The 55,846-nt window shown below is 75.3% G+C and carries 59 protein-coding genes and 1 riboswitch (2 of these 60 only partly in view); of the genes, 30 read left to right on the plus strand and 29 right to left on the minus strand.

Features of this window, described 5'->3' with window-relative positions:
• From ACI79I_RS16070 to ACI79I_RS16085, 4 genes are all read left to right on the plus strand, one after another.
• Positions 1 to 452 carry the 3' portion of a mycothiol-dependent nitroreductase Rv2466c family protein gene (locus ACI79I_RS16070; RefSeq protein ID WP_456993316.1) on the plus strand. It extends 271 nt beyond the left edge of the window, so the window shows 452 of its 723 coding nt (coding positions 272-723); the start codon falls outside the window, past its left edge; its stop codon occupies positions 450 to 452.
• A gap of 104 nt (positions 453 to 556) precedes the next feature.
• A complete protein-coding gene (locus tag ACI79I_RS16075) occupies positions 557 to 1,630 on the plus strand; it encodes a FecCD family ABC transporter permease (RefSeq protein ID WP_456993317.1) in 1,074 nt (357 codons plus the stop codon).
• A complete protein-coding gene (locus ACI79I_RS16080) occupies positions 1,627 to 2,697 on the plus strand; it encodes a FecCD family ABC transporter permease (RefSeq protein WP_456993318.1) in 1,071 nt (356 codons plus the stop codon). The genes ACI79I_RS16075 and ACI79I_RS16080 overlap by 4 nt, the downstream gene beginning before the upstream one ends.
• The gene (locus ACI79I_RS16085) at positions 2,694 to 3,518 is read left to right on the plus strand and encodes an ABC transporter ATP-binding protein (protein ID WP_456993319.1); all 825 of its coding nucleotides are present in this window, start codon (positions 2,694 to 2,696) and stop codon (positions 3,516 to 3,518) included. Before ACI79I_RS16080 ends, ACI79I_RS16085 begins: the two co-directional genes overlap by 4 nt.
• A gap of 87 nt (positions 3,519 to 3,605) precedes the next feature.
• On the opposite strand, the gene ACI79I_RS16090 is transcribed toward ACI79I_RS16085, so the two are convergent.
• Complete coding sequence (locus ACI79I_RS16090) at positions 3,606 to 4,538, minus strand: siderophore-interacting protein (protein ID WP_456993320.1); 933 nt, start codon at positions 4,536 to 4,538, stop codon at positions 3,606 to 3,608.
• A gap of 114 nt (positions 4,539 to 4,652) precedes the next feature.
• Between ACI79I_RS16090 and ACI79I_RS16095 the strand changes: the two genes are divergently transcribed.
• Positions 4,653 to 5,651 (plus strand): ABC transporter substrate-binding protein, encoded by a 999-nt coding sequence (locus ACI79I_RS16095; RefSeq protein WP_456993321.1) that lies wholly within the window; start codon positions 4,653 to 4,655, stop codon positions 5,649 to 5,651.
• A gap of 51 nt (positions 5,652 to 5,702) precedes the next feature.
• On the opposite strand, the gene ACI79I_RS16100 is transcribed toward ACI79I_RS16095, so the two are convergent.
• From ACI79I_RS16100 to ACI79I_RS16115, 4 genes are all read right to left on the minus strand, one after another.
• Complete coding sequence (locus ACI79I_RS16100; RefSeq protein WP_456993323.1) at positions 5,703 to 6,671, minus strand: EamA family transporter; 969 nt, start codon at positions 6,669 to 6,671, stop codon at positions 5,703 to 5,705.
• A 37-nt stretch (positions 6,672 to 6,708) separates the two neighbouring features.
• Entirely contained in the window at positions 6,709 to 7,239 is a 531-nt protein-coding gene (locus ACI79I_RS16105) for a hypothetical protein (RefSeq protein WP_456993324.1), read from the minus strand.
• Positions 7,236 to 7,619, minus strand: coding sequence for a VOC family protein (locus ACI79I_RS16110; RefSeq protein WP_456993325.1), 384 nt, complete (start codon positions 7,617 to 7,619; stop codon positions 7,236 to 7,238). The genes ACI79I_RS16105 and ACI79I_RS16110 overlap by 4 nt, the downstream gene beginning before the upstream one ends.
• An 84-nt stretch (positions 7,620 to 7,703) precedes the next feature.
• Positions 7,704 to 9,512, minus strand: coding sequence for a BCCT family transporter (locus tag ACI79I_RS16115; protein WP_456993326.1), 1,809 nt, complete (start codon positions 9,510 to 9,512; stop codon positions 7,704 to 7,706).
• 229 nt (positions 9,513 to 9,741) lie between these two features.
• Between ACI79I_RS16115 and ACI79I_RS16120 the strand changes: the two genes are divergently transcribed.
• The 7 genes from ACI79I_RS16120 to ACI79I_RS16150 all read left to right on the plus strand — a co-directional run bounded on the left by ACI79I_RS16120 (position 9,742) and on the right by ACI79I_RS16150 (position 15,317).
• The gene (locus ACI79I_RS16120; protein ID WP_456993327.1) at positions 9,742 to 10,116 is read left to right on the plus strand and encodes a hypothetical protein; all 375 of its coding nucleotides are present in this window, start codon (positions 9,742 to 9,744) and stop codon (positions 10,114 to 10,116) included.
• A gap of 85 nt (positions 10,117 to 10,201) precedes the next feature.
• On the plus strand, positions 10,202 to 11,002 hold the full coding sequence (locus tag ACI79I_RS16125) for a thioesterase family protein (protein ID WP_456993328.1): 801 nt from the start codon (positions 10,202 to 10,204) through the stop codon (positions 11,000 to 11,002).
• 49 nt (positions 11,003 to 11,051) lie between these two features.
• Complete coding sequence (locus tag ACI79I_RS16130; RefSeq protein WP_456993329.1) at positions 11,052 to 11,948, plus strand: mechanosensitive ion channel family protein; 897 nt, start codon at positions 11,052 to 11,054, stop codon at positions 11,946 to 11,948.
• A complete protein-coding gene (locus ACI79I_RS16135; RefSeq protein ID WP_456993330.1) occupies positions 11,945 to 12,508 on the plus strand; it encodes a hypothetical protein in 564 nt (187 codons plus the stop codon). Before ACI79I_RS16130 ends, ACI79I_RS16135 begins: the two co-directional genes overlap by 4 nt.
• A 116-nt stretch (positions 12,509 to 12,624) precedes the next feature.
• Positions 12,625 to 13,575: an ABC transporter substrate-binding protein gene (locus ACI79I_RS16140; protein WP_456993331.1), complete on the plus strand. Its 951-nt coding sequence runs from the start codon at positions 12,625 to 12,627 to the stop codon at positions 13,573 to 13,575.
• Positions 13,576 to 13,590: 15 nt separating this feature from the next.
• Entirely contained in the window at positions 13,591 to 14,547 is a 957-nt protein-coding gene (locus ACI79I_RS16145; RefSeq protein WP_456993332.1) for an amino acid ABC transporter permease, read from the plus strand.
• Positions 14,544 to 15,317: an amino acid ABC transporter ATP-binding protein gene (locus tag ACI79I_RS16150; RefSeq protein WP_456993333.1), complete on the plus strand. Its 774-nt coding sequence runs from the start codon at positions 14,544 to 14,546 to the stop codon at positions 15,315 to 15,317. Before ACI79I_RS16145 ends, ACI79I_RS16150 begins: the two co-directional genes overlap by 4 nt.
• Positions 15,318 to 15,326: 9 nt before the next feature.
• On the opposite strand, the gene ACI79I_RS16155 is transcribed toward ACI79I_RS16150, so the two are convergent.
• Complete coding sequence (locus ACI79I_RS16155) at positions 15,327 to 16,355, minus strand: zinc-dependent alcohol dehydrogenase family protein (protein WP_456993334.1); 1,029 nt, start codon at positions 16,353 to 16,355, stop codon at positions 15,327 to 15,329.
• 115 nt (positions 16,356 to 16,470) lie between these two features.
• A riboswitch (SAM riboswitch) is annotated at positions 16,471 to 16,586 on the plus strand.
• A 43-nt stretch (positions 16,587 to 16,629) separates the two neighbouring features.
• Here ACI79I_RS16155 and ACI79I_RS16160 point away from each other — a divergent pair.
• From ACI79I_RS16160 to ACI79I_RS16190, 7 genes are read left to right on the plus strand one after another with little or no spacing between them, the layout of a single operon-like run.
• A complete protein-coding gene (locus ACI79I_RS16160) occupies positions 16,630 to 17,922 on the plus strand; it encodes a bifunctional o-acetylhomoserine/o-acetylserine sulfhydrylase (protein ID WP_456993335.1) in 1,293 nt (430 codons plus the stop codon).
• A gap of 1 nt (position 17,923) precedes the next feature.
• On the plus strand, positions 17,924 to 19,039 hold the full coding sequence (gene metX / locus ACI79I_RS16165) for a homoserine O-acetyltransferase MetX (protein WP_456993336.1): 1,116 nt from the start codon (positions 17,924 to 17,926) through the stop codon (positions 19,037 to 19,039).
• A 10-nt stretch (positions 19,040 to 19,049) separates the two neighbouring features.
• Positions 19,050 to 20,240, plus strand: a complete 1,191-nt coding sequence (locus ACI79I_RS16170; protein WP_456993337.1) for a glycosyltransferase family 2 protein — start codon at positions 19,050 to 19,052, stop codon at positions 20,238 to 20,240.
• Positions 20,165 to 20,614: a hypothetical protein gene (locus ACI79I_RS16175; RefSeq protein WP_456993338.1), complete on the plus strand. Its 450-nt coding sequence runs from the start codon at positions 20,165 to 20,167 to the stop codon at positions 20,612 to 20,614. Before ACI79I_RS16170 ends, ACI79I_RS16175 begins: the two co-directional genes overlap by 76 nt.
• Positions 20,611 to 20,799, plus strand: coding sequence for a hypothetical protein (locus tag ACI79I_RS16180; RefSeq protein ID WP_456993339.1), 189 nt, complete (start codon positions 20,611 to 20,613; stop codon positions 20,797 to 20,799). Before ACI79I_RS16175 ends, ACI79I_RS16180 begins: the two co-directional genes overlap by 4 nt.
• Positions 20,748 to 20,948, plus strand: a complete 201-nt coding sequence (locus ACI79I_RS16185; protein WP_456993340.1) for an STAS domain-containing protein — start codon at positions 20,748 to 20,750, stop codon at positions 20,946 to 20,948. The genes ACI79I_RS16180 and ACI79I_RS16185 overlap by 52 nt, the downstream gene beginning before the upstream one ends.
• Position 20,949: 1 nt before the next feature.
• The gene (locus tag ACI79I_RS16190; protein WP_456993341.1) at positions 20,950 to 21,357 is read left to right on the plus strand and encodes an ATP-binding protein; all 408 of its coding nucleotides are present in this window, start codon (positions 20,950 to 20,952) and stop codon (positions 21,355 to 21,357) included.
• 11 nt (positions 21,358 to 21,368) lie between these two features.
• Here ACI79I_RS16190 and ACI79I_RS16195 read toward each other — a convergent pair whose 3' ends face one another.
• Entirely contained in the window at positions 21,369 to 21,998 is a 630-nt protein-coding gene (locus tag ACI79I_RS16195; RefSeq protein WP_456993342.1) for a gamma carbonic anhydrase family protein, read from the minus strand.
• A gap of 15 nt (positions 21,999 to 22,013) precedes the next feature.
• Here ACI79I_RS16195 and ACI79I_RS16200 point away from each other — a divergent pair, with 15 nt between their 5' ends.
• Complete coding sequence (locus tag ACI79I_RS16200; protein WP_456993343.1) at positions 22,014 to 23,048, plus strand: uroporphyrinogen decarboxylase family protein; 1,035 nt, start codon at positions 22,014 to 22,016, stop codon at positions 23,046 to 23,048.
• 117 nt (positions 23,049 to 23,165) lie between these two features.
• Here ACI79I_RS16200 and gdhA read toward each other — a convergent pair whose 3' ends face one another.
• The gene (gdhA, locus tag ACI79I_RS16205) at positions 23,166 to 24,515 is read right to left on the minus strand and encodes an NADP-specific glutamate dehydrogenase (RefSeq protein WP_456993344.1); all 1,350 of its coding nucleotides are present in this window, start codon (positions 24,513 to 24,515) and stop codon (positions 23,166 to 23,168) included.
• Positions 24,516 to 24,610: 95 nt separating this feature from the next.
• Between gdhA and ACI79I_RS16210 the strand changes: the two genes are divergently transcribed.
• Positions 24,611 to 25,189: a YdeI/OmpD-associated family protein gene (locus tag ACI79I_RS16210; RefSeq protein WP_456993345.1), complete on the plus strand. Its 579-nt coding sequence runs from the start codon at positions 24,611 to 24,613 to the stop codon at positions 25,187 to 25,189.
• Here ACI79I_RS16210 and ACI79I_RS16215 read toward each other — a convergent pair.
• The 5 genes from ACI79I_RS16215 to ACI79I_RS16235 form a co-directional block, all read right to left on the minus strand.
• Positions 25,183 to 26,214, minus strand: coding sequence for a C40 family peptidase (locus ACI79I_RS16215; RefSeq protein WP_456993346.1), 1,032 nt, complete (start codon positions 26,212 to 26,214; stop codon positions 25,183 to 25,185). The genes ACI79I_RS16210 and ACI79I_RS16215 overlap by 7 nt on opposite strands.
• 197 nt (positions 26,215 to 26,411) lie before the next feature.
• Entirely contained in the window at positions 26,412 to 26,900 is a 489-nt protein-coding gene (locus ACI79I_RS16220) for a hypothetical protein (protein WP_456945830.1), read from the minus strand.
• Between the two features lie 105 nt (positions 26,901 to 27,005).
• Positions 27,006 to 27,308, minus strand: coding sequence for a hypothetical protein (locus tag ACI79I_RS16225; protein ID WP_456993347.1), 303 nt, complete (start codon positions 27,306 to 27,308; stop codon positions 27,006 to 27,008).
• Between the two features lie 418 nt (positions 27,309 to 27,726).
• A complete protein-coding gene (locus tag ACI79I_RS16230; protein ID WP_456993348.1) occupies positions 27,727 to 29,115 on the minus strand; it encodes a metallopeptidase TldD-related protein in 1,389 nt (462 codons plus the stop codon).
• Entirely contained in the window at positions 29,112 to 30,626 is a 1,515-nt protein-coding gene (locus ACI79I_RS16235) for a TldD/PmbA family protein (RefSeq protein WP_456993349.1), read from the minus strand. Before ACI79I_RS16235 ends, ACI79I_RS16230 begins: the two co-directional genes overlap by 4 nt.
• 177 nt (positions 30,627 to 30,803) lie before the next feature.
• Here ACI79I_RS16235 and ACI79I_RS16240 point away from each other — a divergent pair, with 177 nt between their 5' ends.
• Complete coding sequence (locus ACI79I_RS16240) at positions 30,804 to 31,616, plus strand: MBL fold metallo-hydrolase (protein WP_456993350.1); 813 nt, start codon at positions 30,804 to 30,806, stop codon at positions 31,614 to 31,616.
• Positions 31,617 to 31,658: 42 nt separating this feature from the next.
• Here the strand turns inward: ACI79I_RS16240 and ACI79I_RS16245 are convergent, their stop codons facing one another.
• The gene (locus ACI79I_RS16245) at positions 31,659 to 32,276 is read right to left on the minus strand and encodes a TetR/AcrR family transcriptional regulator (RefSeq protein WP_456993351.1); all 618 of its coding nucleotides are present in this window, start codon (positions 32,274 to 32,276) and stop codon (positions 31,659 to 31,661) included.
• A 63-nt stretch (positions 32,277 to 32,339) separates the two neighbouring features.
• Between ACI79I_RS16245 and ACI79I_RS16250 the strand changes: the two genes are divergently transcribed.
• Entirely contained in the window at positions 32,340 to 32,747 is a 408-nt protein-coding gene (locus tag ACI79I_RS16250; protein WP_456993352.1) for a RidA family protein, read from the plus strand.
• Between the two features lie 24 nt (positions 32,748 to 32,771).
• On the opposite strand, the gene ACI79I_RS16255 is transcribed toward ACI79I_RS16250, so the two are convergent.
• Entirely contained in the window at positions 32,772 to 34,070 is a 1,299-nt protein-coding gene (locus ACI79I_RS16255) for an amidohydrolase family protein (RefSeq protein WP_456993353.1), read from the minus strand.
• A 64-nt stretch (positions 34,071 to 34,134) separates the two neighbouring features.
• On the opposite strand from ACI79I_RS16255, the gene ACI79I_RS16260 reads away from it, so the two are divergent.
• From ACI79I_RS16260 to ACI79I_RS16270, 3 genes are read left to right on the plus strand one after another with little or no spacing between them, the layout of a single operon-like run.
• Positions 34,135 to 34,824 (plus strand): DedA family protein, encoded by a 690-nt coding sequence (locus tag ACI79I_RS16260; protein ID WP_456993354.1) that lies wholly within the window; start codon positions 34,135 to 34,137, stop codon positions 34,822 to 34,824.
• On the plus strand, positions 34,821 to 35,492 hold the full coding sequence (locus ACI79I_RS16265) for an HAD-IA family hydrolase (protein ID WP_456993355.1): 672 nt from the start codon (positions 34,821 to 34,823) through the stop codon (positions 35,490 to 35,492). Before ACI79I_RS16260 ends, ACI79I_RS16265 begins: the two co-directional genes overlap by 4 nt.
• The gene (locus ACI79I_RS16270) at positions 35,489 to 36,118 is read left to right on the plus strand and encodes an alpha/beta hydrolase family protein (protein ID WP_456993356.1); all 630 of its coding nucleotides are present in this window, start codon (positions 35,489 to 35,491) and stop codon (positions 36,116 to 36,118) included. Before ACI79I_RS16265 ends, ACI79I_RS16270 begins: the two co-directional genes overlap by 4 nt.
• Positions 36,119 to 36,164: 46 nt before the next feature.
• Here the strand turns inward: ACI79I_RS16270 and ACI79I_RS16275 are convergent, their stop codons facing one another.
• The 4 genes from ACI79I_RS16275 to ACI79I_RS16290 all read right to left on the minus strand — a co-directional run bounded on the left by ACI79I_RS16275 (position 36,165) and on the right by ACI79I_RS16290 (position 41,190).
• Entirely contained in the window at positions 36,165 to 37,208 is a 1,044-nt protein-coding gene (locus ACI79I_RS16275) for an SRPBCC family protein (RefSeq protein WP_456993357.1), read from the minus strand.
• A 96-nt stretch (positions 37,209 to 37,304) separates the two neighbouring features.
• Positions 37,305 to 38,162 (minus strand): FAD binding domain-containing protein, encoded by an 858-nt coding sequence (locus ACI79I_RS16280; RefSeq protein WP_456993358.1) that lies wholly within the window; start codon positions 38,160 to 38,162, stop codon positions 37,305 to 37,307.
• Complete coding sequence (locus ACI79I_RS16285) at positions 38,159 to 40,651, minus strand: xanthine dehydrogenase family protein molybdopterin-binding subunit (RefSeq protein WP_456993359.1); 2,493 nt, start codon at positions 40,649 to 40,651, stop codon at positions 38,159 to 38,161. Before ACI79I_RS16285 ends, ACI79I_RS16280 begins: the two co-directional genes overlap by 4 nt.
• The gene (locus ACI79I_RS16290; protein WP_456993360.1) at positions 40,648 to 41,190 is read right to left on the minus strand and encodes a (2Fe-2S)-binding protein; all 543 of its coding nucleotides are present in this window, start codon (positions 41,188 to 41,190) and stop codon (positions 40,648 to 40,650) included. The genes ACI79I_RS16285 and ACI79I_RS16290 overlap by 4 nt, the downstream gene beginning before the upstream one ends.
• Before the next feature lie 299 nt (positions 41,191 to 41,489).
• Between ACI79I_RS16290 and ACI79I_RS16295 the strand changes: the two genes are divergently transcribed.
• Positions 41,490 to 42,494 carry an iron-siderophore ABC transporter substrate-binding protein gene (locus ACI79I_RS16295; protein WP_456993361.1) on the plus strand — a complete coding sequence of 335 codons (1,005 nt, stop codon included), beginning with the start codon at positions 41,490 to 41,492 and terminating at the stop codon, positions 42,492 to 42,494.
• A gap of 109 nt (positions 42,495 to 42,603) precedes the next feature.
• Here ACI79I_RS16295 and ACI79I_RS16300 read toward each other — a convergent pair whose 3' ends face one another.
• The 8 genes from ACI79I_RS16300 to ACI79I_RS16335 form a co-directional block, all read right to left on the minus strand.
• Positions 42,604 to 43,836, minus strand: a complete 1,233-nt coding sequence (locus ACI79I_RS16300; RefSeq protein ID WP_456993362.1) for an MFS transporter — start codon at positions 43,834 to 43,836, stop codon at positions 42,604 to 42,606.
• Between the two features lie 75 nt (positions 43,837 to 43,911).
• Entirely contained in the window at positions 43,912 to 45,234 is a 1,323-nt protein-coding gene (locus tag ACI79I_RS16305; protein WP_456993363.1) for a GAF domain-containing protein, read from the minus strand.
• A 22-nt stretch (positions 45,235 to 45,256) separates the two neighbouring features.
• Positions 45,257 to 46,843 carry a mycofactocin biosynthesis glycosyltransferase MftF gene (mftF, locus tag ACI79I_RS16310; protein WP_456993364.1) on the minus strand — a complete coding sequence of 529 codons (1,587 nt, stop codon included), beginning with the start codon at positions 46,841 to 46,843 and terminating at the stop codon, positions 45,257 to 45,259.
• Positions 46,840 to 47,382 carry a cysteine hydrolase family protein gene (locus ACI79I_RS16315; protein ID WP_456993366.1) on the minus strand — a complete coding sequence of 181 codons (543 nt, stop codon included), beginning with the start codon at positions 47,380 to 47,382 and terminating at the stop codon, positions 46,840 to 46,842. The genes mftF and ACI79I_RS16315 overlap by 4 nt, the downstream gene beginning before the upstream one ends.
• A gap of 21 nt (positions 47,383 to 47,403) precedes the next feature.
• Complete coding sequence (gene mftE, locus ACI79I_RS16320) at positions 47,404 to 48,096, minus strand: mycofactocin biosynthesis peptidyl-dipeptidase MftE (RefSeq protein ID WP_456993367.1); 693 nt, start codon at positions 48,094 to 48,096, stop codon at positions 47,404 to 47,406.
• A 9-nt stretch (positions 48,097 to 48,105) separates the two neighbouring features.
• Complete coding sequence (locus ACI79I_RS16325) at positions 48,106 to 49,509, minus strand: alpha/beta fold hydrolase (RefSeq protein WP_456993403.1); 1,404 nt, start codon at positions 49,507 to 49,509, stop codon at positions 48,106 to 48,108.
• A gap of 34 nt (positions 49,510 to 49,543) precedes the next feature.
• On the minus strand, positions 49,544 to 50,422 hold the full coding sequence (locus ACI79I_RS16330) for an ABC transporter permease (RefSeq protein WP_456993368.1): 879 nt from the start codon (positions 50,420 to 50,422) through the stop codon (positions 49,544 to 49,546).
• 3 nt (positions 50,423 to 50,425) lie between these two features.
• A complete protein-coding gene (locus tag ACI79I_RS16335; protein ID WP_456993370.1) occupies positions 50,426 to 51,418 on the minus strand; it encodes an ATP-binding cassette domain-containing protein in 993 nt (330 codons plus the stop codon).
• A gap of 38 nt (positions 51,419 to 51,456) precedes the next feature.
• On the opposite strand from ACI79I_RS16335, the gene ACI79I_RS16340 reads away from it, so the two are divergent.
• Positions 51,457 to 52,122 carry a TetR/AcrR family transcriptional regulator C-terminal domain-containing protein gene (locus ACI79I_RS16340; protein ID WP_456993371.1) on the plus strand — a complete coding sequence of 222 codons (666 nt, stop codon included), beginning with the start codon at positions 51,457 to 51,459 and terminating at the stop codon, positions 52,120 to 52,122.
• A gap of 40 nt (positions 52,123 to 52,162) precedes the next feature.
• Here the strand turns inward: ACI79I_RS16340 and ACI79I_RS16345 are convergent, their stop codons facing one another.
• The gene (locus ACI79I_RS16345) at positions 52,163 to 54,106 is read right to left on the minus strand and encodes a mycofactocin system FadH/OYE family oxidoreductase 2 (RefSeq protein WP_456993372.1); all 1,944 of its coding nucleotides are present in this window, start codon (positions 54,104 to 54,106) and stop codon (positions 52,163 to 52,165) included.
• Between the two features lie 42 nt (positions 54,107 to 54,148).
• On the opposite strand from ACI79I_RS16345, the gene ACI79I_RS16350 reads away from it, so the two are divergent.
• The gene (locus tag ACI79I_RS16350) at positions 54,149 to 54,526 is read left to right on the plus strand and encodes a YchJ family protein (protein WP_456993373.1); all 378 of its coding nucleotides are present in this window, start codon (positions 54,149 to 54,151) and stop codon (positions 54,524 to 54,526) included.
• A 40-nt stretch (positions 54,527 to 54,566) separates the two neighbouring features.
• On the plus strand, positions 54,567 to 55,046 hold the full coding sequence (locus tag ACI79I_RS16355) for a pyridoxamine 5'-phosphate oxidase family protein (RefSeq protein ID WP_456993374.1): 480 nt from the start codon (positions 54,567 to 54,569) through the stop codon (positions 55,044 to 55,046).
• A gap of 180 nt (positions 55,047 to 55,226) precedes the next feature.
• Here the strand turns inward: ACI79I_RS16355 and ACI79I_RS16360 are convergent, their stop codons facing one another.
• Positions 55,227 to 55,846, minus strand: partial view of a mycofactocin system FadH/OYE family oxidoreductase 1 gene (locus ACI79I_RS16360; protein WP_456993404.1) — the 3' portion only. Its footprint extends 1,270 nt past the window's final position; the window shows 620 of its 1,890 coding nt (coding positions 1,271-1,890); the start codon falls outside the window, past its right edge; its stop codon occupies positions 55,227 to 55,229.

Here is a 55,846-nt window from a genome sequence, read left to right on the forward strand (position 1 = left end):
CCGCCATGGGCCAGCGGGTCTTCGAGGACCCCACCGGCCAGCCGGCTCCCGAGCGCGCCACGAGCCGGGCCTTCGTCGGGGAGGTCCTGGCATCCGCCGGGCTGCCGGACGACCTCGCCGGCGCCCTCGACGACGAGTCGTGGGACGCGGGGATCCAGGCGGAGACCGACGAGGCGCTGCGGCTGACCGGGAAGGACGTCGGGACGCCGATCCTCCAGTTCGGCCCGCCCGACGGTCCGGCCTTCTTCGGCCCGGTCATCAGCCGCCGGCCCAGCGACGCCGACGCCGTCGAGCTCTGGGACCACGTCGTCGCCCTCGCGCGCTTCCCGGGCTTCGCCGAGCTCAAGCGCAGCCTGCGCGAGCGCCCCCAGCTGCCCGCCTTCGGCATCAGCCCGGGCGAGGCGGGCGTGCAGGAGGACTGGCACGGCGGCAGCCGCCGCCAGCACCGCTGAGCCGCCGGCGGCAGGCGCCCCGCGGCCGCTCCCCGCGCCGGTGGCGACCCTGCGGCTAAGGTGAGGCTCACCTATCCCCTGCTGTCCGCCTCCGGGAGCCGCTCGTGTCCTCGACGACCGACGCCGCTCCCCCGGCACCCGGCGGACTCGCCCCTCCCCGCCGCCGCGGGCTGCTGCGCGGGCCGGGTGGCCGGTCGCTGGCCGTCCTCGTGCTGCTGGTCCTCGTCGTGCTGGCCGCCGCCCTGAGCATCGCCGTCGGCACCCGCTCGATCGGCCTGGCCACCGTGTGGGAGGCCCTCACCCACCCGGGGCTGGCCACCGAGGAGGCGGTGATCGTCCACGAGCTGCGGCTGCCACGCACCGCGCTCGGGCTGATGGTCGGCCTGGCCCTCGGCGTCGCGGGCGCCCTCACCCAGGGCCACACGCGCAACCCGCTCGGCGACCCGGGGCTGCTCGGCGTCACCGCCGGGGCCTCGCTCGGCGTCGTCCTGGCGATCTGGCTGCTCGGCATCACCACACCGGCCGGCTACGTGTGGTTCGCCTTCGCCGGGGCGCTCGCCGGCACGGTCCTGGTCTTCGCCCTCGGCTCCGTCGGCCGCGGCGGCGCCACCCCGGTCACCCTGGCGCTGGCCGGCGCCGCGCTCTCGGCGCTGCTGTACGCGCTGGTCCGGGCGATCCTCGTCAGCGACTCCACCAGCCTCGACAGCTTCCGGTTCTGGGTGGTCGGAGCGCTGGCCGGCCGTGGCGCGGACATCGCCTGGCAGGTCGCGCCGTTCCTCGCTGCCGGGCTGGTCCTCGCGCTGCTCAACGCCCCCGCGCTGGACCTGCTGGGGCTCGGGGAGGACGTCGCCCGCGGGCTCGGCCAGCGGATCTGGCTGGCCCGCCTGGTCGGCCTGGCCGCGGTGACCCTGCTCTGCGGCGCGGCCACCGCCGCCTGCGGGCCCATCGCCTTCGTCGGGCTGGTCGTCCCCCACGTGGTCCGCGCCTTCACCGGTCCGGCCCACCGCTGGCTCGTCCCCTGCTCCGGCCTGCTCGGGGCCGCCTTCCTGCTGCTCGCCGACGTGCTCGGGCGGGTCGTGGCGCGTCCGGGCGAGGTGCAGGTCGGCATCGTCCTCGCCCTGCTGGGCGCGCCGTTCTTCATCGCGCTCATCCGCCGCCGCCGGCTGGCCGGGCCGTGACGGCGACCCTGGAACGGCCCGGGGAGACCGTCGTCCGCCTGGGCCCGGTGTCCGGCCGCATCCGCTGGCAGCAGCTGGCCGTGCCCGCCGCGGCCGCGGGCGTGGTCGTCCTGTTCGGCGCCCTGAGCCTGGGCCGCGGCGACTTCCCGATCGGCGTCGTGGACGTGCTGCGCACCCTCGTCGGCCTCGGCGAGGAGCGGCAGGAGTTCATCGTCCTGCAGTTGCGGGCGCCGCGGGTCGTCGTCGGTGCCCTCGTCGGGATCGCGTTCGGCGTGGCGGGCGCACTGTTCCAGACCTTCGCCCGCAACCCGCTGGCCTCCCCCGACGTCCTCGGGATCACCCAGGGTGCCTCGGTGGGGGCGGTCGCGGCGATCGTGCTCGGTGGCAGCGCCGGCGCGTCGGGAGTGCTCGGCGGGCTGGGGGTCCCGCTGGCCGCCCTGCTCGGCGCCCTGGTCACCGGCGTCCTGCTGTTCGTGCTGGCCTGGCGCCGCGGCGTCGACGGCTACCGCCTGGTCCTCGTCGGCATCGCGCTGTGGGCCGTCGCCTCGGCGCTCACCGACTGGCTGCTCACCCGGGCGGAGATCTACGACGCGGCGGCCGCCTACGTCTGGATCACCGGCTCGCTCAACGCCCGCACCTGGGGCCAGGCCGTTCCGCTCGCCATCGCCCTCGCCGTCCTGCTGCCACTGGCCCTGGCCACCAGCCGGGCGCTGGGCGTGCTGCAGTTCGGCGACGACACCGCCCGCGGTCTGGGGCTGCGGTTGGGCGCCACGCAGGCCGGGGTCGTCCTCGTCGCCGTGGCGCTCACCGCGGCCGCCGTCTCCGCCGCCGGCCCCATCTCCTACGTCGCGCTGGTGGTGCCCCAGATCGCCGTCCGGCTGACCGGGGGCTCGCGCCCGCCGCTGCTCGCCTCGGGCCTGCTGGGCGCGGCCCTCGTCCTCGGGGCGGACCTGCTCACCCGCACCGTCCTGCCCGACGCCCTGCCCGTCGGCATCCTCACCGCCGTCGTCGGCGCGCCCTACCTGCTCTGGCTCCTCGTCCGCGGAAGGCGGCGATCCACGCTGTGACCACCGTCGAGCACCCCCCGGCCACCGAGGCCGGACCGGTCCGTCTCGCCGCCGAGTCGGTCAGCCTCGCCTACGACGACCGGGTCGTCGTCCGCGACCTGGACCTGGAGCTCACCGACGGCTCCTTCACGGCGATCGTCGGCCCCAACGGCTGCGGCAAGTCCACCCTGCTGCGGGCGCTGGGCCGGCTGCTGCGGCCGGCCCGGGGCCAGGTGCTGCTCGACGGGCACGCCATCGCGAAGACACCGACCCGCGAGGTCGCCAAGGTGCTCGGCCTGCTGCCGCAGACGCCGGTCGCGCCCGAGGGGCTCACCGTGGCCGACCTGGTCGCCCGCGGCCGCCACCCGCACCAGTCCTGGCTCAGGCAGTGGTCGCGGGACGACGAGGCCGCCGTCGCCGAGGCCCTGGCCTGGACCGACATGAGCGACCTGGCCGACCGCCCGGTCGACGCCCTCTCCGGCGGTCAGCGCCAGCGCGCCTGGATCTCCATGGCGCTCGCGCAGGGCACCGACCTGCTGCTGCTCGACGAGCCCACCACCTACCTGGACCTCTCCCACCAGATCGACGTCCTGGAGCTGGTCAGCCGGCTGCACACCGAGCGGGGGCGCACGGTCGCGGTCGTGCTGCACGACCTCAACCTGGCGGCGCGGTACGCCCAGCGGCTGGTGGCCATGAAGGACGGCGTCCTCGTGGCCTCGGGCACGCCGGCGGAGGTGCTCACCGAGCAGCTGCTCGCCGACGTCTTCGACCTGGAGTCGCGGATCGTGCCCGACCCGGTGGCCGGGACGCCGATGGTGGTGCCGGTCCGCCGCCTCCGCTGAGCCGCCCGCGCCGGTGTCGGAAGCGACACCCCGTTCGGCGGACTCCCGACGTGGGTGTCGCTTCCGATACCGCTGGCAGGGAGGCGTTCAGCCCGCGACGCCCTGCCGCCAGTAGCCCATGAACGCCACCGCGTTGCGGGGGACACCCAGGTCGCCGACCAGGTGGCGGCGCAGCTGCTTGACGACGCCCGCCTCCCCGGCCAGCCACGCGTAGCAGCTGCTGGCGGCACCCCCCTCGGGGACCTCCCACAGCAGCTCTGAGTCGACGTCGACGTCCTCCAGGTCGGCCGCGGGCCGCCCGGAGGCCACGCCCAGCTCGCACAGGGCGGCGTGCACCGCCGGCACCAGCAGCGAGCCTCGGGCCGCGCCGTCGCGCGGCAGCCAGCGCACCGTCCCCCCGGCCGGGAGCGCGACGTTCATCGCGTCCCCGGCGGTCGGCACCTCCAGCAGCGCGGTCACCGACCGCGGACCGTCGCCGAGCGCCTCCAGGATCGCGCAGACCGCGGGGACGGCGGTCTCGTCGCCGGCCAGCAGCAGCGTGCGGGCCGTGGCGGGCGGCGCCCACTCGACACCCCACATCCGGCCGCGGCCGGGGCGGTCGGGCCCCAGCAGGACCACGCGGGCCCCCGGGACGGCCGAGGCCGCCCAGCGGGCGGCCGGGCCGGCGTGCCCGTCCTCGATGCCGTGCAGGACGAGGTCGACGTCGACCTCGCCGCGGTCGGGCCGGGCGGCGCGCACCGTGTAGGTGCGGATGTGCGGCCGCTGCTCCTCGGGCATCGCGCAGTACTCCGGGTACCAGGCCGACCCGCAGGCCATGAGCCGGCGCAGGCCGGCCGGGTCCCGGGCGAGCACCAGCTTGATCCGCTGGTCGTCGCCGGCGACGCCGAAGCCGGTGAGGTCCGGGCCGGCCAGGGTCAGCCGCACGAAGCTGGGCCCGAGCCGCCGCACGGTGGCGACGGAGGCCTGGAAGAAGGCCCAGCCCGGGGCGGTCACGACCTCCTGCTGCGCGGTCGCCGTCACGGCCGGCCCTCCGATCTGCGGCGGGCCAGCCCCTTGCGGCACCCGACTAAGGCAAGGCTAACCTGAGCCCCCGCTCCGGAGGAACACCCCCCGTCCCACCTGCGAGGAGAACCGTTGCCCCGTACGCCACGCCGCCTGATCGGCGCCTCCCTCACCCTGGCCGCACTGCTCGCCGCCCCCGGCTGCGCCGGCGACGACCCCGCCGGCACCAGCGCCTCGGGGGAGGGCGGCTGGGAGTTCACCGACGACCTCGGCACCACCGTCGAGCTCGGCGAGGCCCCGACCCGCGTCGCCGGGCTCAACGACGTCGTCTCCTCGCTGTGGAACTACGGCGTCGAGCCGGTCGCCTCCTGGGGGCAGACCTCCGCCGCGGAGGACGTCGCCTTCGAGGGCAAGGACCTCGGCGACCTGGCGATCGTCGGCACCAGCTACGGCCAGATCGACCTCGAGGCGCTGGCCGCCGCCGACCCCGACCTCGTCGTCACCTCGGCGTACCCGGTGGACTCCTCCGGCACCATCGACCGGACCCAGCCCCTGTACGGCTTCGAGTCGATCGAGCAGCAGGAGCAGGTCGCCGCGATCGCGCCGATCGTCGCCATCACCTGGGGCGGGTCGGCGGCCGACGTCATCGACCGCACCCTCGAGCTGGCCGAGTCGCTCGGCGCCGACGACGCGCTGGTCGACGCCGCGCGGGAGGACTACGAGGCGGCGTCCACCGCCCTGACCGAGGCCGCGGCGAGCGGCGTCACCGTGCTGCCGGTGTACGCCACCCCGAGCGACGGCTGGTGGATGGGCAAGGCCGCCGACGACCCCTCGCTGCACCTCTACCAGGACCTCGGCGTGCAGTTCGTCGACCCCGGCGGTGACGGCTACTTCTGGCACAGCGTGGGCTGGGAGGAGGTCCCGAACCACCCGAGCGACGTGATCCTCTACTCGCTGCGGCTGAGCATGGCGCCGGAGGAGTTCGCGGCCCAGCCGACCGCCGCGCTGCTGCCCGCCGTCCAGAACGGGCAGCTCTACCCGTGGAAGTACCTCGGCATGGACTACACCGCCCAGGCCGAGTACATGCAGGAGTTGGCCGGCTACCTCCGCGAGGCCCGCAAGCTCACCTGAGCCCGGACCGGAGGGGGTCTGCGCGGGGTGACCCGCACAGGTCCCCTCAGCTCAGGACGGGACGACGGTCTCGGGGACCGGTGCCCGGGCGGGCGCCGGGGCCGGGGAGGCTGCGCCCCGGGCGGTCTGCGCCAGCCCGATGCCCACCAGGACGACGAACCCGCCGAGCACCTGCCACCCCGAGAGCACCTGCTCGACCCACAGCCAGGCCACGACCGAGGCGAACACCGGCTCGACGGTCGCCACCAGCCCGGCCGTCGTCGGCGACAGGTGGCGCAGCGCGGCGACCGACAGCCAGAAGGGCACCATCGCCCCGAGGACGACGATCCAGGCGACCAGCACCCACAGCGGGACCTGGAGCGCGCCGACCGACAGCGGGACCGGCTCGGCCAGCACGCCGGCCTCGAACGACCACCACGGCGCCGCGACCGACCAGAACAGCGCCGCGGCCACAAAGCTCCAGCAGGTCAGCGCCACCGGGTCGCGCGTGGCCGTCCCCCGCTCGCCCATCAGGTAGTACGTCGCCAGGCACACCGCCGCGGTCAGCGCCGCCGCGACCCCGAGCGGGTCCAGCCCGCCACCGCCCTGCCACACCTCGGCCACGAAGACCAGCCCGGACAGCGACAGCAGCAGGGCCAGCCACAGCCGGCCACGCACCCGCTCACCGCGGACCAGCCAGACGTACAGGGCGATCAGCACCGGCGCGGTCATCTCGAACACGAGCGCGATGCCGACCGGCAGCCGGCCGATCGCCACGTAGTAGAGGAACTGGGTGAGCGCGACGCCGACCACGCCGAACCCGGCGAGGAAGGGCACCTCGCGCCAGGAGACCCGCAGCCGTCGCGGGGCCACGACGGCCAGGACGGCGAGCAGGCCGAGGGCCGCACCGGCGCAGCGCAGCGCGGTCAGCCGGGTCGGCGGGATGCCGGCCTGCAGCGCGAGCGTGGACACCGTGCCGTTGACCGCGAACAACCCCGCGGCGGCGACGGTGGCGGCGTATCCGAGGGCAGGCCGGCGCACGGACGCCGAATGTAGTCCCCGTCGGGGCTCGTGCCCCCTACCGACCCCCGGTGGCGGCACGCGTCGCCTCGAAGCGCTGCCGCACGCGGAACCCGCGGCCGTCCTCGTCCTCCTCCGCGCGCCAGCGGAAGGACCGCGGGCCGACCTCCGAGAAGACCCAGCGCAGCCGCGTCCCGTCCCGCTCACCCTCCAGGGCCAGCCCGTCGGCGGTCGGGCGGGCGGTGAACGGGATGACCCACCCGCGCGCCGGGCCGTGCCAGGTCGAGCGGTAGGCGCCCAGCGCCGCGTCCCAGAACCGCAGGCTCAGCCCCCACTCGCCGTCGGGCGCACCGGCGGCCCGGGACGCCCGGGACGGGCTGATCCAGACGTCGGCCAGCGCCCGCCCGTCGAGCGCCCAGCCGAAGTGCCACTCGCCGTCCCGGACGCTCTGGGTGCCGTCCGGGGCGATGTCGACCACCCGCAGGTCCCAGCTGCCGACCAGCGGGACGAACACCGCGAGCCGGTCGGCGAGCTCCGGCCGGGGCCCCGCCGCCGCGAAGACCCCGGCCAGCACCTCCGCGGGGTTCACTGCACGGACGCCGGGTCCATCCACACGACCTCCCAGACGTGCCCGTCCGGGTCGGTGAAGCTGGCGCCGTACATGGACCCGTGGTCCTGGGCCGGCAGCCAGGGCTTGCCGCCGGAGGCCAGGGCACGCTCGACGAGCTGGTCGACCTCCTCGCGGCTGCCGGCCGACAGCGCGGCCAGCTGCGTGGTCGCCGCGGACGGGTCGCCGACCTCCCCCGCCACGAAGTCCGCGAAGCGGTCCCGGGCGAGCAGCACCACGACGATGTTCTCCTCGATCACGACCGAGGCGGTCCCCTCGTCGGAGAACTGCTCGTTGAAGGAGGACCCGAGGCCGCCGTAGAAGGCCTTCGCCGCGGCCAGGTCGCTCACGGGCAGGTTCACGAAGATCCTCCGCACGGTGGTCTCCCGGCGTCCGGGGGGCCCGGCCGGCCCCGTCGCGAGTAGGACGGGGCCGCCCGGGGGAACTCATCGTCCGCCGTGCTCGGGTACCGGGGAGCCCACGCCGCGCACGCCGCGGTCACCGTCCTCCGCCCGGTGCTCGACGGTCCCCACCGGGCTGTCCGGCACGCCGTCCCCGTCGAGGTCCGGCGCCGGCTCGACGACGAGCACGAAGTCCTCGCCGTGCCGGGTGATGCCCTCGACGACGGCCTGCTCGACCGCCTCGACCGCGACCGTGCGGCGCAGCACCAGCGGGTCGGAACGCACGTCCTTGGCCAGCGACACCGCCAGCCCCACCATCACCAGCGCGAAGGGCAGCGCGGCGATGATCGTCAGGTTCTGCAGGCCGGTGAGCGCCTCGTCCCCACCGACCAGCAGCATGATCGCGGCCACCGCCCCCATGACGACGCCCCAGAACACCACGATGGCCCGGCTCGGCTCGATCGTCCCCCTCTCCGAGAGCGACCCCATGACGATCGACGCGGCGTCGGCGCCGGACACGAAGAAGATCGCCACGAGCACCATGACCAGCACGGTCATCACCGTGGCCAGCGGGAAGGTCCCCAGGACGCCGAACAGCTGCCCCTCCGCGGTCGCCTGCCCGGCGACGTCCTCCCCACCGCGCTGGGCGGCGATGCCCGCGCCGCCGAAGACGGCGAACCAGACCAGGCTGACCACGCTGGGGACCAGCAGCACACCGGTGACGAACTGCCGGATGGTGCGGCCGCGGCTGATCCGGGCGATGAACAACCCGACGAACGGCGTCCAGCTGATCCACCAGGCCCAGTAGAAGACCGTCCAGCCGCGCAGCCACTCGGCCGTGGCGTCGCCGCCGGTGGCCTCGGTCCGGGCGGCCATCTGCCCCAGGTCGGCGAAGTAGTTGCCGATCGTCGTCGGCAGCAGGTTGAGGATGAACACCGTCGGGCCGACGACGAACACGAAGACGGCCAGGACCAGGGCCAGCACCATGTTGGTGTTGGCCAGCCACTGGATGCCCTTGGCGACGCCGGAGACCGCCGAGGCGACGAACGCGGCGGTCAGGACGGCGATGACGACCACGAGCAGGCCGTTGCCGACGTCCCCGGCCCAACCCAGGATCTGCATGCCGCTGCCGATCTGCAGCGCGCCCAGCCCCAGCGAGGCCGCGGAGCCGAAGAGTGTGGCGAAGATCGCCAGGACGTCGATCGTCCGCCCGGCCCAGCCCTCGGTGCGCCGGGTGCCGAACAGGGGGGCGAACGCGGCGCTGATCAGCTGCCGGCGACCGCGGCGGAAGGTCCCGTAGGCGATGGCCAGCCCGACGACGGCGTAGATCGCCCACGGGTGCAGCGACCAGTGGAACAGCGTCGTGGCCATGGCCGTCTGCACGGCCTCGGGCGTCTCGGCGGCCACCGTCCGCGGCGGTGGGGAGACGTAGTGGCTCAGCGGTTCGCTGACGCCGAAGAACATCAGCCCGATCCCCATGCCCGCGCTGAACATCATCGCCACCCAGGACACCGTGCGGAACTCCGGCGCCTCGTCGTCCCGGCCCAGCGGGATCCGGCCGTACCGGCCGGCGGCCAGCCACAGGACGAAGACGACGAAGGCCGACGCGAGCAGCACGAACAACCAGCCGAGGTTGGTCTCCACCCACTCCAGCGCGGTGCCGCTGGTCGTGCCGAGCCCCTGCGGGCTCAGGAAGCCCCAGGCGACGAAGGCCAGGGCGAGGACGGCGGCGACCCCGAACACGACGCGGTCCAGTGAGCCGCCGCGGTCGGCGGCCAGCGGGGGCGGTGGGGCGACGGCCGGGTGGGTCCCGGTGCCGGTGGACTGGTGCGGTGGTGCGGGTGTTCTCGTCACGGTGTGCGCGGCGCCGGGTTCGGCGCTCCTCCTCTGGATCGACGACGGACGTGCCGCCACCCCGAGGAGGCAGCCGGCAACCCCTCCACCGTCCGCACGCGGGTCGGTGGGTGCAAACTCGCCGTGATCTGAGCGACGCCGCCGCAGGGCGGTCGGGGGCCTGTGTGCCCCCTCCGCCTCCCGGGCACACCCCCCGGGTGCCGCTGATGGAGCCGGGGAGGACAGCACCGTGACCGAGACCCGGCCCCCGTGGTCGTCCCGACGCCGGAAACTGCTGCTCTGGCTGGGGGTGGGCGCCGTCCTCGGCGTCCTGGGGTCGCTCGTGCTGCCCGCCCAGTACGGGGTCACGGCACTGTTCCTCGGCGGGCTCTGCGGCTTCCTGCTCGCCGCGGCGATCGTGGTGTTCCTCACCATCCCCGGTCCGGACACGCTCGCGCAGCTGTTGCGCCTGCCGCCCCTGGCCGGCGCGGTGTTCGTCGTCGCGGTCCTGCTGGCGCTCTCCAACCCCGCCGGCGACCTGCGCTGGCTGTGGGTCGTCACCGCGGTCGCGGCCGCGGCGTGGGCGGCCTTCGCCGTCTGGGAGACCCGTCGCACCGGCAGCTGACGGCCGTCCGGCCGCGAGGGCGCCGGCGGGGCGCGGCCCGCCGCCCGGGCGCACTGCAGGCGGGACCGGCGGCGACACTGCCGGCATGGACGTGCCGACGCCGGACCTGCCCACAGCGCTGTACGAGCCCGCCGACGGCGGGTACCGGGCCACCGCCCTGACCATCGGCCCCTGGGACCCGGGTCTGCAGCACGCCGGCCCACCCGCGGCGCTGCTGGCGCGCGAGGCCGAGCGGGCCGGCGGGATCGCCGGCGGCCAGACCGTGCGGCTGGCCTTCGACATCCTCGCCCCGGTCCCGGTGGGACCGGTCGCGGTGAGCGCGCGGGTGCTGCGCCCGGGACGGCGGATCGAGCTGGTGGAGGCCGCGCTGACCGCCGGCGACCCGACCCGGCCGCTCATGCGCCTGACCGCCTGGCGGATGCGCACCGGGGAGTCCGCCGCCACGCCCCGGCCCGCCCCCGCCATCCCGGGCCCGGAGGAGAGCCGCGCGGAGACCGCGGACTTCTTCGCCACCGACGTCGCCTACCACCGGGCCCTGGAGTGGCGGTTCGCCTCGGGCTCGTTCAACGCCCCCGGCCCCGCGGCGGCGTGGACCCGGCCGCTGTGCACGCTGGTCGACGGCGAGCCGATGACGCCGCTGCAGCACCTGCTGGTGATGACCGACGCGGCCAGCGGCGTCTCCGCCGTCCTGGACTGGACCCGGGCCACGTTCGCCAACGTCGACCTCACCGTCGCGCCGGTCCGTCCGCCGTCCGGCGACTGGCTGGGCCTGGACGCGGCCACGACGATCGGGCCGGCCAGCGCGGCGCAGTGCTTCGCCGACCTGTACGACACCACCGGCCCGATCGGCCGCTCCACGCAGTCACTGTTCGTCGAGTCACGTTGAGCGGGGGCGGGTTGGCGCGGCGGCCCGCGCTTGGGGAGGCTGGAGCGTGATGGCCCCACTCGACACACTGCTCACCTGGCTCGCCGGCCGCGGGCTGGAGATCGTCCTCATCGTCCTCGGCTCGGTGCTGATGGCCCGTTTCGTCGCCTGGGTCGGGGAGCGGATCACCTCCCGGATCGACGCCCGCGCCACCGGCGGCGACGCGCTGGTCCGCTCCGAGGCCGCCAAGCACCGGCACTCGCTGACCCAGGTGATCACCTGGACGCTGATCGTGCTGATCTACGCGATCGCGGTGTTCTTCGTCCTGGACCGCGCCGGCATCCCCATCGGTGGACTCGTGGCCCCCGCGACCGTGCTCGGCGTCGGGCTGGGCTTCGGCGCCCAGCGGGTCGTCGGGGACGTGCTGGCGGGCTTCTTCATCATCACCGAGCGGCAGTACGGCTTCGGTGACGTCGTCGCGATCCAGGTGGTCGGCGGCGGCGACGAGGCCACCGGCACCATCGAGGACGTCACCCTCCGCGTCACCCGGCTGCGCTCCCCCAACGGCGAGGTGATCACCCTGCCCAACGGGCAGATCGTCAAGGTCACGAACCTCTCCCGCGACTGGGCCCGTGCGGTCATCGACGTCCCGGTGCCGACGTCCATGGACGTCAACCGGGTCAACGAGATCCTCCGCGAGGTGGGCGCCGAGGCCTTCCGCGACCAGCGGATGCGCCCCCTGCTCCTCGACCCGCCCAGCGTCATGGGCGTGGAGACGCTCGACCTCGAGCAGGTGAACGTCCGGATGGTCGCCCGCACGCTGCCCGGCAAGCAGTTCGAGGTGGGCCGCGACCTGCGCGCCCGCATCGTGCTGGCCTTCCACCGCGAGGGCATGAACCTGCCCGCGCCGACCGCGAACGCACCGTCGGGCGAGCTCTCCGGCGCCGGTGGGGACGGTGTCCGGTGACCCCGCGGCACAGCGACGGCCAGGAGGGCACGCGCCAGATGCCCACGCTCAGCACGGGGGAGACGCCCGCGGTGAGCACGGCACCACCCCCGGGCCTCCGGCAGCGGTGGTGGTCGGCGGTGCCCCACCACCTCGGCCGGGCGCGCACGTCGACCGCCGTCCTCGCCGTCCTGTTCCTCGCGATCGGCACGCTGTACCTGTACGTGCGGCCCGAGACGACCGCCTCGACCTCCGTCGACCCGGCCGGCGGCACCAGCGTGCCGGCACAGGAGGACTCCCGGCCCGCCGCGCCGACCGAGACCACCGTGCCGACGGAGACCTCCGAGCCGACGGAGACCAGCGAGCCCACTCCCGAGCCGGACACCGAGACCACGACCCCGTCCCGGACCTCCTCGGCACCGGCCACGACGACGCAGCAGGCGCCGCGGCAGCAGCAGCAGGAGGAGCCCGAGCCGACGACCGAGGAGGAGGAGCCGACGACGGCACCGGACGAACCGGAGACCACGGAGGCGCCCGTCCCGACGGGCCGCCCGGTCCCGACCGCCACCACCGGGCCGTGACCGGGCCCACGCACCGCCCTCCGCAAGGGGCCTCGCCGCGCCACGCCCGCGCCCAGCAGGGCAAGATCAGCACCCCGCACCTCGAACACCCAGGTGCCCGTGGAGGGAGACAACCCGTGGCCATCCGACACCTGACCCGGCGCGGACGGGCGGCAGTCGCTGCCGCCGCCGGCCTCACCCTCGTCCTCGCCGGGTGCGGGGACGACTCCGGCGGTGACGCCGGGAGCGGTGGAGGCGGCGGGAGCGGGGACGCGGCGGCGACCAGCGAGCCCCTGCCCAGCGTCGAGGCCGACCAGGCGCTGGCCGACCGGGTGCCGCCGGCGGTCGCGGAGGACGGCGTGATCACCGTGGGCAGCGACACCAGCTACGCGCCCAACGAGTTCATCGCCGAGGACGGCGAGACCATCGTCGGCTTCGACGTCGACCTGTTCACCCTCGTCGCGCAGAAGCTGGGCCTGGAGGCGCAGTTCGAGACCGCCGCCTTCGACTCGATCATCGCCGGGGTGGGCTCGGGCCGCTACGAGGTGGGCGTCTCGTCGTTCACGATCAACCCCGAGCGGCTGCAGCAGGCCAACATGGTCAGCTACTACGAGGCCGGCACCCAGTGGGCGACCAAGGCCGGCAACCCCGAGGGGGTCGACCCGGACAACGCCTGCGGGCTGACCATCGCCGTCCAGAAGGCCACCGTGCAGGTCGAGGACCTCACCGCCCGGTCGGACGCCTGCGAGGCCGCCGGCGAGGAGCCGATCACGATCAACCAGTACGACCTGCAGAGCGACGCCACCGCGGCGATCGTCTCGGGCGCCGCGGTCGCCGGCCTCGCCGACTCCCCGATCATGGCCTACGCGGTGCAGCAGACCAACGGCCAGCTCGAGCTGCTCGGCGACATCTACGACGCCGCGCCCTACGGCTACGTGGTGGCCCAGGACCAGGCCGACTTCGCCCAGGCGGTCGCCGACGCCGTCCAGGCGCTCATCGACGACGGCACCTACACCGAGGTGCTCTCGCGGTGGGGCGTCGAGGACGGCGCCATCGACGACCCGACGGTGAACCCCACCGTCGGCTGACCCGGAGCCCCCGTCATGGCCGCCGACACGACGGCCCGGCCGGCACCGCCCGAGCAGATCCGGGCGGTGCCGGTCCGGCACCCCGGCCGCTGGATCGCCACCGCCGTCATCGCGGTGCTGGCGGCGATGTTCGTCCACATGCTGGTCACCAACCCGGTGTTCCAGTGGGGCTTCATGTTCGACAACATGTTCAGCCCGCCGGTGCTCCGCGGGGCCCGGACGACACTGGTCATGACCGTGCTGGCGATGCTGCTGGGCGTCGTGCTCGGCATCGTCCTGGCGGTCATGCGGCTCTCGCCCAACCCGGTCGTGTCCGGCGCGGCCTGGACCTACATCTGGATCTTCCGCGCCATCCCGCGGATCGTGCTGCTGTTCTTCGTCGCCAACCTCGGCGCGCTCTACGCCACCTACGAGTTCGGCTTCCCCTTCGACCGGCAGCTGATGGACCTGTTCGGCTTCGACGCGGACCTGCGACTGTTCGGCCTGAACGGCAACCAGATCTTCACCGGCTTCGTCGCCGGGCTGATCGGGCTGGCGCTGTCCGAGGGCGCCTACATGGCCGAGATCGTGCGGGCCGGCATCCAGTCGGTCGACCCCGGCCAGGCGGAGGCGGCCAGCGCGCTGGGCATGAGCCGGGGCACGACCCTGCGCCGGATCGTGCTGCCGCAGGCGATGCGGGTGATCATCCCGCCGACCGGCAACGAGACGATAGCCATGCTCAAGGACACCTCCCTGCTCATCGCCGTCCCGGTGAGCGCGGAGCTGAACTTCCAGCTGCGGGCGATCGGCAGCCGCACCTTCCAGATCATCCCGATGGCCGTCGCCTCGATCCTCTGGTACGTGGCCCTGGCCAGCCTGCTCATGGTCGGCCAGTACTTCCTGGAGCGGCGGTTCAGCCGGGGCGTCGGCTCGCGGGAGACCCGGGCACAGCGCGCCGCCCGCCGGGCGGCCGACGTGGGGAGCTCGAAGTGACCGGCAACGGGCAGGCCATGGTCCGCGCCGAGGGCGTGCACAAGTCCTTCGGCTCCGTCGAGGTGCTCCGGGGCATCGACCTCGAGGTCGCGCCGGGCGAGGTGGTCTGCGTCATCGGGCCGTCCGGCTCGGGCAAGTCGACCTTCCTGCGCTGCATCAACCACCTGGAGAAGATCGACTCCGGACGGCTGTGGGTCGACGGCCACCTCGTGGGCTACCGCGAGCGGGGCGGCAAGCTGCACGAGCTCCGGGACAGGGAGGTCGCCGCGCAGCGCCGGGACATCGGCATGGTCTTCCAGCGGTTCAACCTCTTCCCGCACATGACGGCGCTGGAGAACGTCATCGAGGCGCCCACGCGGGTGAAGGGTGTGCGCAAGGAGGTGGCGCGGCAGCGGGGCATCGAACTCCTGGAGCGGGTCGGGCTCGGCGAGCGCGTGCACAACTACCCGAACCAGCTCTCCGGGGGGCAGCAGCAGCGGGTGGCGATCGCCCGGGCGCTGGCGATGGAGCCCAAGCTCATGCTCTTCGACGAACCGACGTCGGCGCTGGACCCGGAGCTGGTGGGCGAGGTCCTCGACGTCATGCGCGGCCTGGCCGAGTCGGGGATGACGATGATCGTCGTCACCCACGAGATGGGCTTCGCCCGCGAGGTGGGCGACACGCTGGTCTTCATGGACGAGGGCGTGGTGCTGGAGGCCGGCGACCCCCGGCGGGTGCTCAGCGACCCGCAGCACCCGCGCTGCCAGGCGTTCCTGTCCAAGGTGCTCTGAGCCGCGGCCTCACCAGGACGTCACCACCGTGATGCCGGGGGTGCGGCCCACCTCGGTCAGCGCCGCCGCGGCGTCGTCGAGGGACAGCTCCCGGGTGACCAGCCGCTGCGGGGCCAGCCGGCCCGCGGCGATGAGGCCCAGCAGCCCGGGATAGGCGTGCGCGGCCATGCCGTGGCTGCCCAGCAGCTGCAGCTCCAGGGCGATCACCCGATCCATCGGCACCGCGGGCCTCCCCTGGGCCGGTGGCAGCAGCCCGACCTGCACGTGCCGGCCGCGCGGGCGCAGGCACCGGACGGAGTTCTCGCAGGTGACCGCGGCGCCGAGCGCGTCGAGGGAGACGTGCGCCCCGCCGCCGGTCAGCTCCGCGACCGCCGCGACGACGTCCCCTCCGCCACCCACCGTGGACTCCGCGCCGAGCTGCCGCGCGAGCTCCCGGGCCCCCGTGGAGACGTCGACGGCGACCACGCGGGCACCCGCGGCGGCGGCGACCTGCACCGCGGAGAGCCCCACGCCGCCGCAGCCGTGCACGGCCACCCACTCGCCGGGGCGCACCGCGGCGACCTGCACGACCGCGCGGAAGGCGGTGGCGTACCGGCAGCCCAGGCTCGCCGCGGTCGTCTCGTCGAGCTCCTCGGGCAGGCCCACCAGGTTGACGTCGGCGGCGTCCAGGGCGACGTGCTCGGCCAGCGAGCCCCAGGAGGTGAAGCCGGGCTGGGTCTGGCGCGGGCAGACCTGGTGGTCCCCGGCGGCGCACTGGGCGCACCGGCCGCAGGCGTTGACGAACGGCACGGTGACCCGGTCCCCCACCCGCCACCGGCGGACGCCGGCACCGACCGCGGCCACCGTGCCGGCCAGCTCGTGCCCGGGCACGTGCGGCAGGACGACGTCGGGGTCGTGGCCCTGCCAGGCGTGCCAGTCGCTGCGGCAGATCCCGCTGGCACCGACCCGCACGACGACGCCGTCCGGGGCGGGGTCGGGAACGGGCACCTCCCGCACGGTCAGCGGGCCGCCGAAGCTGTCGAAGACGAGTGCGCGCACGGCGCCAGCCTGCCGGACCGCCGCGGGACCGCCCTCGCGGCCCGGGCCCGGCCGGGCGCAGGCGCAGGTGGGGGGCGTGTGCCCCGCCGGCGCCACCTGCCTAGGATCACGCCTGGCTCACGAGAGGCAGTGCGAAGCACCTGGCTGGCTGCCCGGCAACCTCGACTCCGTCCGAGGTGCTCCAGGGGAAGAGCCGGTCGGTCGGCGCCCGCCGTCCGGCAAGGACGGAGATCCCCGTGCGCCGCGGGGTCTCCCGACGAGAGGAGACCGGCGCATGACCGACCCGCAGAGCTGGAGCTTCGAGACCCGGCAGATCCACGCCGGTACGAGCCCGGACCCGACGACCGGCGCCCGCGCCCTGCCGATCTACGCGACGACGAGCTACCAGTTCCGCGACGCCCAGCACGCCGCTGACCTGTTCGCGCTGGCCGAGATGGGCAACATCTACACCCGGATCATGAACCCGACGCAGGACGCGCTGGAGCAGCGCGTCGCCTCGCTGGAGGGCGGCGTCGCGGCGCTGGCCGTCTCCAGCGGGCAGGCCGCCGAGACCCTCGCGATCCTCAACATCGCCGAGGCCGGCAGCCACGTCGTCGCCTCCGCCTCCCTGTACGGCGGCACGTACAACCTGCTGCACCACTCGCTGCCCAAGCTGGGCGTCAGCGTCTCCTTCGTCGAGGACCCCGACGACCCGGAGAACTGGCAGTCGCTGGTGCAGGAGAACACCAAGGCCTTCTACGCCGAGTCGATCGGCAACCCGAAGGGCGACGTGCTCGACATCAGCGCGGTGGCGGAGGTGGCCCACCGCAACGGCGTCCCGCTGATCGTCGACAACACCATCGCCACGCCCTACCTGATCCGGCCGATCGAGTTCGGCGCCGACGTCGTCGTGCACTCGGCGACCAAGTACCTGGGCGGTCACGGCACCGCGATCGCCGGCCTCATCGTCGACTCGGGCAACTTCGACTGGCGGAACGGCAGGTTCCCCGGCTTCACCGAGCCCGACCCCACCTACCACGGCGTCGTCTACGCCGACCTGGGCGCCCCGGCCTACGCCCTCAAGGCGCGCGTGCAGCTGCTGCGCGACCTGGGCCCGGCCATCTCCCCGTTCAACGCCTTCCTCGTGGTCCAGGGCATCGAGACCCTGTCGCTGCGCATGGAGCGGCACGTGGCCAACGCCCAGCGGGTCGCGGAGTTCCTCGAGGGCCACGACGCGGTCGACCGGGTCAACTACCCCGGGCTGCCGTCGTCCCCCTGGCACGCGGCGCAGCAGAAGTACGCACCGCGCGGCGCCGGCGCCGTCCTCACCTTCGAGCTGCACGGCGGGGTGGAGGCCGGCAAGCGGTTCGTCGACGCGCTGGAGCTGCACAGCCACGTGGCCAACATCGGCGACGTCCGCAGCCTGGTGATCCACCCGGCGTCGACGACGCACTCCCAGCTGACCCCGGAGGAGCAGCTGACCACCGGCGTCACCCCCGGGCTGGTGCGGCTGGCCGTCGGCCTCGAGGGGATCGACGACATCCTCGCCGACCTGGAGGCCGGCTTCCGCGCGGCCAAGGAGGCCTGAGGTGGGCGGGGCCCGGGTCGCGTCCTGGGCCCCGCTCCGCCCCGGCGGCTGGCGGGAGGGCGACCCGGTCGGCGACCGGGTCTTCCTCGCCCTGCCCGGGCCGTTCCCGCTGGAACGCGGCGGGCAGCTGCCGGCGGTGCGGGTCGCCTACGAGACCTGGGGGACGCTGGCGCCCGACGGCGGCAACGCCGTCCTGGTGGAGCACGCGCTCACCGGTGACAGCCACGTCGCCGGCCCCGCCGGGCCCGGCCACCCGACGCCGGGGTGGTGGGACGGGCTGGTGGGGCCCGGGGCGCCGCTGGACACCGACCGGTTCTTCGTCGTCTGCGCCAACGTGCTCGGCGGCTGCCAGGGGACGACGGGGCCCTCGTCCCCCGCGCCGGACGGCGCCCCTCACGGCTCCCGCTTCCCGGCCGTCACCGTGCACGACCAGGTGCGGGTGGAGGTGGCGCTCGCCGACTCCCTGGGCATCGACCGCTGGGCGGCGGTGCTCGGCGGCTCGATGGGCGGGATGCGGGCGCTGGAGTGGGCCGTGGCGCTGCCCGAGCGGGTGGGTGCGCTGTTCTTCCTCGCCTCGGCCGCCGCGGTGAGCGCCGACCAGCTGGGCACGCAGACCACCCAGCAGGCGGCGATCCTCGCCGACCCGGCCTGGGCCGGCGGGGACTACCTGCCCGGCCCCGGCCCCGTGGCGGGGCTGGGGGTGGCCCGCCGGATCGCCCACCTCACCTACCGCAGCCCCGGGGAGCTCGACGAGCGGTTCGGCACGGTCGTCCAGGACGACGGCCGCTACGCCGTCGCCTCCTACCTCGACCACCACGCGGCCAAGCTGGCCCGCCGGTTCGACCCGGGCAGCTACGTGGTGCTGACCGAGGCCATGAACTCCTGGGACGTCGGCCGGGGACGCGACGGGATCGCGGCAGCGCTGTCGCGGGTGACCGCGCGCGCGGTCGTGGCCGGCGTCGACAGCGACCGGCTGTACCCGCTGGCGCAGCAGGAGCAGGTGGCCGAGGGGCTGGGCGTGCCGCTGCGGGTCCTCTCCTCGCCGTACGGGCACGACGGGTTCCTCATCGAGCTCGACGCCGTCGGCGCGCTGGTGCGGGAGCTGCTGGGGACCTGATCATCCAACAGTGCGCGACCGATCGGACCAGCGCTCGTTGCGCCAGGTCGTGGGGACCCGCATCCGACCCTGGTGGTGGCTCGTCGTCGTGGCCGCGGTCGGCGCCGCCGTGCTGACCGCCGCGACGGGCAACGCACCCGAACGCACCGAGCCCCTCGCGTTCGGGGTCACCACACCCGGCGGGGCGCGGGCGGCCGGCGAGGTGGACGCGGTCGAGGCCGCCACGGGGGAACGCCCCTCGCTGGTCGTGGTCTACGTCGACTTCACCGCTGCACCCCCGGTCGGCGACCTGGACGCCATCGCCGCGCGAGGGGCCACACCCGTCGTCACCTGGGAGCCGTGGGATGCCGCTGACCCCGGGAACCCCGTCTTCGCGCCGGCGCACTTCGCAGCGGGCGCGCACGACGCGTACCTCCAGCAGTGGGCCGACGCGCTGCGCGACTGGGGACGCCCGGTGCTGCTGCGCTTCGCCCACGAGCAGAACGGGGACTGGTACCCGTGGGCGGTGGGTGTGGGTGGCACCACCGCGCCGGACCACATCGCGTACGGGTTCCAGAAGCGGGTCGACGCGGCCGGCCGGCGCCTGGTCGACGCGGACGTCACCGCGCTGGAGACCGACCTCGCCGAGATCGCCGCCCTCTCCGCGGAGCTGGATGCCGAGGAGGGAGGCCCGGCCGAGCTGGACCGGGCGGCGCTGAGCCGGCTGGCGCACCGGGACTGGTCACCACTCGGTGCGGTCGTGACGGTGCGCACGCTGGTGCGGGCCATCGACGTGGACCGGGACGACGAGGCGCAGCCGCTCATGCCGATGGCGACCATCTCGGTGACCGAGGACATGGCGACCTGCATGCGGCTGCACGCGCTGGGCTGGCGCACCGTCTACCACCACGAGACCCTCGCCCTGGGACTGGCACCGGAGGACCTCGGCACCATGCTCACCCAGCGGCTGCGGTGGGCCCAGGGCACGGTCCAGGTGATGCTGCGGGAGAACCCGCTGGTGCAGCGCGGCCTCACCGTGGCCCAGCGGCTCATGTACTGGCCACGATGTGGAGCTACCTGTCCGGGTTCGCGGCCGTGGTCTACTTCGCCGCCCCGGTCGTCTACCTGGTCAGCGGGGTCCTGCCGGTGCAGGCCCTGTCGGCCGACTTCTTCCTCCGCCTGCTGCCCTTCCTGGCGGTCACCCAGCTGCTCTTCTACCTGATCGGCCGGGGCAAGCGGAGCTGGCGCGGGCCGCAGTACTCCCTCGCGCTGTTCCCGGTGTGGATCCGGTCGGTGACCACGGCCGTCGGCAACGTGGTGCTCGGCCGGAGCCTGGGCTTCGCGGTGACGCCGAAGGAGCGGCAGTCGGTCACCCGGCGCCCGTGGCACCTCGTCCGGCCGCAGCTGGCCGTCATGGGGCTGTTGTCGGCCGCCGCGGTCGTGGGGACCGTCCGGACGGCCACCGGTGCCGCGTCGGAGCTCGGCACGGCCGTCAACCTGGTGTGGGTCGCCTTCGACCTCGCCGTCCTCAGTGTGATCATCAAGGCCGTCCGCCACCGCGGACCCGAGGAGCGACCCGCGGAGGCGGCCGCATGACCGAGTTCGAGACCGAGACCACCGACAGCCGCATCGGCGTGGTGCGGCCCCTGGGCCGGCTCAACATGGTGGCTGCGCCCCGGCTGCGGTCACTGGTGGGCGAGCTCGTGGCCGGGGGACGCCGCGGATCGTCGTGGACCTCTCCCGGACCGAGTCGATGGACTCGTCGGGGCTGGGAGCGCTGATCGCGGGACTCAAGACCGCCCGTCAGGCCGGGGGCGACCTGCGCATCGCCGCCGCCGGTGAGCAGGTCGAGGCCGTGCTGGAGCTGACCAACCTCCGGAAGGTGCTGCGGCCCCGCCCGGACGTCGCCAGCGCCTTCGCCGGCGACTGAGGTGAGGGGCGGGGCGAGCCACCAGCTCCGGACCACGGCCGGCCCGGAGCTGCTGGAGCCCGTGCACGCGCTCCTGGCCCGGTTGTGGGCCGACGAGCCGGACGTGGGGACGCGGGACCGGATCCGCTTCGAGACCGCGGTGGCCGAGGTGGCGGCGAACATCGCCGAGCACGCGGTGGCTGCCGGCGCTGCGCGGGTGTCCCTGCGGCTGTCGAGCAGCCCGCAGCGGCTGCGGGCCGTGTTCGAGGACGACGGCGCGCCGGTCGACCCCAGCGCCCTCGACCGCCCTGCACCCGCGGGAGGAGCCGAGCGCGGCCGGGGGCTGTCGCTGGTCCGTGCCGCGGTGGACGAGGTCCGCTACGAGCGACAGGGGCCGGTCAACCGCTGGGTCCTCGTCCTCGGCCGCTGACCGCCGGGCCCTCAGTCGGCGAAGTCGTCCCCCGGGACCGCGCCCGCGGGCGGCAGCGGCTGCCGCACCACCGGCCGGACCCGCCGCGCCGCGGGCAGCCGCTCGGTGTAGCTGGCCGCGTTGCCGCGGATGTGGGCCATGTCCTCGTCGGTGGTCTGCCGCACCACCTTCGCCGGGATGCCGGCGACCAGCGAGCCCGGCGGCACCTGGGTGCCCTGGGTGACGACCGCGCCCGCGGCGACGATCGACCCGGCGCCGATGTGCGCGCCGTTCATGACGACGCTGCCCATGCCGACCAGGACGTCGTCGTCCACCCGGGCGCCGTGCAGCACCACGCGGTGGCCGACGGTCACCCCGCGGCCGACGATGAGCGGGAAGCCCGGATCGGAGTGCAGGGTGCTGCCGTCCTGCACGTTGGAGCCCTCGCCGATCTCGATGACCTCGTGGTCGGCCCGGGCGACCGCGCCGTACCAGATGCTCGACCGCGGCCCCATCGTGACCGCCCCGACGACCACCGCCGTCGGGGCGACGAACGCGTCGTCGTCGATCTTCGGGGAGCCGAACTCCAGTTGCGCGATGTAGTTCTCGGCCACGCCGTCAGCACAGCACAGGAGGGGCCCGGGCGCACCGGTGCGGCGCACGGCAGACTCCTCGGCATGTCCGCGTCCCTGCCGCTGCTGCCCACCTCGATCGTCGGGAGCCTCCCCCAGCCGGACTGGCTGATCGACCGCGACCGGCTCGCCCACCAGTTCCCCCCGCGCGTCCGCGCGAAGGAGCTGTGGCGGGTGGCCCCGGAGTTCCTCGCGGAGGCGCAGGACGACGCCACGCTCCTGGCCATCCGGTCGCAGGAGGAGGCGGGGCTGGACATCCTCACCGACGGCGAGATCCGCCGGGAGTCCTACTCCAACCACTTCGCCACCGCGCTCGACGGGCTCGACCTCGACAGCCCGGGTCACGTGACGAACCGGTCCGGCAAGCAGATCCCGGTGCCGCGGGTGGTCGGGGACGTCGCCCGCCGGGAGCCGGTGCAGGTCGACGACGTCCGCTTCCTGCGGGCGCACACCGACCGGACGGTCAAGATCACCGTCCCGGGGCCGTTCACCATGGCGCAGCAGGCGCAGAACGACCACTACGCCGACGACCGGGCCCTCGCGCTGGCCTACGCCGACGTCGTCCGCGCCGAGATCGCCGACCTGTTCGCCGCCGGGGCCGACATCGTGCAGATCGACGAGCCGTGGCTGCAGGCGCGCCCCGAGATCGCCCGCCAGTACGGCGCGGAGGCGGTCACGCGGGCCGTGGAAGGCGCTCCCGGGCCGGTCCACCTGCACCTGTGCTTCGGGTACGCCGCGATGGTCTCCGAGCGGCCGGAGGGCTACTCGTTCCTCCCCGAGCTGGCCGACACCCCGGTCGACACCGTCTCGGTGGAGACCGCCCAGTCGCACCTCGACCCGGCCCAGCTGCGGCCGCTGCGGGGCAAGGGCATCGCCCTCGGCGTCCTCGACCTGTCCACGCCGGAGGTGGAGACCCCCGAGGTCGTGGCCGACCGGGTCCGCCGCGCCCTGGACGACGTCGACGTCTCGCGGCTGGTGCTCACCAGCGACTGCGGCCTGAAGTACCTGCCGCGGGCGTCGGCCGCGGGCAAGATGCGCTCCCTCGCCCTCGCCGCCGAGGCGCTGCGCGCCGAGGTCTGAGCCGGACGCGGCGGGCCCCGTGCAGGGGCCCGCCGCGAGCCTGGTGACGTACTGGAACGGCTCCCCTACCAGGGCCCCGCCTGGGGGTGCGGAGGGTGGGGGGAGGCGGGTCCTCCTTCAGACCAGCCCGTGGGCGTGGACGGCCTCGGCGACCTGGAGGAAGCCGGCCACGTTGGCACCGAGGACCAGGTCGCCGGGCGACCCGTACTCCTCTGCGGTGGCGTGGCAGCGGGCGTGGATGTCCCGCATGATCTCCTCCAGCCGGGCCTCGGTGTGCTCGAAGGTCCAGCGGTCGCGCGACGCGTTCTGCTGCATCTCCAGCGCCGAGGTCGCCACCCCGCCGGCGTTGGCGGCCTTGCCCGGGGCGAAGGCGGTCCCGGCGTCCCGGAACACGCGCACCGCCTCGGGGGTCGTGGGCATGTTGGCGCCCTCCACCACGTACCGGCAGCCGTTGCGGACGAGGACGGCGGCGGCATCGCCGTCCAGCTCGTTCTGCGTGGCGCTCGGGATCGCGACGTCACAGGGGACGTCCCAGACGCTGCCCCCGGACACGTACTCGGCCGACGGCACGCGGTCGGCGTAGTCGGCCACCCGGCCCCGCTCGACCTCCTTGACCTGCTTGAGGACGTCGAGGTCGAGCCCCTTCTCGTCGACGACGTAGCCGGCGGAGTCGGAACAGGCCACCACCGTGCCGCCGCGCTGGTGGACCTTCTCGATGCCGTAGACGGCGACGTTGCCCGAGCCGCTGACGACCACGCGCTTGCCGTCGAACGACTCCCCGGCCGCCGCCATCATCGCCTCGGCGAAGAAGGCCGCTCCGTAGCCGGTGGCCTCGGTGCGGACCAGCGCGCCGCCCCAGCCCAGCCCCTTGCCGGTGATGACGCCGGACTCGTAGCGGTTGGTGATCCGCTTGTACTGGCCGAAGAGGTACCCGATCTCCCGCGTGCCCACCCCGATGTCCCCGGCCGGGACGTCGGTGTACTCGCCGAGGTGGCGGTAGAGCTCGGTCATGAACGACTGGCAGAAGCGCATGACCTCGGCGTCCGAGCGGCCCTTGGGGTCGAAGTCGGAGCCGCCCTTGCCGCCGCCGATGGGCATGCCCGTCAGCGCGTTCTTGAACACCTGCTCGAAGCCGAGGAACTTGACGATCCCCAGGTTGACCGAGGGGTGGAAGCGCAGGCCGCCCTTGTAGGGGCCGAGCGCGGAGTTGAACTCGACGCGGAAACCCCGGTTGATGTGCACCTCGCCGCGGTCGTCCTGCCACGGCACGCGGAAGATGACCTGCCGCTCCGGCTCGCAGATGCGCTGGACGGTCTTCATCTCGGTGTACTCGGTGTGCCGGTCGAGCACGACGGCGAGGGACTCGAGGACCTCCCGCACCGCCTGCAGGAACTCCGTCTCCCCGCGGTTGCGCCGCAGCACCTCGTCGTAGATGCCCTGCACCGTCGCAGGAACCTCGCCGCTCATCCCGGCACCTCCTCTGTGCACGCCGATCACCGAACGCTACGGAACCGGATCGACTGCCCTGGACGGCGGGGGCCCGGGGCGGCACCATGCCCGCCGTGACGCTGCCGACCGACCTGCCGGTGCTGCGCTTCCCCGACCAGGCGGCGCTGGAGGAGTGGCTGGAGGCCGAGCACGCCACCGCCCCGGGCCTCTACGTGCAGCTGGCCAAGAAGGGCACCGGGGTGCCGTCGGTGACCTACGCGGAGCTCGTGGAGAGCTGCCTGTGCTTCGGCTGGATCGACGGGAGGTCGCAGCGGCTCGACGACACGTCCTACCTGCAGCGGATCACCCCGCGCCGGCCGCGCAGCATCTGGTCGCAGAAGAACGTGGCGGCGGTGGAGGCCCTGACCGCGGCCGGCCGGGTGCGCCCGGCAGGCCTGGCCGCGGTCGAGGCGGCGAAGGCCGACGGCCGCTGGGAGCGGGCCTACGCGGGGCCGGCCTCGGCGACGGTGCCCGACGACCTCGCCGCCGCGCTGGCCGCGGAGCCGGCCGCGCGGGCGCAGTTCGACGCGCTCGACGGGCGCAACCGCTACGCCGTCCTCCACCGGGTGGCGACGGCCGCGACGCCGGCCACCCGCGCGAAGCGGATCGGCGCCCTGGTGCAGCTGCTCGCCGAGGGCCGCCGGCTCTACTGACCCAGGATGCGGCGGGCGCCGGAGTAGCCGGCCATGTCGACGCTGGTCACCGCGACCGGCTGGCCGAAGGTGCGCGCGTGGACCATCTTGCCGCCGCCGACGTAGATGCCGACGTGGTAGACGGGCGAGCCGAAGAAGACCAGGTCACCGGGCTGGAGCTGGCTGCGGGAGACCGCCGCCCCCATGCCGGACTGGGCGCGGCTGGAGTGCGGCAGGGAGACCCCCGCCGCCCGGAAGGCGAAGCTGGTCAGCCCGGAGCAGTCGAACCCGTTGGGGCCGGTCCCGCCCCACACGTAGTCGTCGCCGACCTGCGCGAGCGCGGCCTCGAGCACCTCCGCGACCTGCGCGCTCGGCGCGGCGGCCACCACCGACGCGGTGGACGGCGCCGCCAGCGACGGTCCGGCCAGCCGCGTGGTGACCGCGGCCTGCTCGGCGGCGGTCAGGCGGCTGAAGTCGGCCTCGTAGGCGTCCACCCGCGCCTGCACCTCGCCCTGCTGGCGCTCGAGCTCGGCGAGCGCGGCGTTGGCCTGGGCGGCCGCGGCGTCCGCCTCGGCCTGGGCCTGCTCGGCGGCGTCCTGGGCGGCGGCGACCTCGGAGATCAGCCCCTCGGTGTGGGCGGCGATGACGTCGAGCGTGGTCATCTGCTGGACGACGGCGTCCGCCGAGTCCCCGGTGAGGAAGGCCGCCATGCGGGACTGGGTGGTCCCGGCGCTCTGCGCGATCGCGCGCAGCTGAGGCTCGTACGCGGCCAGGGCGGCCTGGGCCCGGGTGGCGTCGGCCGCAGCGTCCTCGGCGGCCCGCTGCTGCTCGGCCACGGTGACCTCGGCCTGGTGGACCTGCTCGTCGAGCACGCTCAGCTGCTGGCCGGTCTCGGCGACCAGCCGCGCCGCCTCGGCGGCGGTCGTGGGCCCGGCGGTCGTGGGCTCGGCGCTCGCGGGAGCCGGGGCGAGGAGCACGACCCCCGCGGCGGGCAGGGAGAGCGCGGCGCCGAGCCAGCGTCGCCTCGTCGTCCGGTCGCGCCGCATCGCCGGCCCCCTCTCGCCGCGCCCCACCCGGGAAGAGGGCGGTGTTCCGTGCGCGTCCGTACGCACCGTAAGGAGGCGTTCGCGGCTCGTCGGGGGCGGCGCGCGGGGGTCGGACCGTGGGTGACGCCTCAGCAGTCACACCGGTCCCAGCGGGCTCCGGCGCCCCGGGGAGGTGCCAGTCCTGTCGGACCCGGGGGCTAACGGCGGCGCGGCGGGGCCGAGCCGGACGGGGTGCGGTCCGGCGCGAGGGGGACCAGCCGGTCGGCGACCGCGCCGGTGACGAAGGAGTAGAGGGCCTTGGCGGCGATGTCGACGGCCTGGTCCTGCCGGGACCAGGTCCACGGCGGCGCGCCGACGCCGGTCGCGTTCTCCAGGGTCTGGTCGGTGGCCAGCCGCACCGAGGTGTGCCAGGCCGAGGCGCGCCAACCGCGCAGGCCGCTGGCCGCCCAGATGCCGCGCAGCGCTCCGACGGCGGCGCCGGTCCCCCAGTGCATGAGGTGGTTGCGCACCGGTGGGCGTGCGGACTCGGGGAGCCGGCGTCGCGTGGTGAGCGCGGTGAGGGTGCGCGCGGGCACGTAGGAGTCCGGCCGGTGCGTGACGGACTGCTCGACCTTCTCGCCGAGGGTCATGGCCGCGGTGCCGGCCAGCCCGGCGAGGGCCCCGCGGAGGGCGGCTCGTCCCAGCATGGGGGCACCCCTACCCGGAGGGCGACCCCCGGCAACCGTGCGGCGGCGACCCCGTGCAGGGACCCGCCGCGAGCCGGCGGGCGGCGGGGAGCGAGGGAGCCCACGTCAGCCGGCGAGGGGCTCCTGGGCGTCGAGGCCGGAGACCATCTCCAGGTCGCGGAGGATGCCGGAGAGCTCGTCGGCGGTCCACGGCTCGCAGCAGTCGCAGCCGCCGTCGCGGTGGCTGACCAGCCCGAGCAGGCCGCGGGCGTGGTCCTCGTCGATGGCGAGGTGCCCGGCCACGGGGTCGCGGTGGCAGGCGCAGCCGGAGGCGCACAGGCCCAGGCCCCAGCCGGACACGACGACCGTGCTCCCGTCGTCCCAGATCTGGCCGACCTGGAACACCGACGGCTTCTGACCCCTGGTCATCGGACTCCCCTCACCTGCCCTGGCCGGGCCTGCGTGCGGCCGGGCGAGCTGTTCCGCTCGGGCCACGTCTCGGTCGTACGGCGACGGGGAAGTCGTGCTGACTCCCCGTTCGCTGCACCCACGGTAGGGGGCCGGACGCGGAGCGTCACGGGAGTCAACTGACAACGATGTGACGAACCGGTTGGCACACCGCCACGGACGGTGGTGTCCACCGGCGCGTCGCGGCGCGGAGTGGAGCGGTCGATGCTCCCGGCGGCGTCAGCTGGCGATGCCTCCCGCGCCGCTTCCGCCCCCGGTCCGCTCCTCCCTCGCTGACACCGGTCGCCTCCGCGGTCGCTCCGCTCCTCGCTCGCTGGCGCTCGCTGCGATGCTCACTCCCGGTCGGCTCCGCGGCGCTCGGTCGATGCTCCCGGCGGCGTCAGCTGGCGGGCGACACGCTGCTCATGTTGAAGTCCGGCACCCGCACCGGCGGCATCGCCGCACGGGTGAACCAGTCGTTCCACTCCCGCGGCAGCGTGCGCTCGGTGCGGCCGGCCTGGGTGATGCGCGCCAGCAGGTCGACCGGGGACTCGTTGAACCGGAAGTTGTTCACCGCGCCGGTCACCTCCCCGCCCTCGACGAGGAAGACGCCGTCACGGGTCAGGCCGGTGAGCAGCAGCGTCTGCGGGTCGACCTCGCGGATGTACCAGAGCGTGGTGAGCAGCAGCCCGCGCTCGGTGGCGGCCACCATCTCCTCCTGGGTCGCGGTCGCCTCCGGGACCTCGAGGACGAGGTTGTCCACCGCGGCGGTGGCCGGCGCGGTGGTCTTGAGAGCCCACGCCCGCGGGCGGATGAGGTTGGTCAGGACACCGTCCCGGATCCAGTCCACCGCGGGCGTGGCCATGCCGTTGTCGAAGACCGAGGCTGCGCCGGAGGAGCCGCTCACCACCTGGAACGGGCAGGCCTCGAGGCCCGGCTCGAACGGGTCGCTGCGCAGGGTCAGGGGCAGCGCCGCGAGGCGCTCGCCGATCCGGTTGCCGCCGCCGGCCCTGGCGTAGACGTTGCGGCCCTCGTCGGCGTCGCGGGCCTCCATCGTCCAGTAGGCGTAGATCATCAGGTCGCTGACCGCGGACGGCGGCAGCAGCGTCTCGTACCGCCCGGCCGGCAGGTCGACCCGGCGACGCGACCAGCCGAGCTTGCGCTCCACCTCCGCGGCCAGCGCCTCCACCGAGACGTCGGTGAAGTCGCGGGTGCCGGTGCCGGCCCACACCGAGCGGCTCATGTCGGCGCTCTTGCCGTTGAGCTCGACGCGGCCGGACGGCTGGTCGTGCCGTAGCCGGAGCCCGGTCGAGGTGCCCAGGTACGTGCTCGCCATGGCGTGCTCGGCGTAGCCGAACAGCAGCTCGTCGCGGCCGCGCGCCTCGCCGAAGGCCTGCCCCAGCGCGGGGGCGAAGTCGGCGAACACGCCGATCGAGGTCTCGGCGGGGTCGGCGTCCCAGTCCCCCGAACCGGGCGGGGTCTCGGCGACCAGCGGGACGGCGTCCTCGGCCGGGCCCGCGTCGCGGGCGGCCTGCTCGCTCGCCGCGACGAGCTCCTCGACGTCCGGGTTGCCGGTGCGCGCGACGGTGCCGGCCGCCATGCCTGCACCGCCGTCGACGAAGGAGACGACGACGACCTGCCGCGAGCGCATGGACCCGTTCGTGGTCAGGCTGTTGCCCGCCCAGCGGAGGTTGGCCTGTGAGCTCTCCACCACGAAGGCGACCTGCCCGTCGGCGGTGGAGGCGGCCAGCGCCTTCTCGACGACGTCCTGCGGTGTCGGGTAGCTCATCGGCCGGCCTCCTGCACCGTGTTGAGGATGTTGACGTTCTCGAACAGGGCGACCGGGCAGCCGTGGCTCACCGGGGCCACCTGACCGGGCTGGCCCTTGCCGCAGTTGAGGGCACCGCCGAGCACGTAGGTCTGCGGGCCGCCGACCACGGCCATCGACCCCCAGAAGTCGGTCGTCGTCGCCTGGTAGGCCACGTCGCGGAGCTGCCCGGCGAGGCGCCCGTTCTCGATCTTGTAGAAGCGCTGGCCGGTGAACTGGAAGTTGTACCGCTGCATGTCGATCGACCAGCTCTTGTCACCGACGACGTAGATGCCGCGCTCGACGCCGGCGACGACCTCCTCGGTGGAGGGGCCCCCGGGCGCCGGTTGCAGCGAGACGTTGGCCATCCGCTGGATCGGCACGTGCTGGGAGGAGTCGGCGAAGGCGCAGCCGTTGGACCGCGGCAGGCCCCGCAGGCGCGCCATGTTCCGGTCGACCTGGTAGCCGACCAGCACGCCGTCCCGGACGACGTCCCAGCGCTGGCCGGCGACGCCCTCGTCGTCCCACCCGACCGTGGACAGCCCGTGCGGCGCGGTCCGGTCGCCGGTGACGTGCATGAGCGGTGAGCCGTACTGCAGCGTGCCGAGCTTGTCGACCGTGGCGAAGGAGGTCCCGGCGTAGGCGGCCTCGTAGCCGAGTGCCCGGTCCAGCTCGGTGGCGTGGCCGATCGACTCGTGGATGGTCAGCCACAGGTTCGAGGGGTCGACCACCAGGTCGTAGCGGCCGGCCTGCACCGACGGGGCCTTGGTCTTCTCCCGCAGCAGCTCGGGGATCTCGGCCAGCTCGCCGCGCCAGTCCCAGCCGGTGCCGGTCAGGTACTCCCACCCCCGCCCGACCGGCGGCGCCAGGGTGCGCATGCTCTCGAAGGCACCGGTGGTGCGGTCGACGGTGAGCGCGGTGAGGTCGGCCTGCAGGCGCACCCGCTGCTGCCGCGTGCGGGTGCCGGCCGTGTCGGCGTAGTACTTCTGCTCCTTGACCACCGTGCAGCCGGTCTGCACGTGCTCGACCCCGTCGGCGGCCAGCAGCTGCTCGGACAGCTCGGTGAGCAGCCCGGTCTTCTCGGCGTCGGGCACCGCGAACGGGTCGACGTCGTAGTCGGAGACGTAGACGGCGTCGGCGTACACCGGCTCGGGGGCGAGCTCCACGCGGTCGCTGTTCACCGCGGCGGACACCTGCGCCACCGCGACGGCCTCCTCGGCCAGCCGCACGGCCTCCGCGGCGGTGAGGACGACGCCGGCGGCGAAGCCCCAGGTCCCCTCGTGGACCACGCGCACGGCGAGCCCGAGGTCCTCGCCGTCGGCCAGGGCCTCCAGGCGGGCGTCGCGGAGACTGATGCTCTGGGTGCGGATCCGCTCCACCCGCAGGTCGGCGTGCTCGCAGCCGAGGTCGAGCGCGCGGGTGAGCGCCGCGTCGGTCAGCGCGGAGAGCGGGAGGGCGAGGAAGGACGCGTCCACGTCGCGGGAGGCAGCCACCCGCCCTGTCTACCAGCCGGGCGGGACGCACTCCCCCGGGCGACCGGCCGCCGCGGCGCTCACCGACTCCCGCGCACGCGTGGCGATCGGCCCCGGATGGCCACGAGTGCGCAGGTCTCGCGGCAGCGTCCCCGGGCGGCGCGATAGGTCCCGGCACCGGCCGGGTAGTCGCCCGGCATGGCCGTCGACCAGCCCGCTCCCGCCGACGTCACGCTCACCTTCGGCGGGAACGCCACCACCCTGCTGCGCATCGGCGGGTTCACCCTGCTCACCGACCCCAACTTCCTGCACCGCGGGCAGCGCGCCTACCTCGGCAAGGGGCTGTGGACCAAGCGGCTCACCGAGCCGGCGCTGCTGCCCACCCAACTGCCCGCGCTGGACGCGATCCTCCTGTCGCACCTGCACGCCGACCACTGGGACCGCATCGCCACCCGCACCCTCGACAAGGACACGCCGGTGGTCACCACGCAGGCGGCGGCCAAGGCCCTGGACCGCCGCGGCTTCCGGGAGACCCTCGACCTGGAGCCCTGGCAGCGACACGAGCTCACCGCGGACGGCGAGGCGCTGCGGATCACCTCCGTCCCCGGCGTCCACGGCCCCGGCCCGCTGGCGAAGGTGCTGCCGCCGGTGATGGGCAGCGTGCTGGAGCTGGTCCGCGGCGGTGAGGTGAGCTGGCGCGGCTACATCAGCGGCGACACCCTCTACCGCCCGTGGCTCGGCGAGGTGCTGCAGCGCTGCGGCCCGCTCGACGTCCTCATCCCGCACCTCGGCGGCACCAGGGCACTCGGCGTCACCGTCACCATGGACGGCCGCCAGGGCGCCGACCTCGTCGAGCTGCTCAAGCCGCCGGTCACCGTGCCGGTCCACTACGACGACTACGACCGGTTCACCTCGCCCCTGGGGGACTTCGTCCGGGAGGTCGCCGCGCGGCGCGTGCCGGGTGAGCTCCGCCCCGTGGTGCGCGGCGAGACCATCAGCCTGCGCCCCTGAGCGGAGGGGATCCGTCCGCCTGACCGTGCCGATCCCCTCCGCTCAGCGGGCGGGCAGCGACCAGCCGGCCCGCACCGATCGGCCGGCGCGCTCGGGGTCGTCCCCGGCGGCGACGCACAGGGCGGCGACCATGGCCGGTGCGTGCGCGTCCAGCGCCTCGGGCGGCAGCGGGCCGGTGAGCACCAGCATGGCCAGCCCGTGCCCGGCCGCCCAGACCCGCGTCGCGACGGCCTCGGGGTCGCTGTCGGCCGCGAACCGCCCCTCGCGGCGGGCCCGCGCCGCGCTCTCCACGAGCGTCTGGAAGGAGGCGTCCGCGGCCGCCGGGTCCTCGAGGTCGGCCGCGGCGTCGAACATCGCGCGGTAGAGGGCCGGGCCGGCCAGGGCGTTGGCGACGTAGGCCGCTCCGAGCGCGGCGAGGTCCCGGACCGGGTCCTCGGTCGCGGGCACGGTCGCCAGCCGGGCGGCCAGCCGGGTGAAGCCCTCCTGGCGCACCGCCCGCCACAGCCCGGGCATCCCGCCGAAGTGCGTGTAGACGGCCATCGTCGACGCACCGGTGCCCTCCACCAGCGCCCGCAGGGTCACCGGCTCGCGACGGGCCAGCATCTCCGCCGCCCGGTCGACGAGGGCGGCGCGGACGGCGGGGGAAGCGGTACGCGGCACTTGCCCAGGATGCCATGACAGCGCTATACATAGCAGCGTCATGGAACGATGGAGGAGGACGGGATGAGCGTCGAACTGATCGACCCCGCGGGCCTGCTGGCCCCGCAGATGTACCGCCACGTGGCCGTGGCGTCGGGGAGCCGGACGGTCCACCTGTCGGGGCAGGTGGCGCGGGACGCCGAGGGGCGCCCGGTCGGGGCCGGGGACCTCGCCGCACAGGTGGAGCAGGCGTACCGGAACGTCGCCACCGCCCTCGCCGCGGTCGGCGCCACCTTCGACGACGTCGCGAAGCTGACCGTGTACGTCGTCGACTGGTCGCCCGAGAAGCTCGCCGACCTCGGCGCCGGCGTCGGCCGGGCCGCCGACGTCATCCAGGGCGACCCCGTGCGCCCGACCACCCTGCTGGGCGTGGCCGCACTCGGCGAGCCCGACCTGCTGGTGGAGGTGGAGGCGGTCGCCGTCCTCGACTGACCGGTCCGGGCTGGCCGGCCGGGCTCAGGCGGTCGCCAGCCGCCGCGCGCGCTCGGCGACGTCGGCCCGCAGCGCCTCGGCGTCGACCGTCGTGCAGACGCCGTCGCGCACCACCTGCCGGCCGCCCACCCACGTGTCCCGCACCAGCCGGGAGACGCCGGACCACACCAGGTGGGTGAGCACGTCGGGCGGGCTGAGCACGGGCTCGAAGAGCAGGTCGGTCGTGTCGACGTGCACCAGGTCCGCGCGCCGGCCGGGCGCCAGCTGCCCCAGGTCGGGCCGGCCGATCGCGTCGGCGGCGCCGCCGGTGGCCAGCCAGAACGCCTCGGCCGCGGTCAGCGCCGTCGCCGAGGACCCGCGCAGCCGGGCCAGCTGCGCGGCCAGCCGGACGTCGGAGAGCAGGTCCAGCCCGTCGTTGGACGCCGGCCCGTCGGTGCCCAGCCCGACCCGGATGCCGCGGTCGAGCATCGCCCGCACCGGCGCGATCCCGCTGGCCAGCTTGGCGTTGCTGGCCGGGCAGTGGGCGACCGCGACGTCGTACTCGCGCCACAGCTCCAGGTCGCCGTCGTCGAGGTGCACGCAGTGCGCGGCGAGCACCCGGCCGCCGAGGACGTCGTGGGCGGCCAGCAGCGCCGGGACCGACAGCCCGTGGGTGGCCAGCAGGTCGGCGTCCTCGGCGACGGTCTCGGCGACGTGCAGGTGCAGGAGCAGCCCGTGCTCCCGGGCGGCCGCCGCGGCGTCCCGGAGCAGCGGCAGGGGCAGCGTGTAGGCCGCGTGCGGGCCGATCCCGTACTCGACCGTGCCGTCGCCGGGTGCGCGACCGGCCAGGGCGACGGCGTTGCGCAGCTGCTCGGCCAGCGGCGGCATCCCCGGCAGCGGGATCAGCGGGGTGGCGACGATCGCCCTGGCGCCGGTGCGGCCGACGGCGGCGGCGATCCGCTCGGGGGAGAAGTACATCTCGACGCTGGTGGTGACCCCGCCGCGCAGCATCTCCGCCGACGCGGCCTCCATCGCGACCTCGACGTCCTCGGGGGTCAGCCGGGCCTCCCGCGGCCAGATCACCTCGCGCAGCCAGCGCTCCAGCGGCAGCCCCTCCGCCTGCCCGCGGAAGAGCACCATCGGCGCGTGCGAGTGGGTGTTGACCAGCCCCGGCGTCAGCACCCCGGGGAGGGCGACGACCTCGGCGTCCCCGGCGGGCGGTGCGTCGGCGGCCGGGCCCACCCAGCCGATCTCGCCGTCCTCGACGTCGACCACGGCGTCGAGGACGACCGTGCCGACGCGGTCCCCCACGACGACGGCCCGGGCGGTGAAGCGCTGCCGCATGGACGGCGAACCTACCCCCGCCGCCTCCGGGTCCCGTCCGGACCGCGCCGTTACCGTGGAGCGCATGTCGTTCCTCGCCGCCGCCGCGTCCGACGAAGGCGGGATCACCGGCTTCCTGCTCGACATGGTCGAGAAGCTCGGCCCGATCGGCGTGGGGCTGTCCATCCTGCTCGAGACGGTCGTGCCGCCCATCCCGAGCGAGGCCGTGCTCGGCGCGGCCGGCGTGCTGATCAACGACGGCCGGATGGACGTCGTCCCGGTGGTCCTCTGCGCCACCGTGGGGTCGGTCCTCGGCGCCATCTTCTTCTACTACGTCGGCCGGGCGCTGGGCCCCCGCCGCTCGCACGCGTTCCTCGACCGGCTGCCGCTCGTGGAGACCGAGGACGTCGACCGCACCTTCGCGTGGTTCGAGCGGCACGGCCGGTCCGCGGTGTTCTTCGGCCGGATGGTGCCGATCGTGCGCAGCTTCATCTCCGTGCCCGCCGGCGTGGTGCGGATGCCCTTCGGCCAGTTCCTCCTCTTCTCCGCCGCCGGCAGCCTGATCTGGAACAGCGTGCTCATCGGGCTGGGCGTGGCGGCCGGCGACTTCGTGCAGGCCAACCTCAAGTACCTGGACTACGCGGTCGTCGCGGTGGTCGTGCTCGGCCTGGCCTGGCTGGTCTACAAGCGGGCCAAGGACGTGCGCCGGCACCGGCGGCAGCGGGCAGCCTCCCGCGACAGTGACGTCGACGGCGCCGGCCGGCCCGTCGCGTGAGCGCCGTCCGCCCCGAGGTCGTCGCGTTCGACGTCAACGAGACGCTGCTGGACCTCGCTCCCGTGCAGGCCACGCTGGTCGAGCACGACCAGCCCGCCGACCTGCTGCCCGCCGTGTTCACCCGGACCCTGCTCACCGGCTTCGCGACGGCCGCGGCCGGTACCTGGATCCGCTTCCGGGAGGCCTTCGACGCTGCCCTCGCCCAGGCGACCCCGCTGTCGGCCGCCGACCGGTCCCGGGTCGCCGACGCCTTCCTGGAGCTGGCCCCGCACCCCGACGTCGAGCCCGCGCTGCGCCGGCTCGCGCAGGCCGGGGTCCGGGTGGTGACGCTGACGCACGGCGCCCCGGGGGTCGCCGAGGCCGGGCTGGAGCGCGGCGGCGTGACCCCGCTGGTGGAGCGGTCGCTGTCCAGCGAGGCGATCCGCGCGTGGAAGCCGGCCCGCGAGGTCTACCTGTGGGCCGCCGGCGTCTGCGACGTCGCCCCGGAGCGGATGGCGCTGGTCGCCGCCCACGGCTGGGACGTGCACGGCGCGCTGCGGGCCGGCCTCACCGGCGCCTGGTTCCCGCGCGGCGAGCGCAGCTACCCCGCCGTGTACGACCCGGCCGCGCTCGTGGCCGGCGACCTGGCCGGCGCCGTCGACGCGCTGCTGGCCCTGCCTGACGCGTGACCGAGTTCGCCACCCCGCTGGGCCCGGCCCGGGTCACCGCCACGGAGCCGCCCGTCGAGGTCCGCGGCACGCTGGTCCTCGGGCACGGCGCCGGCGGGGGGATCGGGTCGGCCGACCTGGTGGCGGTCACCACGGCGGCGGCCGCGGCCGGCTGGCGGGTGCTGCGGGTCGAGCAGCCGTGGCGGGTGGCCGGCAAGCGGATCGCCCCGGCCCCGCCGCGGCTGGACGTCGGGTGGGCGGCGGTGCTCGACGGCCTGCGGGACGCCGGCCGGCTGAGCGGCCCCCTGGTGCTGGGCGGGCGCAGCGCGGGCGCGCGGGTGGCGTGCCGCTCGGCGGCGGAGCAGGGCGCGGCCGCGGTCCTCTGCCTGGCCTTCCCGCTGCACCCGCCGGGCCGGCCGGACCGCAGCCGCGCGGCCGAGCTCACCGGGGTGCCGGTCCCGCTGGTGGTGGTGCAGGGCGAGACCGACGCCCACGGCCGCCCGGAGGAGCTCGCCGCCGTCCTGGCCGGTCAGCCCGGCGCCTCGCTCTACGGCGTTCCGGGCGACCACGCGCTCGCGGCGAACCCCGACGTCGTGGCCGCGGCGGCGATGGACGGGCTCGCGGTGGTCGGCGAGCCCGTCCGGTGACCCGCCGGACCCGTGCCGCGGGGGCACGGGTCCGGCGGGAGCGGCCTCAGCGCCGGCGGCGCCGCCGGACGACGAGGCTGACCAGCAGCAGCACCGCGGCGACCACGCCGAGCGGCTTGGCGTAGCGGGTCAGCGCCGCACCCCCGGCGACCTCGAGCAGGTCGATCGGCTCGGGCTCGGCCGCCGCGACCGGCCGGGCCGGGGTGCTGGCGGGGGTCGCCGCCGGGCCGGCCGGGGTGGTCGTGGTCGCGGTCGTGGGGGTCGCCGCCGTCGTCGGGGCGGTGACCGGAGCCGCGGCGCCCGGAGCGGCGGTGGCCGGCTGCGCCGGGGTGGAGGCCGGCGTCGCGGCCGGGCCGGCCGGGGTCGTGATCGGCTGGGTGGCCGTCACCGACGGGGCGGTGTCGGACGCGGCCGGGGCCGTGTCGCCGGCGGCGGGAGCCGTGGCGCCGGCCTTGTCCGCGGCGGCCGCGGCGGTCTTCTTCGCCGCCGTCGCCGCCTTGCGGGCCGCCGTGGCCGCGGCGCCGTCACCCGGCACCTGCTCCGCGGAGGCGGCGACCTCCTCGGCCACGCCGGCCGCCGTCGCGGCCGCACCGGCCGCCGGCGGGGTCGCGGCAGCCGCGGGCGGGGTGGCAGCGGCCCCCTCGTCGCCCGCGGAGAGCTGGGCGGCGAGCTTGTCGGCGAACTGGCCGAGCAGCTTGTTGCCGACGTCGGTCATCACGCCCCGGCCGAACTGGGCCGGCCGGCCGGTGATGTTCAGGTCGGTGAGGACGTCGACCCGCGTGGTGTCGCCCTCGGCCTTCAGCTGGGCGGTGATGAGCGCGGCCGCGGTGCCGTTGCCGCGCTGGTCCTTGCCGCGGCCGTCGATGACCGCCCGGTGCGCGGCCTCGTCCTTCTCCACGAAGGACGCCTTGCCCTGGTAGGTGAGGTTGATCGGGCCGAGCTTGACCTTCACCCGGCCGGTGAAGTCGTCGCCCGACACCGAGTCCAGGGCGGCGCCGGGCATGCACGGCGCGATCCGCTCGATGTCCAGCAGCACCCGCCAGGCCTCGTCGATGGGCACGGGGACGGTGAACGAGTTCTCCAACTGCACGATGCGACCTCCTGGGCTACGTCGCTCGGCCGGCCCACCCCGGAGGGGCGGACCGGCCGAGCTGGACTGGCGGGTTCCGGGGGTTGGTGACCGACGCTACAACCCCGCGGCGGCGGTGACCGCACGGCGAGTCAGCACCTGGGCCAGGTGCTGGCGGTAGTCGGCCTGGGCGTTGAGGTCGCTGCTCGGGCTGGTGCCCTCGGCTGCGGCCCGCGCGGCGGCCGCGATGGCGTCCGGGCTGGCATCCGCGCCGGCGAGGGCGGCCTCGGCCGCCCTCGCGCGCAGCGGCGTCGGGCCCATGTTGGTCAGCCCGATGCGGGCCTCCGCGATGCGCCCGTCCTCCCGGCGGACCGCCGCGGCCACCGCCACGATCGACCAGGCCTGCGCCACCCGGTTGAACTTCTCGTAGTGCATGCCCCACTGGCCGGCCAGCTTGGGGATCCGGATCTCGACGAGCAGCTCCCCCTCCTCCAGGGCCGTGGTGAGGTAGTCGACGAAGAAGTCCGTCGCTGGCACGGTGCGCCGGCCGTTGGGGCCGGCGAGGACGAACTCGGCGTCCAGGGCCAGCGCCACGGCCGGCAGGTCCCCGGCGGGATCGGCGTGGGCCAGCGCCCCGCCGAACGTGCCCCGGGCCCGCACCTGCCGGTCGGCCACCGTCTCGGTGGCCTCGGCGATCAGCGGCGCGTACTGCTGGACGAGCGGGTCCCTGAGCACGTCGGAGTGCGTCGTCATGGCGCCGATGACGATCGCGTCGCCGTCCTCCCGGACGCCGCGCATCTCGCTGACCCGGCCGAGGTCGACGACCGTCTCCGGTGCCGCCAGGCGCAGCCGCATGACCGGGATGAGCGACTGGCCGCCGGCGAGGATCTTGACGTCCTCGCCGCCCTCGGCGATGGCCTGCAGCGCCTCGTCGACCGTCGTCGGCCGGGCGTACGCGAACGGAGCGGGGATCACCGGTCACCTCCGAGGGACGACTGCGGGGTGGAGACGCCGGCGGTGGTCTCGGTCTGCGCGCCGCCCCAGGCGACGGTGCCGGCGGTGGCGCGGTCGCCGCCGTCCCCGCCCTCGTGCAGGGCCCGCCACACGCGCTCGGGCGTCAGCGGCATGCGGATGTCGCTCACCCCCAGGTGACGGACGGCGTCGAGCGCGGCGTTGACGACCGCCGGGGTGCTGGCGATGCAGCCGGCCTCGCCGACGCCCTTGGCGCCGATCGGGTTGCCGGGGGCGGCGTGCACCGTGTTGCCGGTGTCGAAGTGCGGCAGGTCGGCCGCCGACGGCACCAGGTAGTCGACGAAGGTGCCGGTGGTGAGGTTGCCGTCGGCGTCGTAGACGGCCTCCTCGTACAGCGCCTGGGCGATGCCCTGCGCCAGCCCGCCGTGCACCTGGCCCTCGACGATGAGCGGGTTGACGATCGTGCCGACGTCGTCCACCGACGCGTACTTGCGGATCTTCACCATCCCCGTCTCGGTGTCGACCTCCATCGCGCAGATGTGCGTGCCGTGCGGGAAGGAGAAGTTCACCGGGTCGAAGGTGGCGTCCGCGTCGATCGAGGGCTCGATGTCCTCGGGGTAGTTGTGCGCGGCGAACACCGCGAGCGCGATCTCCTGGATGCCCATCGACGTGCCGGGGGTGCCGCGCACCGAGAACTTCCCGTCGGCGAACTCGAGGTCGTCCTCGCTGGCCTCCAGCAGGTGCGCCGCGACCTTGCGGGCCTTGGCGACCACCTTCTCCGCGGCCTTGACCACCGCCGTCCCACCGACGACGAGCGACCGGGAGCCGTAGGTGTCCATGCCGCGGGGGGACACCGCGGTGTCGCCGTGCAGCACCTCGACGTCCTCGAACGGCACGCCGAGCTGATCGGCGACCAGCTGGCTCCAGGCCGTCTCGTGGCCCTGCCCGTGCGGCGTGGAGCCGGTGACCACCTCGACCTTGCCGGTGGGCAGCATCCGGATCGACGCCGCCTCCCAGCCGCCCGCCCCGTAGGACAGCGACCCGAGCACCCGGGACGGCGCCAGGCCGCACATCTCGGTGAAGGTCGAGAACCCGATGCCCAGCTGCACCGGGTCGTTCGACTCCCGGCGCCGCCGCTGCTCCTCGCGCAGCTCGTCGTAGCCGATCAGCTCCAGCGCCTGCCGGGTGGCGGCGTCGTAGTCGCCGCTGTCGTACTCGAGACCGGCGACCGTGGTGAACGGGAACTCCTCGGCCTTGATCCAGTTCCGCCGGCGCAGCTCCAGCGGGTCCATGCCGAGCTCGACGGCGAGCTCGTCCATGGCCCGCTCGACGGCGAAGGTCGCCTCCGGGCGCCCGGCGCCGCGGTAGGCGTCGGTCGGCACCTTGTTGGTGAAGACGCCGTCGCACTCGAAGCGGTAGGCGGGGAACTTGTAGATGCCGGGGAACATGAAGGCACCCAGCGCCGGGACCCCAGGGGTGATCAGACGCAGGTAGGCGCCCATGTCGGCCAGGATCCGCACCCGGAGGGCCTTGAGGTTGCCCTCGCGGTCGGCGGCGATGTCCACGTACTGGATCTGGTCGCGGCCGTGGTGGGCCGCCATCAGCGACTCGCTGCGGGTCTCGGTCCACTTGACCGGCTTGCCCAGCCGCCGGGCCACCAGGAGGGCGATGACCTCCTCGGGGTTGACCTGGAGCTTGCCGCCGAAGCCGCCGCCGACGTCGGGGGCGATCACCCGGAGCTTGTGCTCGGGGATGCCGGTGACCATCGCCAGCATGACCCGCAGCACGTGCGGGATCTGGGTGGCCGACCACATCGTGAAGTTGTCGCCCTGCGGCTGGACGACCACCGAGCGCGGCTCCATGAAGGCGGGGATCAGCCGCTGGTTGACGAACCGGCGGCTGACCACGACGTCGGCGTCGGCGAAGGCCTGGTCGGTGTCGCCGCCGGTGCCGGCCTCGCCGGCGTCGAAGACGAAGTGGTAGGCGGTGTTGGACTCGATGTGGTCGTGGCAGAGGTCGGCCTCGCCCTTGACGGCCTGCTCCATGTCCAGCACGGGGGGCAGGAGGTCGTAGTCGACGTCGACCAGCTCGACGGCGTCGGCGGCGGCGGTCCTGCTCCGGGCGACGATGACCGCGACGGCCTCGCCGACGTGGTTGACCTCCTCGACCGCGAGCGAGGGGTGGCCGGGGTTGACCATGTCGGGCGTCACCGGCCAGGCGCAGGGGATGGAGCCCTGCTCCTCGGCGAAGTCGCGGCCGGTGAAGACGGCGACCACGCCGGGCGCCTGCTGCGCGGCACTGACGTCGACGTTGGTGATCTTGGCATGCGCGACCGGGCTGCGGACCACCGAGAGGTACAGCATCCCGGGCAGGACCGTGTTGTCGGTCCACGTCGTCCGGCCGGTGATCAGCCGGGCGTCCTCCTTGCGCCGGCGGGCCTTCCCGACCTCCTTGGCCGGGGCCAGGTCGGCGGCGTCCTCGGTGACCGTCATGCCTGCACCACCACGTGGTCGGCGGCGGCCGTGTCCACGACGGCCGGCCGGGTGGACGTGTCGTCCGCGGTGCGACCGCCCATCTCGGCGGCGGCCTGTCGTACGGCGCGGACGATGTTCTGGTAGCCGGTACAGCGGCAGAGGTTGCCCTCGATGCCCTCGCGCACCTCGGTCTCGCTGGGGTCCGGGTTCTCCTTGAGCAGGTCGATCGAGGCCATGATCATCCCCGGGGTGCAGAACCCGCACTGCAGGCCGTGCATCTCGTGGAAGGCCTTCTGCACCGGGTGCAGCTCACCGTCCTGCGCCACGCCCTCGATGGTCGTGACCTCGCTGCCGTCGGCCTGGACGGCGAACACGGTGCAGGACTTCACGGCCGCGCCGTCCAGGTGCACGGTGCACGCACCGCAGTTGCTGGTGTCGCACCCGACGACGGTGCCCACCTTGCCCAGCTGCTCGCGCAGGTAGTGGACGAGCAGGGTCCGCGGTTCGACGTCGTCGGCGTAGGTCACCCCGTCGACCCGCACGTTGATCTGTGTCACGGATCCTCCGCTTCGTTGCAGGGGTTCTGTGGCGTCGCCACCTGGGCCGGGAGTCTGTCAACGGGGGAGTGACTTAGGCCACGCTTACCTGCACGGTGCGAGGGGAGGGAACCGCGGCTGCGACGGATCGGCGCCATCTACACCCGCAGTTGCGGAGGTCGTACCGCTGGTCCGGGCCGGAGCCGCGCGGCGGGGCAACGTTGCAGCGGCGTTGCAGGAACGCCCGGCGGACCCCGGTGACCCGCCCGTGACCCGCGGGTAGTCAGGTGAGCCTCACCTGTTGTCCGAAGGAGTCGCTCATGACCGTCCGCACCGCCCTGCGCGGGGCCGCCCTGCTGGCCGCCGCCGTCCTCGTCACCAGCTGCAGCTCCGGGTCGTCGGACGACGAGAGCGACCCGGGAGCCGCCGCGCCGAGCGGCTCCTCCTCCGGCGCCTTCCCGGTGACCGTGCCGACCGCCTTCGGCGACGTCACCGTCGAGGAGGAGCCGGTCCGCGTGGTCGCTCTCGGCTGGTCGGACGCCGAGACGGCGCTCGCGCTCGGCGTGCAGCCGGTGGGGGCCAGCGACTGGCTGGGCTTCGGCGGCGAGGGTGTCGGGCCGTGGGCCGAGGGCCGCTACGACCAGGCCCCGGAGATCATCGAGACCCTGGAGCCCAGCCTGGAGGCGATCGCCGCGCTGGACCCCGACCTGATCCTCGACACCCGCTCGGACGCGACCCAGGAGCGCTACGACTCGCTGCGCGCGATCGCCCCGACCATCGGCCAGCCCGAGGGGGTGGGCCCGTACCAGACGACCTGGCAGCAGCAGCTGGAGATGGTCGGCGAGGCCCTCGGCCGCAGCGAGGAGGCCACGGCGCTGGCCGACGAGGTCGAGCAGCAGTTCGCCGACGCCCGGACCGCGAACCCCGGGTTCGCCGGCACCGAGGTCGCGGTGGGCGCCTACACCTCCGAGGGGTTCGGCGCCTACGTCCGCGGCGACGCCCGCGTCGACTTCATGGAGGCCCTGGGCTTCACCAACAAGCCGGCCATCCAGGACCTCGCGGGGGAGAACTTCTTCGTCTCGGTCAGCGACGAGCAACTGCAGCTGCTGGACGCCCCGCTGACCGTCGTCTTCCCGATCTTCGTCGACGCCGCGGAGATCACCGGCAACCCGCTGTGGCAGACCCTGCCGTCGGTGCAGCAGGGCCATGCCGTCGTCCTCGAGGACCAGACGCTGGTCAGCGCCTTCTCCAGCGGCTCGGCGCTGGGGATCCAGTACGCGCTGGACAACGCCGTCCCGCAGTTCGCCGAGGCGCTCGCCGGCTGACAGCCCGGGGAGCACCGCAGCGAGCGCCGGCGAGCGAGGAGCGGACCCGGGCGCGGAAGCCGGCCAGAGGGCTCGCCGGCTGACAGCCCAGGGAGCACCGCAGCGAGCGCTACCGGGCCGGTGCGGGCGCCGTCCGCACCGGCCCGGCGCGCAGCTCCCGGCGCCGGAGCACCGCGGATGCGGTCAGCGCGACCAGCCCGACGGCGGCCAGGCCGGCCCCGACGAGGGCCGGCGCGGTCCAGCCGAGACCGGCGGCGATGACCACCCCGCCGAGCCAGGCGCCGAGGGCGTTGGCGGCGTTGAGGGCGGAGTGGTTGAGCGCCGCGCCGAGCATCTGCGCCTCCCCGGCGACCTCCATCAGCCGCAGCTGGAGGCAGACGACCAGCACCGAGGCGGTCATCGCCAGCAGGAACACCGCGGTCAGGAACGACGGCGCCCACCCCGCAGCCGCCGGGACCACGGCGAGCAGCAGCCCGATCGCCACCATGGCCCCGACCAGCGAGCGGAACAGGGCGAGGTCGGCCAGCCGGCCACCCAGCGCCGTCCCGGCGACGCCGCCCACGCCGAAGGCCAGCAGCACCCACGGCACCGCACCGCGGGGCAGGCCGGTCACCTCGGTGGTGATCGGCGCGATGTAGCTGTAGACGGCGAACATGCCGCCGAAACCGACGGTCGCCACGGCCAGCGTGAGCAGCACCTGGGGACGGCGCAGCGCGGCGAGCTCGGTCGCCACGGTGGCCTCCGCCCGGCCGGGGGACGACGGCACGACGGCGAGCACGGCCAGGACCGTGACCACGGCGAGGACGCCGACCGCCCAGTAGGCCGCCCGCCACCCGAGGTGCTGGCCGAGCCAGGTGGCGGCGGGCACCCCGGCCACGTTGGCCGCGGCGAGGCCCAGCATCACCGAGCTGACCGCCCGGCCGCGCAGCTGCGGGCGCACCAGGGCGGCCGCGACCAGCGAGGCGACACCGAAGTAGGCCCCGTGCGGCAGGCCGCTGACGAACCGGGCGAGCAGCAGCGCGGACGAGCCGGACGCCAGGGCGCTGCCGACGTTGCCGAGCAGGAAGGCCGCCATGAGGCCGACCAGCAGGCCGCGGCGGGGCAGCCGGGCACCGAGGGCGGCGATCACCGGCGCGCCGACCACCACGCCCAGGGCGTAGGCGGAGATGACGTGGCCCGCGGTCGGGATGTCGACGCCCACCCCGACCGCGATGTCGGGCAGCAGTCCCATCGTGACGAACTCGGTGGTGCCGATCGCGAAGCCGCCGAGGGCCAGGGCCACGACCGCGGCGACGACCCGCCGGGTGCTCAGTGCGGGGACGTCCTCGCTGGTCACGCTCACGGAGTGGTGGCAAGCCGGCGGGAACCGACCGCATTCCCGCCGTCCCGCCCAGTGGACGAGGACGGGGGTCCTCCTTCAGTGGACGCGCAGTGGTCCTCGGGGAGCGCGGCGCAGCCGGTGCAGGTGGGCGGCGACCGCGGGCCGGCTCGGCGCCCCGGGCGGGAGCCACTCCAGGCAGGTCTGCCAGACGGCGACGTCGTCCTGGGCCTCGGGCAGCCGGCTGTAGCGCAGCACCAGCTCGGGGCGGCGGCTGGCGAGCACCGCCTGGCGCAGCTGCGCGGCCAGCCGCTGCCGGGTCGCGACGACGCCGGGCGCGGTCGAGGGCGGCAGCACCGCGCCGGCATAGCGCTCCAGGGCCGGCCCGACCGCGCCGCGGCCCAGCAGCCGGCGCACCTGGTCGAGGTCGGTCTCGAGCGGGGCCAGCAGCCGGTAGGGCCGGGACCCGACGAGGTCGGTGCCGACCAGTCGGCGCAACCGCGAGAGCTCGGCACGCACGGTCACCGCCGCGGCGTCCCCGGCGTGGCACTCGGCGGCCAGCTGCTCGGCGGTGCGCCCGCCCCCGGCGACGGCGGCCTCGGCGAGGAGCAGCAGCAGCTCGGAGTGGCGCAGCGACAGCTCGACCGGCCCGGCGGGCAGCCGCAGCCGGGCCCGCTCGCGCCCGAGGACCTCCAGCCGCGGCACCGGCACGGCGGAGGGGACGGCCCGCCGCCCCGGCACGTGTTCGCGGTGCAACCAGCGCAGCTCGGCCTCCACCGCCGCGACGGTCGCCCGGACCAGCGTGAGCACGTGCGGGCTGGCCACGTGGTCGCCCCCGGTGACGTCGATCGCGCCGAGCAGGACCCCGGTCACCGGGTGGTGGACCGGCGCCGCCGAGCAGCTCCAGTTCTGCACCGGCCGGCGGTAGTGCTCGCTGCCGTAGATCTGGACGGCGTGGTCGACGGCCAGCGCGGTGCCCGGGGCGTTGGTGCCGGCGACCTCCTCCGACCAGCGCGCGCCCTCGACGAAGTTCATCCCCTCCGCCCGGGAGCGCAGCCGCCGGTCGCCCTCCACCCACAGCATCCGGCCCGCCGCGTCGGTGACCGCGACGATCATCTGGTCGGCCTCGGCGTCCTCGACCAGCAGCCGCCGGATCACCGGGAGGACCGGCGCGAGCGGGTGGGCGGCGCGGTACTCCAGCAGGTCGTCGTCGAGGAGGTCGACGGGGGGCGCGCTGCCGTCGGGGTCCACCCCGCTGCCCAGGCAGCGCCGCCAGGAGTCCCAGACGACGACCCGCACCGAGTCGCGCACCGGCGCCCCGCCGCGGGTGACCAGCGCCTCGTGGGCGGCCCGCAGCCGCCGGGTGATCGCGGGGTCGGGGCGCCCCTCGGGCAGGGCGAGCCACGGGTTGACCGTGGTCACGACGACGTCCGCGGGCTCGGGCTCATGTCCCGCCCATCGTGGCCCCTGTCCACCGTTTCCACCAGGCAACGCCCGCCCGGCCACGACGAGGTCCCCTGGTCGTGGCACGTCCTCCCCCGCGGTGGACGGCGAGGGAGGACGTTCCCGGGTCACCGGGCGGGCGAGCCGGGCCGGCGACCGACGGCGCGGCCGGGAGCAGCGCCCTCGCGTCGCGGGCGCGCACGGCGCCGTGCCACAGACCGGCGCCGTAGGCGAGGTCCTCGAGCCGGCGGGCGGCGGCGAAGCGCAGCGGACCGACCTGCCGGCGGTGCGGCCACCAGGCGAGGACGGCGTCGGCGACCGCGGCTCCGGCGATCCAGCGGCGGCCCCGCCGGCTGACCGCCGCGGCGACCAGCGCCAGCGGCCAGTGGTGCCGGGTGACGCCGCGGGCCAGGGTGCGCCCGGCGGCGGCGCTCCCCCGCAGCACCAGGACCGCGGCGAGCCCCACCGGCGGGCGCTCCCCCGGGCGGGCCAGCCGACGGGCCAGCCGCCCGGTCGCGGCGACCAGCACGCCGGCGGCCGCGACCGCGGCGCTCCGGCGTCCGGACAGGACCAGGCCCCAGGCCAGCCCCGACCACGGCGAGAGGACCACGGGCGCGACCGCGGGACCGTGCCGGGCGGCGAGCAGCGCGGCGCCGGTCCCGTAGAACGCGCGCCGGCGCAGCCACTCCGCCGTCCCCGCGGGGTGCTCGTGGGCGACCGTCGCCGACGGCTCGTACCGCACCCGCCAGCCGGCCGCGGTCAGCCGCCAGACCAGGTCGACGTCCTCGGCCACCCGCATCGCCTCGTCGAAGCCGTCGCCGAGGGCGCACCGGCGGGCGAGCAGCGCGGCGCTGGGCACGTAGGACACCGCCGTCCCGGCCACGACCGGCGCCGGGCCCGGCCCCATGTCGAGGGCGCTGACCGCGGTCTCGTAGCGGTCCACCCAGCCGGCGCCGCGCGCGGGCAGGGCGGTGATCCGCGGCGCGACCAGCGCCAGCCGGGGGTCGGCCGTGTGGCCGGCCAGCACCCGGGCCCAGCCCGGCGGTGGCACGCAGTCGGAGTCGAGGAACGCGACGAGCTCGGTGGTCGCCGCGCGCAGCCCGGCGTTGCGGGCGGCGGCGGGCCCGCGGGAGGTGGGTTGGCGGAGCACCCGGGCGCCGCGCCGGCCGGCGGTCGCGGTCACCGCGGCGGGGTCGGCGGAGCCGTCGTCCACGACGAGCACCGGGACGGCGGCCGTGTCCGGGTCGGCCCGCAGCGCGGCCAGCAGCCGGTCCAGTTGGGCAGGGCGGTCCCGGACCGGGACGACGACGGTGAGGTCCACCGCTCCTGGCGCGGCGAGGTCCGGGTGCGCCAGGCCCGCATCCAGCAGGCGCGCGGCCAGCGCGGCGGTGGCGGGGTCGCGGACGACGAGCCGGTTCCCGCGCAGCAGGTCGCGCGCGCGGGGCAGCAGGCGCACCAGGCGCAGCGGGGAGCCCCCGAGCAGCGTCGTCCCGCCGTCCCGCCGCCGCGTGCGCGGGTCCAGCCGGACGGCGAACCCGTCGGGCAGCCGCTCCGCCGGAGCCGGGGCGACGGCCGGGCCGGCACTCATCCCTCGCCCAGGACCTCGGCCGTCGTCGTGACCTCCACCAGCGGGGCGTAGCAGCCGAAGATCCGCAGGGTGTCCTCGTGGGCCTCGTCGCTCGCGCCGGCGCAGGCGTCGGAGACCACCCGCACCCGAACCCCGGCGTCGGCCGCGGGCAGCACGGTGGAGAGGACGCAGCAGTCGGTGGCGACGCCGGCGACGGTCAGCGGCCCCTCAGCCACGAGGTCCGCGAGCTCGGGGACCCACTTGCCGAAGGTGGGGGCGTCGACGACGGGACGGCCGCCGGGGTCCTCGGAGAGCTGGAACAGCGGGATCGCGTGCTCCTGGCGGAAGTAGTCGTAGGTCGCGTAGTAGTCGGCCCAGGCGCCCACCGGCTGCTCGGGCACGACGAAGCGGGTGAACACGGCGCGGTCGCCGAAGGCCTCGGCCAGCGACCGGACGCGCGGGCGGATCTCGTCGAAGCGCGGCGTCGTCCACGGCGAGGTGGGGTCGCGGAAGACCTCCTGGTAGTCGACGACGACCAGCCAGCCGGACGGGGACCCCATGCCGCGGACCATAACCCCCGGTCAGGAACGCAACCGGCCGGTGGGGTCGACGTCCCAGGCCTGGACGGCTCCGGCCAGCCGCCCGGCCATGTCGGCGAGCAGGTGCGCCCCCTCGTCCGCCGACGCGCCGGCCGGGTCGCCGAGCACGCCCGTGGGGCTGACCGCCCGCACGCCCTCGGCCCGCAGCCGCGGCAGCAGCTGCCCGATCGGCGTCGTCTCCCCGGGGGCGCGGTCGGCGCCCACCTGCTCTGGTTCCACGTGCAACACCAGCGACGTCTCGGTGCGGCCGGCGTGCGCGTCGGCGCCCGGGACGCTGCACGCGAACCAGGCGACGTCGCGCCCCTCGGTGCGCAGCAGCGCGATCGCCGTCCGCAGCGCGTCGAGGTTGCCCCCGTGGCCGTTGACCAGGACCAGCCGGCCCACCCACCGGCAGGCGGAGCGGCCGTACTCGACGAGCAGCCCGGTCAGGGCCTCGGTCCCGATCGAGATGGTCCCGGGGAAGTCCTCGTGCTCCCCGCTCGCGCCGTAGGCCAGCGCCGGGGCGAGCAGCACGCCGTCCAGGGCGTCGACGGCCGCCTCGGCGACCGCGCAGGCCACCGTGGTGTCGGTGCCCAGCGGCAGGTGGTGGCCGTGCTGCTCGACCGCGCCCAGGGGGACGAGGAGGAGGGGGCGCTCCGGCAGCTCGGGCCAGGCCGCTCCGGCGAGGGACGTCACCGGGGCAGCCTAGGGACCCGTCCCGTCGGGCGAGGGCGGCGAGCCGGTGCGCACGGCCCGGACGACGTCGTCGATGGCGCCGACGGAGAGGCGAGCACCCTCAGCCTCGTCGAGCAGGCCGACGTGCGTCGCGTCCACGAACCGGTGGCTGCTGCTGCGGGACAGTGCCGCCATCCGATCGTGCGCGGCGGTGAAGCCCGGCGCGTGGGGTGAGCCGGTCGTGGTGAGGACGACCAACGGCCTGGTGCCGAGGGTGGTCAGCGCCTGAGCCTGGGTGAACACCGCCGGCATGGCGACGTACTCGTCCCGCTGGTTCCGCCAGCCGCGGGGGCTGGCGGCGAACGCCTGCACCTGCGCCGCGGCCGGCTCCGGAAGGCCGGACCACGCCGAGGTCGGCAGCAGGCGCCCGAGGCCCAGCCGGGCCAGGCTGGGCAGCAGCGCGAACTCGGCCGGAGCGCCGGCGTCGACCGAGCCGTGACCGGCCGTGGACCGGTAGGCGTCGGAGGGATCCAGCAGCGCCATCCCGGCGACCTGCTCGGGGTACTGCGCGGCGTAGGCCATCGCGTACGAACCACCGGTCGAGTGCCCCACGAGCACGTAGGGCCCGTCCTCGCCGGCGCGGTCGAGCAGGGTGCGCAGGTCCGCGGCGGCCTGCAGGCCGTCCTGCGGGTCCGGCGCGTCGTCGCTCCAGCCCTGGCCGGCGCGGTCGTAGGCGCACACGCGGGTGGTGCGGCCGACCTCCGGTGCGATGCGGGCCCAGTTCGCCGACATCTCGCCGAGCCCGCTCTGCAGCACGACGGTGGGGCTGCCCGAGCCGGTGCAGTCCAGGTGCAGCCGCCGTCCGCCGACGTCGTGGGACTGCCCGGGCATGGCCAGGCTGCGCTGGTCGGTGACGCGTGCGACGGTCTCGACCACCCCGCCGACGGCGGCGAGGACCATGGCCAGCACGACCACGTACAGCACCCACCGCCCGCTCCCGGCGGCCAGCGAGCGACGCACGCGGGCCGCCGTCCACACGGCGAGCACGAGCAGGAGCGGAGGCCAGCACCACCCGGCGGCGGTCAGCCCGCGGTCGCCGGGCGCGAGGACCAGCAGGCCCAGGCCGGTGGCGGCCATCCCGGCAGCGGGGACCAGTGCCCATCGCTGCGGCTGGCTGGTCAGCCGAGCGGACAGCACCGCCAGCACCAGCCAGCCGGAGGCGAAGCCCAGCAGCGCCGACCCGGTGACGACGTGCTCGCGGGCTCCGCCGACGACGACGAGGGTCAGCACGCCGGCGCCGGCCGCCCCCGCCACCAGCGAGCCCACGACGATCCGGCGGATCGGACCGGTGCGGGGCCGGGCCCCGGTGCCGTCGGGGGCGGGGGGTCGTCGGGCGGGGCCCGCGGCGGCTGTGGTGACCGACCGCTTCGTCATCGGCACGGCGCGCATCGTGGCACGCCGACGGGCGTCACTCCGCCGTCTTGAAGACCCGCGCGGCGACGGTCACCAGGCTCAGGGTGATGACGGCGACGGTCAGCAGCTGCACCCCGACCGGCACCTCCCAGCCGAACCAGGTGATCACCGGCAGGAGCCGCTCGCGCTCCTCGCCGGTGAGCGCGAGGTGCTCCAGCGTCAGGTGCCGCATCGGCTGGACCACGTAGGTGAGCGGGTTGAGCCGGGTGAGGACGGCGAGCCAGTCCGGCAGCCCGGACACGGGGAACAGCGCCCCGGACAGGAACATCATCGGCATGATCAGCAGCTGGCTGACCGGCATCGCCGTCTGGATGGTCTTGATGCGGGTGGAGAGCAGCACGCCGAGCGCGGTCAGCAGCAGCGACCCGAGGAACAGGCAGCCGACCAGCGCCAGCAGCAGGGGCGGCGAGTAGGGGATGCCGACCGTCCCGACCAGGGCGAGCAGCACCAGGCTCTGCACGGTGGCGACGACGGCGCCGCCGAGGCACTTGCCCCAGATGATCGACCCGCGCGAGATCGGGGCGACCATCATCTCGCGGAGGAAGCCGAACTCCCGGTCCCAGACCAGGGAGATCCCGGCGAACGCGGCGGTGAACAGCACCGACGTGGCCAGGACGCCGGGGAAGAGGAAGGCCTGGAAGCTGGTGCCGCCGCCGGTGTCCACGATGCTCGACAGGCCGGTGCCCATCACGAAGATGAACAGCAGCGGCTGCAGCAGCATGGTGAGCATGCGGGCCTTGTCCTGCCGGAGCCGCAGCAGCTCGCGGCGCATGACCACCCAGACGGCGCGCAGCTCGTGCGCCAGGTCGCTGCGGACCTCGGGCAGCCGGTCGCGTGCCGGGGCGGGCGGGACGGCGGTGTCGCGGGTCGTCATCTGTCAGCGCCTCCCGGCGAAGGGGAACGCCGGCGCGCCGGGCCCCTCGGAGTCTCGGATCGTGCGGCCGGTGTAGGTCAGGAAGACGTCGTCGAGGCTGGGCCGGGTGACGGTGACCGAGCGGATGCCGACGCCGAGCTCGGTGAACAGCCGCGGCACCACCTGCGCGCCCTCGGCGACGGCGAGGGTCACCTGGCCCTCGTGGACGCCGGCCTCGACGCCCAGCCGCTCCCGGACCCGGGCGATCGCCAGCTCGTCGTCGTCGGTGCGCAGCGCGATCCGGTCGGTGCCCACGCTCGACTTGAGCGCCTCGGGGGTGTCCTCCACGACGATGTCGCCGTGGTCCATGATCGCGATCCGGTCGCAGTGCTCGGCCTCGTCCATGTAGTGCGTGGTCACGAAGACGGTGATCTCCGTCGTCCGGCGCAGGTCGTGCAGGTACGCCCAGATCGCGGCGCGGGTCTGCGGGTCCAGCCCGATGGTGGGCTCGTCGAGGAACAGCACCTGCGGGGCGTGGACCAGGCCGCGGGCGATCTCCAGGCGGCGCTTCATCCCGCCGGAGAAGCGCTGCACGGTGTCCGACCGGCGGTCGGCGAGCGCCACCATCTCCAGCACCTCGTCGATGCGGCGGTCGGCCTCGGCCCGGGAGAGCCCGTACAGCTCGGCGTGGAAGCGCAGGTTCTGCTCGGCGGTGAGCTGCAGGTCCAGGGTCTGCTGCTGGAACACCAGCCCGATCCGCCGGCGCACCTGGTCGCGCTCGGAGACGACGTCGTACCCGGCCACCCGGGCGGTGCCGGACGTGGGGTTGCGGATGGTGCAGAGCATCTCGATGGTCGTGGACTTCCCCGCGCCGTTGGGCCCCAGGAAGCCGTAGGTCTGCCCGGCCTCGACCCGCAGGTCGATGCCCTTGACCGCCTCCACCGTGGTGTCACCGGTCTTGTAGGTCTTCGTCAGGCCGGTCACCTCGATGGCCGGCCCTCTAACGGCGTTAGACACGGCGGCCACCGTCCTCTCACACCGTTAGGCTGTCAAGCGTGAAGACGGTGGAGCGCTCGCCGGTGTCCCGCGAGGCTGTCGTCGACGCCGCGCTGGCCCTGCTCGCCGAGGGCGGGCTCGACGCGGTCTCGTTCCGGCGGATCGCCGCGCGGCTGGGCGTCTCGGGGCCGACGCTCTACTGGCACGTGGAGAACAAGCGCCAGCTCATGGACCTCATGGCCGAGGAGCTCCTCCGGCGCAGCGGCCGGGCCTACGCGGGGCCCGACGAGGGCCAGCCGTGGTGGGAGTGGCTGCGCGCGGACGCCCGGCGGCTGTTCGAGGCGCTCACCACGACCCGGGACGCCCCCCGGGTGCTCGCCGGCAACCGGCCCAGCCCGGAGAACCTGCCCGGCATCGAGCGGGTGCTCGGCGTGCTCGTGGACGCCGGGCTCACCCCCGGCGAGGCCCAGCAGACGCTGTTCGCGATCGGCGCCTACGTCATCGGCAGCGCCATCGAGTGGCAGGCCGAGGCCGAGCGGGGGCGCAACCAGCCGCTGCCGGCCGCGGACGACGAGGAGCTGAACGACCTGCGGGCCGACCTGCTCGCCAGCCAGCCCGTCCTGCTCGCCGCCATCTCCGAGCTGCTCGAGCGCCCGCACTCGGCCGCGTTCGAGTTCGGCCTCGACCTCATCCTCGACGGCCTGCGCGCCCGCTACGCCCCCTGAGCGGCGGAGCTGCGCGCGGCGACCCGCCGGTCCTCCTCCGCTAGAGCGCCGCGCCGACCCGGTCGCCGTCCAGGGTGGCCGCCCCGGCCCGGCGCGGGGCGAGGCAGTCCCCGACCCGGTGCACCTCCAGGCCGCTGTCGCGCAGGGCGTGCCACAGCTCGTCGTCCGCCCGGGCGTGCGTGGCGACCACCACCCAGTCGGCGCGGCGCTGCTCCGCTCCGCCGGTCGGGTGGTGCAGCAGCCGCACGACCCGCCCCTCGACCCCCTGGACCACCAGGTCGGTGCTCTGCCGGATGCCCAGCTCGGCGGCCCGGCGCTGCCACCGCGGCCGGTCGAGGGTGAGCCCGAGGTCCTGCCCGACGACCATCGCCGCGGTGACGACCTCGACCGCGCAGCCGCGGGTGGCGAGCAACTCGGCGACCGACGGCGCGGCGGCGGCCCCGAGGTCGTCGAGGACGAGGACGTCACCGGCCGGGGACACCGCGCCGGTGAGCACCTCCCGGACGTCGACCACCCGCGCGCTGTCCCCCGCCCACGCGGGCCGGGCCGGCCGCGCCCCGGTCGCGAGGACGACGACGTCGGGAGCCCGCGCCCGGACGTCGTCGGCGGTCGCGCGCACGCCGGTGCGGACGTCGACCCCGGCCCGCGCGCACTCGGCGGCCAGGTCGTCGACGAGCGGCAGCAGCCCGTCCCGGCCCGGCGCGGACGCGGCGACCCGGATCGCGCCGCCGGTGCGCGGGTCCTGCTCCAGCAGGGTGACCGCGTGCCCGCGCTGCGCTGCGGTGGCTGCGGTCCGGAGCCCGGCCGGCCCGCCCCCGACCACCAGCACCCGGCGCCGGCGGGCCGGGACGGGCAGCGCGGCCTCCCGGCCGGCCCGCGGGTTGGCCACGCAGCCCAGCGGCCGGTTGAGCCCCACCCGGCCGACGCACTCCTGGTTGCAACCCAGGCAGCGGCGGATCTCACCGGCCCGCCCGGTGAGCGCCTTGGCGGCCCACTCGGGGTCGGCGACCTGCCCGCGGGCCACGCCGACCAGGTCGCAGTCACCGTCGGCGAGGGCCCGCTCGGCCTGCGCCGGGGTGAGGAACCGGCCGACCCCGATCACCGGGACGTCGGCCACCGCCCGGACCTGCGCACGGATCGCCGCGGCGACGTACCGGGCGTACCCGGGGGGCGTGGTCATCGGGGGGGCGACCCGCTCGAGGGTCGCGGTCGCGACGCCGACGGTGGTGCTCACGGAGTCGACCAGCCCCGCCGCGGCCAGCAGGCGGGCGACGGCTCCGGCGTCGGCGAGCGTCGTCCCGTCGTCCACCCCCTCCTCGCCGGCCAGTCGCACGCCGACGGCGCGACCGGGTCCGACCGCCTCGCGGACGGCGGTGAGCACCTCGACGAGGAAGCGGGCGCGGTGCTCCAGCGGGCCGCCGTAGCCGTCGGTGCGCCGGTTGGTCGCCGGGGACAGGAACTGGCGGACCAGCGAGGACTGGGAGGCCTGCACCTCCACGCCGTCGAAACCGGCGGCGGCGCAGCGGGCCGCGGTGTCGGCGTAGCCGGCGACCAGCCGGGCGAGGTCGGCGGCCGACGCCTCGCGCGGCACCTCGCCGAACAGCGGGTCGGGGACCGGGGACGGCGCGGTGACCGGCGCGCGGGTGTGGGTGGAGTCGGACTGGCCGCCGTTGTGGTTGAGCTGGGCGAACACCGGCACGCCGTGGGCGTGGACGGCGCCGGTGACCAGCCGCCAGCCGGGCAGGACGGCGTCGTCGTACCCGCGGACGAGCTCCTCGTAGGGCCGGTCGGCCGGGTCGACGGTCGACTCCTCGGTGACCACCAGCCCGGCGCCGCCGGCGGCCCGGGCCGCGTAGTACGCGGCGTGCCGGGCGGTGGGCAGCCCGTCGACGGCGAAGTTCGTCAGGTGGGCCGGGAAGACGACCCGGTTGGGCAGGGTGACCGGCCCGACGCGCAGGGGCGCCGCGAGCCGCTCGTACCGCACCGCCACCTCCTCCCGCCGCCGCGACCCTAGAGACTGCCGGGCATGGCCCCTCGACGCTGCCCCTGCGGAACCGGGCTCACCTACGACGAGTGCTGCGGCCGGCTGCACGCGGGCACCGCGACGGCGTCCACCGCCGAGCAGCTCATGCGCTCCCGGTACAGCGCCTTCGCCGTCGGCGACCCCGCCCACCTGCTGGCCACCTGGCACCCGACGACCCGCCCGCGGTCGCTGGAGCTCGACCCGGATGTCCGCTGGACCGGGCTGGACGTGCTCGGCACCACCGGCGGCGGGCTGTTCGCCGACGAGGGCACGGTCGAGTTCCGGGCCTGGTACCGGCACGCCGGCGAGACCGGCAGCCAGCACGAGGTCAGCCGGTTCGTGCGGGAGGGCGGCGCCTGGCGCTACCTCGACGCGCTCTGAACCAGGCTTCGGGCACGGCCGCGCAGGGCACTCCCCCGCCATGACTTCCGACGACACCCGCAAGGTCGCCGACCTGATCAAGGGGGAGCGCTTCGGCTTCCTCACCACGACCGCGCCCGACGGGAAGCTGACCAGCCGCCCCATGACCCTCCAGGAGGTGGAGTTCGACGGCGACCTGTGGTTCTTCGCCGAGCGGGGCAGTGAGTGGCTCACCCACATCGCGGCCGCTCCGCAGGTGAACGTCGGGATCGGGTCCGGCGGCACCTGGGTGTCGCTGACCGGGTACGCCGCGGTGGTCGACGACGTCGCCAAGAAGAAGGAGCTGTGGAACGGCGGCGTCGAGGCGTGGCTGCCGCAGGGTCCGGAGGACCCCTCCACCCTGCTGGTCAAGGTCGACGCCGACTCGGCGGAGTACTGGGACGCCCCCGGCGGCCGGCTGGCCACCGCGTTCAGTTTCGTCAAGGCCAAGGCGACCGGGCAGCGCATCGACGCCGGCGACAACGCGAAGGTCGACCTCTAGGGGCACGCTGCTCACAGGCGACTCCCAGCGGGGGCGGGCCCGGCGCCCAGGGCGCGGCGGGACGGTGGGGACACGTCCCCGTTGGAGGTGCCCCCGTGTTCACCGTCGCCGTCCTGCTCGTGTTCCTCGCCGCGCTCACGCTGGCCGACCTGCTGCCCGACCTCCTGCCGGAGGGGGGCCTCAGGTCGGCCGGCTGAGCAGCTCGACCGCCGCGCGCCGCCCCTCGAGCACGGCCTCGAGGACGGTCCGCGGCGTGACGGCGTCACCGGCCGCGAGGACCCCGGCCGGCACGTCGCCGGGCCGGCCCGGGCCGGCCTCGACGAGGACGGCGCACGGGATGCGGCTCTCCGCACCGGTCCACCGGTCGGCCAGCACCGCGGACCCGTCGGCCACGGCCCGCAGCACCGTCCCGGTGCGCCGGCGCACCCCCGCCCGCAGCAGCCGGGCGTTGGCGGGGGCCAGGTCCTCCCCCAGCCGCACGCCCACGACGTCGTGCGGGGTCACCACGGTGACCTCGCGCCCGCGGCCGGCGAGCAGCTCGGCCACCCCGGCGCCGGCCGGGCCCCCGGCGGGGTCGTGCACCACCACCGGGCCCGGCGGCAGGTCGGCCCCGGCGAGGACGTCGGCGGCGGTCAGCGCACCGGCGGCCGCCGGCGGCCCGGGCCGGGCGCCGGTGGCGACCAGGTCGGCCGCCGCGGTCTCCGCGGCCAGCTCCACGCGCACGTCCAGCCGCTCCACCTCGGCGACCAGCCAGCGGGTGAGGTCGGCGAACCGCTCCCGGCCGGGCAGCGCCGCCACCA

It is taken from the genome of Geodermatophilus sp. SYSU D01105 (assembly GCF_054050095.1).

Coding starts and splice junctions, on each gene's coding strand:
- mftF (WP_456993364.1), bottom strand. CDS start 46,843: ATGAGTGCCGGCCCGGCCGTCGCCCCGGCTCCGGCGGAGCGGCTGCCC.
- ACI79I_RS16285 (WP_456993359.1), bottom strand. CDS start 40,651: ATGACGGTCACCGAGGACGCCGCCGACCTGGCCCCGGCCAAGGAGGTC.
- ACI79I_RS16125 (WP_456993328.1), top strand. CDS start 10,202: ATGGACGTGCCGACGCCGGACCTGCCCACAGCGCTGTACGAGCCCGCC.
- ACI79I_RS16215 (WP_456993346.1), bottom strand. CDS start 26,214: ATGCGGCGCGACCGGACGACGAGGCGACGCTGGCTCGGCGCCGCGCTC.
- ACI79I_RS16315 (WP_456993366.1), bottom strand. CDS start 47,382: ATGGGGTCCCCGTCCGGCTGGCTGGTCGTCGTCGACTACCAGGAGGTC.
- ACI79I_RS16250 (WP_456993352.1), top strand. CDS start 32,340: ATGAGCGTCGAACTGATCGACCCCGCGGGCCTGCTGGCCCCGCAGATG.
- ACI79I_RS16330 (WP_456993368.1), bottom strand. CDS start 50,422: ATGACGACCCGCGACACCGCCGTCCCGCCCGCCCCGGCACGCGACCGG.
- ACI79I_RS16295 (WP_456993361.1), top strand. CDS start 41,490: ATGACCGTCCGCACCGCCCTGCGCGGGGCCGCCCTGCTGGCCGCCGCC.
- ACI79I_RS16255 (WP_456993353.1), bottom strand. CDS start 34,070: ATGCGGCAGCGCTTCACCGCCCGGGCCGTCGTCGTGGGGGACCGCGTC.
- ACI79I_RS16325 (WP_456993403.1), bottom strand. CDS start 49,509: ATGACGAAGCGGTCGGTCACCACAGCCGCCGCGGGCCCCGCCCGACGA.
- ACI79I_RS16180 (WP_456993339.1), top strand. CDS start 20,611: ATGACCGAGTTCGAGACCGAGACCACCGACAGCCGCATCGGCGTGGTG.
- ACI79I_RS16230 (WP_456993348.1), bottom strand. CDS start 29,115: ATGAGCTACCCGACACCGCAGGACGTCGTCGAGAAGGCGCTGGCCGCC.
- ACI79I_RS16260 (WP_456993354.1), top strand. CDS start 34,135: ATGTCGTTCCTCGCCGCCGCCGCGTCCGACGAAGGCGGGATCACCGGC.
- ACI79I_RS16350 (WP_456993373.1), top strand. CDS start 54,149: ATGGCCCCTCGACGCTGCCCCTGCGGAACCGGGCTCACCTACGACGAG.
- ACI79I_RS16220 (WP_456945830.1), bottom strand. CDS start 26,900: ATGCTGGGACGAGCCGCCCTCCGCGGGGCCCTCGCCGGGCTGGCCGGC.
- ACI79I_RS16355 (WP_456993374.1), top strand. CDS start 54,567: ATGACTTCCGACGACACCCGCAAGGTCGCCGACCTGATCAAGGGGGAG.
- ACI79I_RS16225 (WP_456993347.1), bottom strand. CDS start 27,308: ATGACCAGGGGTCAGAAGCCGTCGGTGTTCCAGGTCGGCCAGATCTGG.
- gdhA (WP_456993344.1), bottom strand. CDS start 24,515: ATGAGCGGCGAGGTTCCTGCGACGGTGCAGGGCATCTACGACGAGGTG.
- ACI79I_RS16200 (WP_456993343.1), top strand. CDS start 22,014: ATGTCCGCGTCCCTGCCGCTGCTGCCCACCTCGATCGTCGGGAGCCTC.
- ACI79I_RS16160 (WP_456993335.1), top strand. CDS start 16,630: ATGACCGACCCGCAGAGCTGGAGCTTCGAGACCCGGCAGATCCACGCC.
- ACI79I_RS16130 (WP_456993329.1), top strand. CDS start 11,052: ATGGCCCCACTCGACACACTGCTCACCTGGCTCGCCGGCCGCGGGCTG.
- ACI79I_RS16240 (WP_456993350.1), top strand. CDS start 30,804: ATGGCCGTCGACCAGCCCGCTCCCGCCGACGTCACGCTCACCTTCGGC.
- ACI79I_RS16145 (WP_456993332.1), top strand. CDS start 13,591: ATGGCCGCCGACACGACGGCCCGGCCGGCACCGCCCGAGCAGATCCGG.